General features: G+C 55.4%; 56 protein-coding genes and 1 tRNA gene (2 of these 57 running past the window's edge). 34 read left to right on the top strand and 23 right to left on the bottom strand.

Annotated elements, in window-relative coordinates:
* The 7 genes from ACR0B0_RS17305 to ttcA all read right to left on the bottom strand — a co-directional run.
* A protein-coding gene (locus ACR0B0_RS17305) for a PepSY-associated TM helix domain-containing protein (protein WP_480648881.1) crosses the window boundary here: on the bottom strand, positions 1-550 show its beginning. 854 nt of this gene lie to the left of the window's left edge; the window shows 550 of its 1404 coding nt (coding positions 1-550); the start codon lies at positions 548-550; its stop codon lies off the left edge, out of view.
* 66 nt (positions 551-616) lie between these two features.
* Positions 617-985, bottom strand: coding sequence for a DUF2946 domain-containing protein (locus tag ACR0B0_RS17300; protein WP_480648879.1), 369 nt, complete (start codon positions 983-985; stop codon positions 617-619).
* Positions 982-1635 (bottom strand): ribosome biogenesis GTP-binding protein YihA/YsxC, encoded by a 654-nt coding sequence (gene yihA, locus ACR0B0_RS17295; RefSeq protein ID WP_480648877.1) that lies wholly within the window; start codon positions 1633-1635, stop codon positions 982-984. The genes ACR0B0_RS17300 and yihA overlap by 4 nt, the downstream gene beginning before the upstream one ends.
* Complete coding sequence (locus tag ACR0B0_RS17290; RefSeq protein ID WP_480648875.1) at positions 1632-2369, bottom strand: MOSC domain-containing protein; 738 nt, start codon at positions 2367-2369, stop codon at positions 1632-1634. Before ACR0B0_RS17290 ends, yihA begins: the two co-directional genes overlap by 4 nt.
* Complete coding sequence (gene yidC, locus ACR0B0_RS17285; RefSeq protein ID WP_480648873.1) at positions 2366-4189, bottom strand: membrane protein insertase YidC; 1824 nt, start codon at positions 4187-4189, stop codon at positions 2366-2368. The genes ACR0B0_RS17290 and yidC overlap by 4 nt, the downstream gene beginning before the upstream one ends.
* Positions 4190-4312: 123 nt before the next feature.
* Positions 4313-5857, bottom strand: a complete 1545-nt coding sequence (locus ACR0B0_RS17280) for a putative bifunctional diguanylate cyclase/phosphodiesterase (protein ID WP_480648871.1) — start codon at positions 5855-5857, stop codon at positions 4313-4315.
* 71 nt (positions 5858-5928) lie between these two features.
* On the bottom strand, positions 5929-6822 hold the full coding sequence (ttcA, locus tag ACR0B0_RS17275; RefSeq protein WP_480648869.1) for a tRNA 2-thiocytidine(32) synthetase TtcA: 894 nt from the start codon (positions 6820-6822) through the stop codon (positions 5929-5931).
* Between the two features lie 112 nt (positions 6823-6934).
* Between ttcA and ACR0B0_RS17270 the strand changes: the two genes are divergently transcribed.
* Positions 6935-7879: an alpha/beta hydrolase gene (locus ACR0B0_RS17270; protein WP_480648867.1), complete on the top strand. Its 945-nt coding sequence runs from the start codon at positions 6935-6937 to the stop codon at positions 7877-7879.
* 28 nt (positions 7880-7907) lie between these two features.
* Here ACR0B0_RS17270 and yidD read toward each other — a convergent pair whose 3' ends face one another.
* Genes yidD through rpmH form a run of 3 tightly spaced genes read right to left on the bottom strand, consistent with a single transcriptional unit; the run spans position 7908 to position 8726 of the window.
* Complete coding sequence (yidD, locus tag ACR0B0_RS17265; protein WP_170351646.1) at positions 7908-8144, bottom strand: membrane protein insertion efficiency factor YidD; 237 nt, start codon at positions 8142-8144, stop codon at positions 7908-7910.
* Positions 8141-8566, bottom strand: coding sequence for a ribonuclease P protein component (gene rnpA / locus ACR0B0_RS17260; protein ID WP_480648865.1), 426 nt, complete (start codon positions 8564-8566; stop codon positions 8141-8143). Before rnpA ends, yidD begins: the two co-directional genes overlap by 4 nt.
* Positions 8567-8591: 25 nt before the next feature.
* Positions 8592-8726, bottom strand: coding sequence for a 50S ribosomal protein L34 (rpmH, locus tag ACR0B0_RS17255; RefSeq protein ID WP_005980833.1), 135 nt, complete (start codon positions 8724-8726; stop codon positions 8592-8594).
* A gap of 296 nt (positions 8727-9022) precedes the next feature.
* Between rpmH and ACR0B0_RS17250 the strand changes: the two genes are divergently transcribed.
* From ACR0B0_RS17250 to ACR0B0_RS17235, 4 genes are all read left to right on the top strand, one after another.
* The gene (locus ACR0B0_RS17250; protein WP_480648905.1) at positions 9023-9754 is read left to right on the top strand and encodes a TVP38/TMEM64 family protein; all 732 of its coding nucleotides are present in this window, start codon (positions 9023-9025) and stop codon (positions 9752-9754) included.
* A gap of 4 nt (positions 9755-9758) precedes the next feature.
* Positions 9759-11177, top strand: coding sequence for a dihydrolipoyl dehydrogenase family protein (locus tag ACR0B0_RS17245; protein ID WP_480648863.1), 1419 nt, complete (start codon positions 9759-9761; stop codon positions 11175-11177).
* A 15-nt stretch (positions 11178-11192) separates the two neighbouring features.
* Positions 11193-12578 carry a sensor histidine kinase gene (locus ACR0B0_RS17240; protein ID WP_170378612.1) on the top strand — a complete coding sequence of 462 codons (1386 nt, stop codon included), beginning with the start codon at positions 11193-11195 and terminating at the stop codon, positions 12576-12578.
* A gap of 64 nt (positions 12579-12642) precedes the next feature.
* Positions 12643-12719: transfer RNA gene (locus tag ACR0B0_RS17235), tRNA-Arg, on the top strand.
* Positions 12720-13426: 707 nt separating this feature from the next.
* Here ACR0B0_RS17235 and ACR0B0_RS17230 read toward each other — a convergent pair.
* The 6 genes from ACR0B0_RS17230 to ACR0B0_RS17205 form a co-directional block, all read right to left on the bottom strand.
* Positions 13427-14236 (bottom strand): NAD-dependent epimerase/dehydratase family protein, encoded by an 810-nt coding sequence (locus tag ACR0B0_RS17230; RefSeq protein WP_480648861.1) that lies wholly within the window; start codon positions 14234-14236, stop codon positions 13427-13429.
* On the bottom strand, positions 14224-15126 hold the full coding sequence (locus ACR0B0_RS17225; protein ID WP_480648859.1) for a hypothetical protein: 903 nt from the start codon (positions 15124-15126) through the stop codon (positions 14224-14226). The genes ACR0B0_RS17230 and ACR0B0_RS17225 overlap by 13 nt, the downstream gene beginning before the upstream one ends.
* Positions 15127-15179: 53 nt before the next feature.
* Positions 15180-16175 carry a substrate-binding domain-containing protein gene (locus tag ACR0B0_RS17220; protein WP_010437236.1) on the bottom strand — a complete coding sequence of 332 codons (996 nt, stop codon included), beginning with the start codon at positions 16173-16175 and terminating at the stop codon, positions 15180-15182.
* 56 nt (positions 16176-16231) lie between these two features.
* Complete coding sequence (locus ACR0B0_RS17215) at positions 16232-17218, bottom strand: ABC transporter permease (RefSeq protein ID WP_217353212.1); 987 nt, start codon at positions 17216-17218, stop codon at positions 16232-16234.
* Positions 17219-17220: 2 nt separating this feature from the next.
* On the bottom strand, positions 17221-18774 hold the full coding sequence (locus ACR0B0_RS17210; RefSeq protein ID WP_254429471.1) for a sugar ABC transporter ATP-binding protein: 1554 nt from the start codon (positions 18772-18774) through the stop codon (positions 17221-17223).
* A gap of 147 nt (positions 18775-18921) precedes the next feature.
* Complete coding sequence (locus tag ACR0B0_RS17205) at positions 18922-19593, bottom strand: GntR family transcriptional regulator (RefSeq protein WP_010437239.1); 672 nt, start codon at positions 19591-19593, stop codon at positions 18922-18924.
* 105 nt (positions 19594-19698) lie between these two features.
* Between ACR0B0_RS17205 and ACR0B0_RS17200 the strand changes: the two genes are divergently transcribed.
* The 13 genes from ACR0B0_RS17200 to ACR0B0_RS17140 all read left to right on the top strand — a co-directional run bounded on the left by ACR0B0_RS17200 (position 19699) and on the right by ACR0B0_RS17140 (position 30412).
* On the top strand, positions 19699-20568 hold the full coding sequence (locus ACR0B0_RS17200; protein ID WP_480648856.1) for an SMP-30/gluconolactonase/LRE family protein: 870 nt from the start codon (positions 19699-19701) through the stop codon (positions 20566-20568).
* A 26-nt stretch (positions 20569-20594) separates the two neighbouring features.
* On the top strand, positions 20595-21629 hold the full coding sequence (locus ACR0B0_RS17195; RefSeq protein ID WP_480648854.1) for a sugar ABC transporter substrate-binding protein: 1035 nt from the start codon (positions 20595-20597) through the stop codon (positions 21627-21629).
* An 84-nt stretch (positions 21630-21713) separates the two neighbouring features.
* Positions 21714-23237 carry a sugar ABC transporter ATP-binding protein gene (locus ACR0B0_RS17190; protein WP_480648852.1) on the top strand — a complete coding sequence of 508 codons (1524 nt, stop codon included), beginning with the start codon at positions 21714-21716 and terminating at the stop codon, positions 23235-23237.
* A complete protein-coding gene (locus ACR0B0_RS17185; RefSeq protein ID WP_170765386.1) occupies positions 23234-24235 on the top strand; it encodes an ABC transporter permease in 1002 nt (333 codons plus the stop codon). Before ACR0B0_RS17190 ends, ACR0B0_RS17185 begins: the two co-directional genes overlap by 4 nt.
* Before the next feature lies 1 nt (position 24236).
* Entirely contained in the window at positions 24237-25025 is a 789-nt protein-coding gene (locus ACR0B0_RS17180; protein WP_050606103.1) for an SDR family NAD(P)-dependent oxidoreductase, read from the top strand.
* Between the two features lie 22 nt (positions 25026-25047).
* Complete coding sequence (locus ACR0B0_RS17175; protein WP_108861949.1) at positions 25048-25542, top strand: lactoylglutathione lyase family protein; 495 nt, start codon at positions 25048-25050, stop codon at positions 25540-25542.
* The gene (locus tag ACR0B0_RS17170; protein WP_480648850.1) at positions 25535-26566 is read left to right on the top strand and encodes a C-terminal binding protein; all 1032 of its coding nucleotides are present in this window, start codon (positions 25535-25537) and stop codon (positions 26564-26566) included. The genes ACR0B0_RS17175 and ACR0B0_RS17170 overlap by 8 nt, the downstream gene beginning before the upstream one ends.
* A gap of 12 nt (positions 26567-26578) precedes the next feature.
* Positions 26579-27268, top strand: a complete 690-nt coding sequence (locus tag ACR0B0_RS17165; protein ID WP_108861947.1) for an RraA family protein — start codon at positions 26579-26581, stop codon at positions 27266-27268.
* Positions 27249-28169, top strand: a complete 921-nt coding sequence (locus ACR0B0_RS17160; protein WP_480648848.1) for a 2-dehydro-3-deoxygalactonokinase — start codon at positions 27249-27251, stop codon at positions 28167-28169. Before ACR0B0_RS17165 ends, ACR0B0_RS17160 begins: the two co-directional genes overlap by 20 nt.
* Positions 28166-28792, top strand: coding sequence for a 2-dehydro-3-deoxy-6-phosphogalactonate aldolase (locus tag ACR0B0_RS17155; RefSeq protein ID WP_480648846.1), 627 nt, complete (start codon positions 28166-28168; stop codon positions 28790-28792). Before ACR0B0_RS17160 ends, ACR0B0_RS17155 begins: the two co-directional genes overlap by 4 nt.
* Positions 28789-29490 (top strand): SDR family NAD(P)-dependent oxidoreductase, encoded by a 702-nt coding sequence (locus tag ACR0B0_RS17150; RefSeq protein WP_170378475.1) that lies wholly within the window; start codon positions 28789-28791, stop codon positions 29488-29490. The genes ACR0B0_RS17155 and ACR0B0_RS17150 overlap by 4 nt, the downstream gene beginning before the upstream one ends.
* Positions 29491-29499: 9 nt before the next feature.
* Positions 29500-30018 (top strand): 2,4'-dihydroxyacetophenone dioxygenase family protein, encoded by a 519-nt coding sequence (locus ACR0B0_RS17145; RefSeq protein WP_170357704.1) that lies wholly within the window; start codon positions 29500-29502, stop codon positions 30016-30018.
* Positions 29999-30412, top strand: a complete 414-nt coding sequence (locus ACR0B0_RS17140; protein WP_170378477.1) for a methylglyoxal synthase — start codon at positions 29999-30001, stop codon at positions 30410-30412. The genes ACR0B0_RS17145 and ACR0B0_RS17140 overlap by 20 nt, the downstream gene beginning before the upstream one ends.
* Before the next feature lie 24 nt (positions 30413-30436).
* Here the strand turns inward: ACR0B0_RS17140 and ACR0B0_RS17135 are convergent, their stop codons facing one another.
* From ACR0B0_RS17135 to ACR0B0_RS17120, 4 genes are all read right to left on the bottom strand, one after another.
* Positions 30437-31582, bottom strand: a complete 1146-nt coding sequence (locus ACR0B0_RS17135; protein ID WP_480648843.1) for an alpha-hydroxy acid oxidase — start codon at positions 31580-31582, stop codon at positions 30437-30439.
* A gap of 47 nt (positions 31583-31629) precedes the next feature.
* Complete coding sequence (locus ACR0B0_RS17130) at positions 31630-32913, bottom strand: TRAP transporter large permease (RefSeq protein WP_170357711.1); 1284 nt, start codon at positions 32911-32913, stop codon at positions 31630-31632.
* 10 nt (positions 32914-32923) lie between these two features.
* On the bottom strand, positions 32924-33409 hold the full coding sequence (locus ACR0B0_RS17125) for a TRAP transporter small permease (RefSeq protein ID WP_170351622.1): 486 nt from the start codon (positions 33407-33409) through the stop codon (positions 32924-32926).
* Between the two features lie 78 nt (positions 33410-33487).
* Positions 33488-34486: a TRAP transporter substrate-binding protein gene (locus ACR0B0_RS17120; RefSeq protein WP_170351621.1), complete on the bottom strand. Its 999-nt coding sequence runs from the start codon at positions 34484-34486 to the stop codon at positions 33488-33490.
* Between the two features lie 117 nt (positions 34487-34603).
* Between ACR0B0_RS17120 and ACR0B0_RS17115 the strand changes: the two genes are divergently transcribed.
* Positions 34604-35275, top strand: coding sequence for a GntR family transcriptional regulator (locus tag ACR0B0_RS17115; RefSeq protein ID WP_480648841.1), 672 nt, complete (start codon positions 34604-34606; stop codon positions 35273-35275).
* Between the two features lie 901 nt (positions 35276-36176).
* On the opposite strand, the gene ACR0B0_RS17110 is transcribed toward ACR0B0_RS17115, so the two are convergent.
* Positions 36177-36830, bottom strand: coding sequence for a GntR family transcriptional regulator (locus ACR0B0_RS17110; protein ID WP_170351617.1), 654 nt, complete (start codon positions 36828-36830; stop codon positions 36177-36179).
* Positions 36831-37043: 213 nt separating this feature from the next.
* Between ACR0B0_RS17110 and ACR0B0_RS17105 the strand changes: the two genes are divergently transcribed.
* From ACR0B0_RS17105 to ACR0B0_RS17040, 14 genes are all read left to right on the top strand, one after another.
* A complete protein-coding gene (locus ACR0B0_RS17105; RefSeq protein ID WP_480637911.1) occupies positions 37044-38129 on the top strand; it encodes a Gfo/Idh/MocA family protein in 1086 nt (361 codons plus the stop codon).
* Positions 38130-38217: 88 nt separating this feature from the next.
* On the top strand, positions 38218-39228 hold the full coding sequence (gene dctP, locus ACR0B0_RS17100) for a TRAP transporter substrate-binding protein DctP (protein ID WP_170351613.1): 1011 nt from the start codon (positions 38218-38220) through the stop codon (positions 39226-39228).
* 30 nt (positions 39229-39258) lie between these two features.
* Positions 39259-39834: a TRAP transporter small permease gene (locus ACR0B0_RS17095; RefSeq protein ID WP_170351611.1), complete on the top strand. Its 576-nt coding sequence runs from the start codon at positions 39259-39261 to the stop codon at positions 39832-39834.
* Positions 39831-41126, top strand: coding sequence for a TRAP transporter large permease (locus tag ACR0B0_RS17090; protein ID WP_074736095.1), 1296 nt, complete (start codon positions 39831-39833; stop codon positions 41124-41126). The genes ACR0B0_RS17095 and ACR0B0_RS17090 overlap by 4 nt, the downstream gene beginning before the upstream one ends.
* On the top strand, positions 41126-43018 hold the full coding sequence (locus ACR0B0_RS17085; RefSeq protein ID WP_480648839.1) for a bifunctional sugar phosphate isomerase/epimerase/4-hydroxyphenylpyruvate dioxygenase family protein: 1893 nt from the start codon (positions 41126-41128) through the stop codon (positions 43016-43018). The genes ACR0B0_RS17090 and ACR0B0_RS17085 overlap by 1 nt, the downstream gene beginning before the upstream one ends.
* Positions 43015-43851: a citryl-CoA lyase gene (locus tag ACR0B0_RS17080; protein WP_254440267.1), complete on the top strand. Its 837-nt coding sequence runs from the start codon at positions 43015-43017 to the stop codon at positions 43849-43851. The genes ACR0B0_RS17085 and ACR0B0_RS17080 overlap by 4 nt, the downstream gene beginning before the upstream one ends.
* Positions 43838-45028: a Gfo/Idh/MocA family protein gene (locus ACR0B0_RS17075; RefSeq protein ID WP_480648837.1), complete on the top strand. Its 1191-nt coding sequence runs from the start codon at positions 43838-43840 to the stop codon at positions 45026-45028. Before ACR0B0_RS17080 ends, ACR0B0_RS17075 begins: the two co-directional genes overlap by 14 nt.
* Positions 45018-45692 carry a hypothetical protein gene (locus ACR0B0_RS17070; RefSeq protein WP_480648835.1) on the top strand — a complete coding sequence of 225 codons (675 nt, stop codon included), beginning with the start codon at positions 45018-45020 and terminating at the stop codon, positions 45690-45692. Before ACR0B0_RS17075 ends, ACR0B0_RS17070 begins: the two co-directional genes overlap by 11 nt.
* Entirely contained in the window at positions 45685-46875 is a 1191-nt protein-coding gene (locus tag ACR0B0_RS17065; RefSeq protein ID WP_170351604.1) for a Gfo/Idh/MocA family protein, read from the top strand. The genes ACR0B0_RS17070 and ACR0B0_RS17065 overlap by 8 nt, the downstream gene beginning before the upstream one ends.
* A gap of 154 nt (positions 46876-47029) precedes the next feature.
* Positions 47030-47944 carry a sugar phosphate isomerase/epimerase family protein gene (locus tag ACR0B0_RS17060; protein ID WP_170351601.1) on the top strand — a complete coding sequence of 305 codons (915 nt, stop codon included), beginning with the start codon at positions 47030-47032 and terminating at the stop codon, positions 47942-47944.
* On the top strand, positions 47925-49334 hold the full coding sequence (locus ACR0B0_RS17055; RefSeq protein WP_170351599.1) for an aldehyde dehydrogenase family protein: 1410 nt from the start codon (positions 47925-47927) through the stop codon (positions 49332-49334). The genes ACR0B0_RS17060 and ACR0B0_RS17055 overlap by 20 nt, the downstream gene beginning before the upstream one ends.
* A complete protein-coding gene (locus ACR0B0_RS17050; RefSeq protein ID WP_480648833.1) occupies positions 49334-51115 on the top strand; it encodes a thiamine pyrophosphate-binding protein in 1782 nt (593 codons plus the stop codon). Before ACR0B0_RS17055 ends, ACR0B0_RS17050 begins: the two co-directional genes overlap by 1 nt.
* A 2113-nt stretch (positions 51116-53228) precedes the next feature.
* Positions 53229-53861, top strand: coding sequence for a hypothetical protein (locus ACR0B0_RS17045; RefSeq protein WP_170351595.1), 633 nt, complete (start codon positions 53229-53231; stop codon positions 53859-53861).
* A 74-nt stretch (positions 53862-53935) separates the two neighbouring features.
* Positions 53936-54184, top strand: a complete 249-nt coding sequence (locus tag ACR0B0_RS17040) for a ParB N-terminal domain-containing protein (RefSeq protein ID WP_170351593.1) — start codon at positions 53936-53938, stop codon at positions 54182-54184.
* Positions 54185-54321: 137 nt separating this feature from the next.
* Here ACR0B0_RS17040 and ACR0B0_RS17035 read toward each other — a convergent pair whose 3' ends face one another.
* The gene (locus tag ACR0B0_RS17035) at positions 54322-55248 is read right to left on the bottom strand and encodes a DMT family transporter (RefSeq protein WP_480648830.1); all 927 of its coding nucleotides are present in this window, start codon (positions 55246-55248) and stop codon (positions 54322-54324) included.
* A gap of 280 nt (positions 55249-55528) precedes the next feature.
* Positions 55529-55987 carry a MarR family winged helix-turn-helix transcriptional regulator gene (locus ACR0B0_RS17030; RefSeq protein ID WP_170351589.1) on the bottom strand — a complete coding sequence of 153 codons (459 nt, stop codon included), beginning with the start codon at positions 55985-55987 and terminating at the stop codon, positions 55529-55531.
* 97 nt (positions 55988-56084) lie between these two features.
* Between ACR0B0_RS17030 and ACR0B0_RS17025 the strand changes: the two genes are divergently transcribed.
* Positions 56085-56224 carry the 5' portion of a catalase gene (locus ACR0B0_RS17025; RefSeq protein ID WP_480648829.1) on the top strand. The gene runs 817 nt beyond the window's last position, so 140 of the gene's 957 nt are visible here — the first part of the coding sequence; it begins with the start codon at positions 56085-56087; its stop codon lies beyond the right edge, outside the window.

Here is a 56224-nt window from a genome sequence, read left to right as displayed (position 1 = left end):
ATGCAGCCATGGCGTTGCCGCGTGGCCACCACATGTAAAGACCGGTGAAGACCATCAGCAGGCTCAGACCGGCAGCGATTTCAATGATGCGATCCCCGGTTGTCCCGATCAGCAGGGTCGAGTGAATATTGTCCGCCAGATCGTACCAGCCCGCGCGACGATCCCAGATTTGCAGGACCTCTCCGGCATAGGGGTCGACGGCAATAAGGCGTTGGCTTGCCTCGGTTTTGATACGAAACACGGTGGCCAGATCGGCGGCTTTCGGGCCAATCCATTCGACGACTGTGCCGGGGAGTTCGGTTAGCGCGACCTCGGTCTGTTGCGATATTGGCAGGGCGGTTCCCTGAACTTCGACCGCAATTTTTTCGCCATCGCGACCGTCATATTGGGTGATGAGCATCATCATCAACCCGGTGACGGCCAGAATGATCAGGAAGGGGATAACGAAAATCCCCGCATAGAAATGCCACCGCCAGGCGGCGAAGTAGAACTTTTGCGCAGCAATGTTTTGCGCCGGGGTGTCCCCCAGGGTTTGGCTATCAAATGCCATAGTGTTCTCCGGATTCGAAAATTGCCCCGCGCAGCGTATGCGCGGGCTCTCAGATGTTGAGGTGAATCAGGAGAAGACGGGAGGCGCCCGCGCGTCATAACGGGCATAGAACCCGGCGCTGCGATGGGTAAAGTCGTGATGGACCCAGCGCGGCTGGATCGTTGCCTCGAAAGGCATGGTGTCCCCGACGGTGGTCAGGGTGAAATCAGCGGTCAGCCCCGCGAAGGGGCACATCGCGCGCTCGTCAGTGTCGTCGTGTATGGGATCGTTCGGGTTCAGATCGACCCATTGCTCGACCGTGCCTTCGCCGGTGCAGAGAACCAGCAACACCTTGCCGTCATTGCCCATTGTGGGCATCCAGCCCTGAGGAATCACACCGGTCAGCAACAGCGCCAGTGTGGTCAACAGGGCAAAGAGACGAAGCGGCAGAGTCATTCCAGATGCGCGATGATCGAGCGCAAGGTCGGAATGCCATCGCCTTTTTCGGACGAGGTCAGCACGATTTCAGGAAAGGCCGCAGGATGTTTCGACAATGCGCTGCGCACTTGTTCCAGCACCTTTTCGCGTTCTTTGGCTTTGATTTTGTCTGCCTTGGTCAGGACGCATTGAAAAGTCACAGCGCTGGTGTCCAGCAGCTTCATGATCTCGGCATCCACCGGCTTTACCCCATGGCGCGCGTCGATCAGGACAAAGGCCCGGCGCAAGGTCTGACGTCCGCTCAGGTACTGTTTCAGCAACCGCTGCCACTTTTCCACCACCTTCACTGGCGCATTGGCGTAGCCATAACCGGGCAAGTCGACCAGATATAGTTCGGGGCCTTGAGTGAAGAAGTTGATCTCTTGCGTGCGGCCCGGAGTGTTCGACGCGCGCGCCAGTCCCTTGGTGCCCGTCAGCGCGTTGATCAGGCTGGATTTGCCCACATTGGAACGGCCGGCAAAGCAAACCTCAAGCCGATCCGGCGCAGGTAGGCCATCCATGGCGACCACGCCCTTGACGAATTCAGACTCGCCCGCAAACAATTTGCGTCCGCGCTCCAACGCGAATTCATCGGGGTTTTCGGCTAAAGGAAACGGGAGGGGGCTCATAACAATTCTACCTTATCGCCAACCGAGATTGCGCCGCCTTCAAGAACTTCGGCATAGACGCCGAAATCCTGGTGACCCCAGGTTTCAAGTGCGCCCAATGTATCGGTATCGCGTACACCTGTGTCAGGGTTGGCTGTGGTTGCCAAACAGCGGGTGATGCGCTCGCGTACGCGAAGCACGGCCTCGCCGATCTGAACCTCACGACCCAGCCAGTCGAATTCTTCCCACAAGGGCAGGCCGTCGAACCAGATGTTGCCTCGCCAGCGGCGCACCGACAAATCTTGAGCCAGCTTTTGTCCGACCGCACGATGCGATGCCAGGTTGCATAGGCTGATTGAAGGGAAATCACTGTCGGTCATCCCGCGCCCTGGAACCCGAATGATCCGTGCCGAGGCCGCGCGGTTTGCGGGCATTAGGGGCCGGACCCAATCCAGAAACGCCTGTTGCTCACTGTCTGGGGCAAAGGTCAGGTCCGGGCGATCCGGGTGGGACAACGTCAGTGTGTCGCCGTTTGATTGCGTTGAAATCGCCATCAACTGTGGTGCTTTTGCGCCGCGACTGAAGTTGGCGCAAGGGACCCATTTTGAACCATCCGCTTTGGATGCCTCATGCGCAACCGCCCAAACGCGATCCCCGGGCATGGTCTGCCCGGGGGTCACATTTATGGTTTCGACGGCTTCGCGACCATGGCTTTTGATCGGATGCCGCCAAAGCTGGGTCACTTCAGCTGTCATTTATCATCCGTTTTCGGCGTGCGCTTGAAGCTGGACTTAATGTTGCCGAACACGTCCGGCTTAAAGCCTTGGCTGCGCATGATCAGGTACTGCTGGGTGAACGTGATCGTGTTGTTCGCGATCCAGTAGACAACCAGACCACTCGCAAAGCTGCCCAGCATGAACATGAAGACCCACGGCATCCAAGCAAAGATCATCGCCTGCGTCGGATCGGTTGGCGCCGGGTTCAGCTTTTGCTGCAGCCACATCGAGATACCCAGCAACAGCGGCAGGATACCAATAAAGATCAGCGCCATGATCGAGTCGGGCTGCGGACCGGCAAACGGCAGCAGTCCAAACAGGTTCATGATCGAGGTCGGGTCCGGCGCGCTGAGATCCCGGAACGGGCCAAACCATGGCGCTTGACGCAGTTCAATGGTGACGAAGATCACTTTGTACAGCGAGAAGAAGATCGGGATTTGCATCAGGATCGGCAGACAGCCTGCGGCGGGGTTCACCTTTTCCTTCTTGTACAGCTCCATCATGCCTTGCTGCATCTTCTGACGATCATCGCCTGCTGCCTCTTTCAGGGCTTCCATCTGCGGCTGAAGCTCTTTCATCTTTGCCATCGAGACGTAGGACTTATACGCCAACGGGAACAGGATTGCCTTGATGATCAGGGTCAGGCCGATGATCGACCACCCCATATTGCCGATCAACGCGTTGATATTGTGCAGCAGCCAGAAGATCGGTTTGGTCAGGAAAAAGAACCAGCCCCAGTCGATGCTGTCGATGAATTTCTGTACACCTTCCGACTGATATTCGCGGATGGTTTCCCATTCCTTAGCACCTGCGAACAGCTGTGTGGTGACCTCTTCGGTAGCGCCGGGGGCGACCGTCAGGGTCGGCAGCACTGTTTCGGTTTGGTATATCTTGCGGCGTTCGTCGTATTTTGCTGCGGCCTTGAACGGTGTTCCCGGTTCCGGGATCAGTGTGGTCATCCAATAGTGATCGGTAAATCCGATCCAACCGTCTTCTTTGACCTGATAGACCTCGGCTTGCGCGCGTTCGTTCGGGTCGATATCAAAATCGCGGACATCGCCATAGTCAATCTCGGCCAGCGTGCCGTCGGCCATGCCGATCACGCCTTCATGCAGGATGAAAAAGTTCTTCAGACCGGGCAGATCGCCATCCTCGCCAATGCCGTGGCGGGCCAGGATGCCATAGGGGGCCATGCCAACCTCGGCCTGGGTATTGTTTTCTACCGACTGGGTGACCGTAAACATATAGTTTTCGTCCACCGAGATCATGCGGCGGAAGGTCAGACCTTTGTCGTTTTCCCATTTCAGTGTGACCGGAGCGTCGACGTCCAGCGTTTCGCCGCTTTCGACCGTCCACAACGTGTTCGGGCCGGGCACATCCGCGCCTGCCACACCGGTTCCCGGCGCCCAGCCATAGAGAGCATAATAGGCCGAGTCCGAGCCAACCGGAGACAGCAATTCGACAATCGGTGCCCCTTCTTCGATCGAGACCTTGTAGTCTTTCAGGAACAGCTCATCGATCCGTCCGCCCGACAGCGACAGACTGCCCTTCAGCCGGGGGGTGTCGATTTCAACCCGTGGGGCTTGCTCTTCAGGCAGGGTTTCTTCTGCGGCCGCCGTCGCCTCACCCACAGTACCTGCGGCGCTGGGCGTCTGAACCTCATTACCCTCGGCGGTGGCAATCTCAACCTCGTCTGGTGTGAGTGTCTGCTCCGGCGGGGGAAACAGCACGAACCAAACAAGGATCACGATAAAGCTGAGCACGGTTGCAAGGATGAGATTCTTGTTCTGATCGTCCATCGGGGACAGCCACCTTAAGCAGTGAAACACACCCGGTGGGTTCAACAGAGTGCAAGCCCAAAGGTCAAGCGGATTCGCCCGTCATTTCCTTTTGGATCGCGTTTCTGTGGCGTAAATCAGCGATTACGGTCCTGTCTTGCGCCCGATCTTCGGCATTCCGTTGACCTTGTTCTGATGTGCCGCGATCCAATTCAGCGTCTTTTCAAAGGGCATTGGCTTGCCAATTCCGAACCCTTGAACATGATCGCACCCCAATTGCGCCATCAAGGCATGCTCGCCCTGGGTCTCAACCCCTTCGGCCAGCGTTTCGACATTCAGCTGCTCGGCCATCGTCAGTATTGCGCTGACCAGTTGTTGCTGGCTGGCGTCGCGATCTGCCTTGGCGACGAAAGAGCGGTCAATTTTGATCCGCGAAACATCAAAGCGCTTGATCGAAGCAATAGATGCGTGGCCGGTGCCGAAATCGTCCAGATCGATGCAGCACCCCAACTTGGCCATGCTGGTCACGTTGCGGGTAATCACATCGTCGGGGCGGCGCGAAACCACGGTTTCCAGAACTTCCACCGCCAACCTGTCCGGTGTCAAATCATTCTGGTCCAACTCCCATTTCAGGCGGTCGATCAACGCTGGATCGCGGAGTTCTTCAGATGAGAAATTCACGCCGATCCGGGGAACCACGACCGATGCGCGATCCCAATCGCGCATCGCGGCGAAAGCTTGGTGCCGCATCGCCTGACCGAATTTCTCCATCAACTCGGCCTGCTCAGCGAACGGCAAGAATACCTGTGGACTTAGTACACCCTTTTGCGGGTGTTCCCAGCGGGCCAGAGCCTCGAAACCCGTAACGCGACCTGTGTCGGTTGAGATTTGTGGCTGGAACCAAGGGCGTATCTCACCATTGTCGAGCGCGTCTTCAAATTCTTTGCGAAGATTGGCGCGAATGCGTGAGCGACGCTGTGTTTCGCTGGAAAACGCGCGAATGGTCGACGGCCCGTTCCGCTGCGCCTCGCCCAAGGCGGCTTTTGCGGCGTCGACCCAATCCTCGTACTGATCCTTAGGGCCGCTGCTCAGCAGGCTGAATCCGATTGAACAGGAAACGTAGACACCAGCACCGTTGAGCGTAAAGGGTTCTTCAACGACAGCCTGAATGCGCCCCGCCATCTGAATGCAGGCCTCCAGATCCAATTGCTGGGATGGATGCAGGCCGATTGCGATTTTGTTAGGTTCCAGGCGGGTCGCGATATCCTGTGTTCGGATAACAGAAAGAATGCGGCTGCCAAATTGATTAGTCAGATGATTTGCCGCCGAATTGCCGTGAAGATCGAGAAAGTCGGAATAATCATCCAGGGCGATTAGAAGGCAAGCCGAATCCGCACCATCGGTTACTGCCTTTTTGAACATGCCTTCCAGCTCGTTGTAAAAGCTGTCTACCGCCATCATGCCACCAGGCGGGTTGCGCCGCTGAAGCTGCCTGTTGGCGCGGGCGTCAAAGGTGGCCGCGCCTGCGAATATCAAGGGTAAAACGAGGGCGGCAACCACCAATGCCCGTTCCCCGCCAATCCAGAACGCCGCCAAACTGATGGCGGGCACAAAGGCCAGCGCGGCAGGGCCACTCAGAACAGAAGCAAGAGCATCAAGAACGCGTTCGAATTTGATATGTTTCCACATCGGATTTCTGGGCCTCTACGTTTGGCAAAGCACGTATTGGGCAACCGTAGAAAACCAATCTGAGTCAGACGTTAACGCAGCTGAGGAATCTCGTCCGAATTTTCGTCTTTTTTGCCAGTGTTTAGCGCAAGGTTGGCGAAATCGAACAGTTTTGAGTCCAACAGATGCGACGGTCGCGCATTGGTCAGTGCCCGAAACATCACTTGGCGTCGACCGGGACTGTTTCTTTCCCACTGATCCAGAATCTGTTTCACCTGCTGACGCTGCAAGCCGTCCTGGCTGCCGCATAAATCGCAGGGGATGATCGGATAGTTCATCGAGGTGGCGAATTTCTCGCAATCGGTCTCGGCCACGTGTGCCAGTGGGCGGAACACGAACAGATCGCCTTCTTCGTTCACCAGTTTCGGTGGCATCGTGGCCAGACGCCCGCCGTGGAAGAGGTTCATGAAGAACGTTTCCAGAATGTCGTCCCGATGATGGCCCAGAACCACGGCTGAGCAACCTTCTTCGCGGGCGATCCGGTACAGGTTGCCCCGGCGCAGGCGTGAACACAGGGCGCAAAACGTACGGCCCTGCGGAACCTTATTTACAACGATGGAATAGGTGTCTTGATATTCAATGCGGTGAGGCACGCCCATGCGTTCCAGAAACTCGGGCAGGACCGTGGCGGGAAAACCAGGCTGACCCTGATCCAGATTACAGGCCAACAGATCGACCGGCAGCAACCCGCGCCACTTTAGTTCATAGAGAACCGCAAGCAGGGTATAGCTGTCCTTGCCGCCCGACAGGCAGACCAGCCAACGGGGCGGTTTGCCGTCCTTGTCATGGGCGGACGGGTCCACCATTCCGTAATGCTCAATGGCTTCACGGGTCTGGCGTACGATGCGTTTGCGCAGCTTCTTGAACTCGGTGGTCGAGGGCGCGCCAGCAAAGAGCGGGTGGATATCGTCAGTTTCGTCAAACATGCGCCGTGGTTACAGTCGATATGGCAAGCGAGCAAGCGTGATAAGCCGGATTGTAGATTTTGGGGCATTGTTGACCTGTGATAAAAGGGCGTCATTTATCGAGGAGATTATTATGGACTATGCCTTTGTTGCCCGCGGCAAAAGCGGAAACGGCTTTTCTAACGAGCCTGCAGCCAGCCATTTTCTGGAAATTCCGGAAAGCGCGGATGATATGATGCTGTCGCACAAGATCACAAAGCGAGAATGGCGCGACAAGGTCATATTGGCCGCTCAGGGTGGTACGACGAACCCTTATACCGAGGGTGACATCGTGTTCTACGTGCATGGGTTCAATAACTCTCAGGCGGAAGTTCTTGTGCGGCACCGCAAAATCAAAGCAGGGCTAAAAGAACACGGCTTCAAAGGCGTTGTTGTGAGCTTTGACTGGCCCAGTGCGGATTCGGCCTTGAATTACTTGGAGGACCGGATGGATGCCAAGCAATCGGCCTTCCGGCTGGTGAGGGACGGCGTCGCGATGTTTTCTGAGATGCAACGACCAGAGTGTCGGATCGACTTGCACGTACTGGCACATTCGATGGGCAGCTATGTGGTGCGCGAGGCATTTGATGATGCCGATGACCGAGCCCGAATTGCCAGCAAAAGCTGGTCAGTCAGCCAGGTTATGTTGGTGGCTGGAGATCTGTCTGTCAAATCGCTTGATCCGGAGAGCTCCAAGTCTTCATCGCTTTATCGTCACTGCGTACGACTGACGAATTACTACAATACAATGGATGACGTACTGTCGATATCTGCGGTCAAACGGATCGGGGTTGCACCAAGGGTTGGGCGGAGTGGTATGAACAGGCCGCTGCATAGCAAGGCCGCCAATGTGTATTGCGCGGCGCGCTTTAAACAAGGCGGTTTTGACGGCGGTATCAATTCCGGACACACGTTTTACTTTGATGACCCGGTATTTCTTGAAGACGTGTTCCACACCATTTCTGGCAAGTTGGACCGCGAGGAAATTCCGACCCGTACACACACGACGCAGGGCAACCTTGCTTTAAGGCCGAGTTAAGACCGCTATTCTTTGAAACACGTCTGCTCTAGTCTTTTGGTTTTTGCTCTGGAACCGGGTCATACCCGTCACCACCCCAAGGATGGCAGCGCCCGATCCGCCGGGCGGTCAGCCACGCGCCTTTGATGGCGCCGTGCTTTTCCAATGCTTCCAGCGCATAGGCCGAGCAAGTGGGCTGATAGCGGCAATTGAAGCCAACCCAGGGGCTGAACACCAGCCGATAGGCCCGAACGGGTAGGGCAAAGATATGAGACAGCAGAGTCATTTCCGCGCACTGTGAATTTTGCGCAGGGCATAGCGCAGATCATCCAGCAAAGCTTCATACGGGCGCGCGGCAGTGACCTCGGCGCGGCCGATCAGCACGTAGTCCCAACCATTCTGACCCTGTGCGGGCAGAACCGCGCTGGCAGCTTCGCGCAGGCGCCGCTTGGCGCGGTTGCGCGCCACCGCATTCCCAACCTTCTTGGAACAGGTGAACCCAACGCGAATCCCCGTAGCTTCATCCGCAGCACGTTTTCGCGCCTGCACCATCATGGACGAGGTGCCCTGCCTGCGCGCGCGGGCGGCTTTCAGGAAATCGGATCGCTTCTTGAGAACAGTCAATGTTTCAGGCACGCAAACGGACGCCGCCGGGGGCTTGACCCTCGGCTGGTTCTTACCATCCTCAGGGGCCTCCGGCGGCGTCATGTTCATAACCTGATCGGTGAGCGGTTTATGCGCTCAGCGATTTGCGGCCGCGTGCGCGACGTGCGTTCAGGATCTTGCGGCCGGCCTTGGTGGCCATGCGCGCGCGGAAACCGTGGCGGCGTTTGCGAACCAGGTTCGAAGGCTGATAGGTGCGTTTCATCGCTCCGTCTCCAATCTATGCGGTGGGGTGCGGCGCGGATTCGCCTGGCCCTAGTGTTCGAAGCCCGTCCTCTACTGGGTAGCGGTGGGTAAGTCAAACCCCTAGGTGGGGGTTTTGACGCCTTTTGCAACAATTCTGGTACGGCGTCACGCAAAAGGTTTCAAAATAGCGGTTTTATGGCCTCAAACCCTCACATTACCCGTCATTTGCATCAACGCCGCGTGAGGTCCCTGTTGCATGGGTCCCGCGCGGCGCATGTTGGGGGCAGAATGAAACGCACCAAACCGGACAGCTTGATGAGCGAAACCACCCAGACCCCGCGCAGAGGGCTTGCGCGACACGTACCTTTGCTGGTGATTCTCGCCGTGGCTGCGGTGGGGTTCTTTACGTTGGGCGATTATCTGACGTTCGAGACGTTGCGTGACAACCGCGAAGCCCTTTTGGCGTGGCGGGATGCGAATTATTGGTCCATGGCGGGTGCTTTTGTGGCGATCTACATCGTCATCGTCGCCTTTTCGCTGCCCGGCGCGGCTGTGGCGTCCATGACCGGAGGGTTTCTGTTCGGCCTTTTTGCCGGAACCGTTTTTAACGTATTTGCAGCTACCATCGGTGCATCGGCGATCTTTCTGGCCGCGCGTTGGGGGCTGGGTGAATCCCTGACCGCACGGCTGGAGGCTTCGGAAGGCACCGTGAAAAAGCTCAAGGACGGCCTGCGCGAGAACGAAATCTCGGTGCTGTTCCTGCTGCGTCTTGTGCCGGTTGTGCCGTTTTTTGTCGCCAATCTGGTGCCAGCGCTGGTGGGAGTGAAATTCCGCAACTTCTTGATCACCACAGCGCTGGGCATCATTCCGGGCGGCATCGTGTACACCTGGATCGGTGTCGGTTTAGGTGGCGTGTTCGACCGCGGCGAGACGCCGGATGTCTCGTTGCTGTGGGAACCCTTCGTTATCGGCCCCATCCTGGGCTTGTGTGCGCTGGCCGCGTTGCCGATAGTTATCAAAGCCCTGCGCGGCAAAAAGGACACCTGAACTCATGCAAGAACTGAAGACGGATATCCTGGTGATCGGGGCCGGGTCGGGTGGCTTGTCCGTTGCTGCCGGGGCTAGTCAGATGGGGGCCGACGTCATCTTGCTGGAAGGTCACAAGATGGGCGGTGACTGCCTGAATTTTGGCTGTGTACCTTCCAAGGCGCTGATCGCCAGCGGCAAGACAGCTTATGGGCAGGCCCATGCCGCAGCCATGGGTGTGGTAGACGTGATGCCGCAAGTGGATTATGCGGCTGCCAAGGATCACGTCCGTGACGTGATATCCCAGATCGAACCGATGGACAGCCAGGAACGCTTTGAAGGCTTCGGAGTCAAAGTGATACGCGAATTCGGCAGCTTTGTATCCCCCACGCAGGTGCAGGCGGGCGATCACTTGATCACTGCGCGACGGGTGGTGATTGCCACCGGCTCGTCGCCTTTGGTGCCGCCGATCACGGGTTTGGATCAGGTGCCATATTACACCAACGAAACCATATTCGAGCTGCGTGAAAAACCCGAGCATCTGCTGATCATTGGTGGTGGCCCTATCGGGCTTGAGATGGCACAGGCCCATATCCGTCTTGGTTGCGAGGTGACCGTGATCGAAGGCATGCAGGCGCTGGGCAAGGATGACCCTGACGCGGCGGCTGTTGTGTTGGACACTTTGCGCGCCGAAGGTATAGCCCTACATGAACAGGCGATGGTTGCCCAAATCAGGGACAATAACGGGCTGGTCGATGTCGTGACCGAGAATGGCGATATCTACACCGGCTCGCATCTGCTGATCGCCGCCGGGCGCAAGGCCAATACCGACCGCCTTAATCTGGAAGCCGCCGGGATCGAACCAACCCGTACCGGGATTAAGGTGGACGCCTCGCTGCGCACCACGAACCGTAAGGTCTATGCCATCGGCGACGTGGCGGGCGGGCTGCAATTCACCCATGTGGCCGGGTATCATGCCGGGATCATCATCCGCTCGGCCTTGTTTGGCCTGCCATCCAGGGCAAAAACGACACATATCCCCTGGGCCACCTATACGGACCCGGAGCTGGCGCAGGTCGGCCTGACCGAGGCGCAAGCCCGCGACCAGCATGGCGACAGGGTCGAGACCGCGCGCTTTGACTATCACCATAACGACCGCGCCATAACCGAACGCAAGACGAAAGGCTTCATTAAGGTCATGGTCGTAAAAGGCCGTCCCGTGGGCGCCACAATCGTGGGTCATCAGGCGGGCGAATTGATCAACTTGTGGTCGCTGGCGCTCGCCAATAATCTGAAGATGGGGCAGATCACTGCGATGATTTCGCCCTATCCGACGATCGGAGAGCTTAACAAACGCGTGGCAGGTGCCTATTTCACGCCAAGGCTGTTTGAGAATCAAATGGTTAAACGAGTGGTCGGGTTCGTCCAACGCTGGATACCCTAACCGGAAAAGGAGCGTATAGTGAACTCGCTGTCGGGCCGATTTCTGATCCTGACGACGGTCTTCGTCATGTTGGCCGAGATATTGATTTTTGTCCCCTCGATTGCCCGGTTTCGCGAAGACTTCCTGTTGAACCGGTTAGAGCGTGCGCAGATCGCTTCGCTGGCCTTGTTGGCTGATGACATGCTGGCCGAGGATCTTGAGGCCGAATTGTTGGTCAACGCGGGCGTGTATAATGTGGTGCTGCGGCGCGATGAAATTCGACAGCTGATGCTGTCCTCGCCTATTCCCGAACAGATCGCCAATACCTATGATCTGCGCGATGCCGGACCGTGGATTTTAATCCGGGACGCCATGTCGCGCTTGTTCACACCTGAAAACGAAGTCATTCGCGTGATTGGTGAGCCGGTCAAAGATGCAGGTCTTCTGATCGAGGTCACGACAGACAGCAAGCCTCTGCGGATGGCGATGACCGATTATGGCCTGCGTATTCTAGGTCTTTCCTTTGTCATTTCAATTATCACCGCGTTTTTCCTGTTCCTTGCCGTGCGCGTTGTTCTGGTGAAGCCGATCAAGGGCGTCGTGGGGTACATGCAGCGCTATGCAAGCGCCCCCGAAGATGCCCGCGGGATCATCTCGCCCAATTCCAAAGTGACCGAGTTGCGCGAAGCTGAAGAGGCGCTGCAGCAGTTACAGACCGAACTGACGCAAGCTTTGAAGCAGCGCGAACGACTGGCGCAGCTGGGTGGTGCTGTGGCTAAGGTCAGCCATGACCTGCGTAACATCCTGACGTCGGCGCAGCTGTTCACTGATCGGATCGAGGCCAGCGATGACCCGCTGGTGCGGCGCATGGCGCCGAAGCTGGTCAACTCGATCACGCGGGCTGTGTCATTGTGTGAAAACACGCTGGCGTTTGGTCGGGCGGAAGAGCCGGCACCGACATTGACAATGGTGCCTTTGCGCGACGTGGCCGAGGATGTTGTGGCAAGTGAAAAGCTCGCCATTGCTGATGCCTGTGTCGAGATTGTGAACGAGGTTCCGAAAGACCTCGTGGCGCGCGCAGATCCCGAACAGATTTTCCGCGTGATGATGAACCTGGTGCGCAACGCGCGTCAGGCGTTGGTGGCGTCCGGAAAGCCAGGCCGAATCACGATTGCCGGCTGCGTACACGACAATGACTGGTGCGTAGAGATCAGGGATAACGGCCCTGGTTTACCCCCGCGAGCGCGCGAAAACCTGTTCACTCCGTTTCAAGGTGGGGTGCGTAAAGGAGGCTCGGGCCTTGGGCTTGCCATCTCGCAAGAATTGGTGCGTGGACATGGTGGCGACTTGGTTCTGACCCAGACCGGACCGGAGGGAACCACCTTTGAAATCAGGCTGCCGCAGGGCGACGTGACTTTTTAAAAGTTTTTTGAAGAATCGGCTTGCACGTCCTCTGACGTGGGTCTACATACCGCCTCACCAACGCGGACCGATAGCTCAGCTGGATAGAGTACTTGACTACGAATCAAGGGGTCGGGGGTTCGAATCCTCCTCGGTCCGCCACTGGTTTCCTGTTGAACGTCACACGAACCTGACCCAACCGTCGCAGTTGGACCAGAAAAGCAGTGAACGTTCGACATCAGAAGGCGCCCCCAACGTTGGACATCAGTTGAATTTGATCTTTGGGTCATCAGCTAACACGCCGCTGCTATTTCAGACTCCCGCAGACAGTTTCATTTGATTTGACTTCCCTTTTGGAAAATCAGGGCTGATTTGCAGATCAGACAGCGAAGCTGCCTGTTCCTGCTGATCTGCCACGTGGCGAACGCGGGAGGGGGCGAGGCAATGCTATTCGACAGGGGTGGTGCGGACCGGAGGCGCAGCCGAGGACACGGCCCTGTCTAATAGGGTTGCCCGAGGGGGAGGGCCGCGCCCTCACCCTGACGGCCAGTGACGTTTGGCTTGTCCAAATCCCGCTGGCCACGAAAGGAAAGTGGTGGGAAGGATGATATCTGAGGGGTTGAAATGATGGTTCGTTCGGTCCGCAGATAAGGCTCGCACTCAACCACAGATCGCTTCAGATAACACCCGTTCAGCGACGTTTGCAGTTTGTTATCGAAGTATCAAACATCAATGGTTGCCAAATCTGGCGCTCGTTATGTCGCTCTCCGTCTACCGCGAAGCGGACAAAGATGACCTTTTCAGCGCTTACTTCGGTGCGAGGTTTCGGAAACTGAATGCGAGACGCAACAATGCCCGGACCTTGTACTCTACCAATCTGGAAAACGTGTCGTGAAATAGCTCGGGAGCCGGACTGTAAACAGCCGCTGCAGCATTGATCTCAAGGAAATGCCCACTGTTGTTTTCGCGGGGCTTCCGTCCTTTGGAGAGTAGCCAATCGCTTGCCGCGTTTCGGTGATATCCCAGCGCATCCCCGGGTTATCTGACATTAGGTTCAGGGCTGCGAAGGAAATATCCTTGGCATCTATTGCGGCGCGCATTCCGCTTAGAAAGTCCCGATCACTCAACCACATTTCCTGACCCCACCGGCCCATCGCCATGTGTGTGCCGGGTTGGTTGCCGTGAGTCCATTGCGTCCAGCCGATGCGCAAGCAGATGACCGACAGTCCGTAATGCTCGGCGAAATAGGCCCCTGTCCGTTCACAGAATAGCTTTGACATGCCGTAGGCGTTTACTGGCCCTGGTGGTGTCGTGCTGTTGAGCACCTCATGCGTGAACCTTTTGTCGCCGTGAACCCAGTTGGAGCTGGCAAGAACCACGCGACTGACGCCCATGGCTGCCGCATGGTGATAGAGAGAAAGCGTTGCATCCATATTGTGTTTGATCGCAGAGGCCCAAGTGGCAGAGGGCTCTCGGTCTCCGGCAAGATGCACGATAACGTCCACTCCCTTTAGCAAACTGACCCAACTGCTGTCGTCGGACAGGTCTGCGGTGTGAATGTCGGGATGATCAACGGGGCGAATGTCGATGCCAGAAACGATGTAGTCGGGGTCAATTTCTAGCGCGTCGAAAAGTTTGCGGCCTAGGTGCCCACCAGCGCCTGTGATCAAGACATGCATGACAGGAATTCCTTGTTGTTTGTGAGGCCCAATGGCATTTGGGGTGCATTCTCGTCCGCCAAAACGTGAAACTTTTGCCGAAAATTCAGCGTTTCATTCGGTGCGAGGTTGCGTGCCGGGGAGTGCCACTCCGCTTCGCAATAGGCGTAATCGCCCGAGTTAAAGACCTCAAACGGATAGTCGTGTGCAAATTGATCGCCCTGTTGAGGTTCTGGTACTGAACACATCAGCAGAGGGCCATCAGCGCCGCACCGCGCCACTGTACGTCCGTTTGGGTTCGGTAGCCCGACCTTGAATTCCTGCTGTCTGTTGCAATCCACGACAATGCTTTTGCCGTGCGTAGCTATCATCCCTTCGGAAGAGCCAAAAACAGGATAAAACGCGGGGTCTTCCAACTCGACACCGATCTTGGCAGGGGTGTTAAGCATCATGACTGACCAAATGCCGGTGAGGCGAGAGGAGGTCCCATGGTTGACCACGATGTGTTCTATTTCCCAGCTTTCCGCCGAGGTCAGCGTGATGCGGCGCGACACTGACAAGTGCGAGGTCGGGCATAATGCGCTGGTCATGTCGATACGAGTGCTGCTTCTTGAAGTGATCTGGTAAGAGCCGCTGTCCAACACGGGAAACGGAGCGCCGTTTACCCAGGATGCATCTGGGGCGATCCACGTCTTCTCGCCGCCCCAGAGTGGAAAACCAAATTGTGGAGAGCGTGTGGGCAGATCAGTAAGCCGTGTGTCATCGACATCCAAACCGTCGAGATCTGCGTTTTGAAATAGGAGGGAGCGACCTTGGAAGTTTATATCCCATAAGCGGCCCCCGATGCCGGGCAGGAGTGTCAGCTGCAGATCGTTTTGCTGCAGGTGAAGAACGCTCCATCTGTCCGACATTTAACCCCCTCCTATCGGTTTCCCGGCGCGATAGAATGCACCGGGACAATCCCTTAGGTGTGCTTGAACTGGACGACGTTCTCGGCAGTGATCGGCATAACCCCGGTTTCAACACGCTCTGGCAAAGGATTGATGCCAGCCGCCTTCCAATCGGGCAAGACCTTCAGCGCGTCAGTGTTCTGCCAATGCATCATGTGGAAGGCGAGAAAGATCTCAAGATAGGATTTCTGAGCCACTGCGCCGTGAATTGTGCCGTCTTCGATATAGGGAAGCATATCATCATTTCGGTCCATCGCGACGATCTTGATGTCTTTGCGTCCCGCCTCATTGACGGCAATTGCAGCGCCTTTGCCACTGTCGCCGTCCGTGCCGCCAATGCCAACAATATCTGGGTTCGCCTGAATTGCCTGAAGGTAGGCTGTCGGCGCATAGGACGGGTCGGCCTTATCGTTGACGACGTCGACGACCTCGATATCCGGGTATTTCTCGGCAAAGATCTGTTTGTACCCCTCGACCCGCTCCAATGTGGAGGGGGCAGGGAAAGTGCCGAGGATAACCTTGCCTTTCCCGCCAATCGCTTGCGCGAGCATTTCGCCGCCAACACGTCCTGCTTGAACGCCGTTGATACCAAGGAATGTGGATCGGGGACTGTCGGGAATATCGCCAATACAACATGTGACTGGAATGCCAGCCTCGACCGCACGTTCGACGCCGGGGGCCAGAGTGGCTGGATCACCGGGGAAGATAAGGATGCCAGCGGGACGTCTTGCGATCAGTTCATCCAATTGGCGTGCTTGTGCGGCCGTGTCGAAATCCAACGGGCCCGTGAATGTGGCCTTGATGCCCATCAATTCTTCAAGGTCTTCCATCGCATTGCGATAATCCACCCAGAACGGTACCTGCGTGACAATGGACAGGAAAACATACTCCTTGCCGGCCGCTTGTGCCATGGCTTCTTTGGACAGCATGGGCAGTCCGAACGCTGCGGCCAGTCCAGCGGTGGTGCCCGCTGTCAGCAACCTGCGCCGATTCACATTCAATTCAGTCATCGTAGTCTCCCTGTTTTGGATCTTTGGTTGTTGTTGAGTTTTGGAAAGCTTCGGGATTAGCCCCGTTTGCTTCGGATCAGCATGTCCAAGGCGACCGCTGTAACGAGTACACCGCCGATGACGATCATCTGCCAGTAGATCGATACAGCCAGCATCGTCATAGTGTTGTTGATCAACGCAACGAAAACGACGCCGAGGAAAGCACCAAGAATAGTACCTTCGCCGCCGCGTAGAGATGCGCCACCGATGACAGCCGCTGCAAGAACCTGAAGTTCGATACCGTTTCCTGCCGTGGGCGTGCCGCTCATCAGGCGGGAGGCCAGCAATACACCCGCCAATGCAGCCAGAATACCGGTCAGTGCATACAGAATGATACGCACGCGTGTGACATGGATGCCTGACAACATCGCGGCCTTTTCATTGGCGCCGATGAAATAGACCTGACGGAAAAAGCGTGTATGGCGGACGGCCAGGTCAAACAGGACGACGAGCAGAACGGTGAACAAGACGATTACCGGAAAGCCGCCTATGTCAGCTTTGCCGATCCAGGCAAATGATGCCGGCAGGCTTGAGACAGAAAAACCTTCGGTCAGAACAAGAGCGATGCCTCGCGCGATCGACATCGTGCCGAGGGTCGCGATAAGCGGATTGATCCCGAGGCCGGTCACCAGCAAACCGTTTACTACCCCGACAATTCCACCCAACACTAATCCGCATACCACAGCGAGCGGAATTGGCATGCCAGTCAAAAGCAGCATGGCTACGACGGTAGAAGACAAAGCCATAACCGATCCAACGGAAAGATCGAACCCGCCGGATGCAAGTAGGATCGCCATACCGATCACGATGATCGCGGTGGGGGCCATGCCCACGGCCACGGCTCGAAAGTTCGAGAAGCTGAGGAAATAGGGATTAACGTTGGACATCACGATGATGATGGCGGCGATCAGAACGATCAGAGTCAGTTCACGAATATCGACAAAAGCTTGCAAAACACGGCGCAACAGCGGACGCTTCATGGGCAAGTTGGCTTGAGCGGTCATGGTCACGTCGCGACTCCTGATTGATTGGTTTGGGCTGCGTCCACAATTGGAACGGAATTTCCCGCGGCCATTTGAAGAAGCGTGGTTTCGGTTGCCTCAGCGGCTGCGATGTCTCCCATGAGGCGACCGTCGTGGACGACAAGGATGCGGGTTGAGAGAGAGACAAGTTCGGGAAAATCGGATGACACGACGAGGATGGCCATTCCCTCGGCTGCTCGACGCAAAAGTTCCGTGTGGATTTGGAACTTGGCTCCGACATCGACCCCTTTTGTGGGCTCCTCGATGATCAGAAGAGCTGGCGCGCGTTTGAGCCACTTGGCCAACATGATCTTTTGTTGATTGCCCCCTGAGAGATCACCAACAAGTTCGTTAATCCCGCTGGTTTTGACACTGAAGGCGTCAATGGCTGCTTGGCTGGCTGCTTTGATCGAGCCCGAACGCATGAGCCCAGCAGACGTATGATCGGAAAGACTAGCCGCGATCAGGTTGTCGCTGAGTGATTGCTCCAGAAAGAGGCCTTCAGTCTTGCGTTCCTCGGGAACAAACCCAACTCCAGCACGCATCGCCTGCCGCAAGGACGCAAAGTTAACAGGCTTGCCGTGAAGTCTGATCTCCCCGGTCGCGCCATGCATCAGCCCGACAATCGATCGAACAATCTCGCTGCGGCGAGCGCCCATCAACCCTGCCATCCCTACAATCTCTCCGGCTTTAATGGAGAAAGAAATGTCTTCGAATTCACCTAGATGGGTTAGGTCTTGGACCTGCAAAACCTCTTCACCGTTAACCTTACCTGACCGCGTGACATCACCGGGGTGAGCGCCGCCGATCATCTCGGCAACGACTTGTTCCTGAGAAGTTTCCGAAACCGGTAAAGTGCTGATGTGGCGCCCATCTCGCAAAACGGTAATGCGATCCGATATCTGGAAAATCTCGGCCATATGGTGGCTGACATAGACGATGCCAATCCCTTTCTTTGTCAGGGACTTTAGGACTTCGAATAGTGCGTCTACTTCGTCGGGTGCCAATGCCGATGTCGGTTCATCCAGCAAAAGGACGCGGGAATTCAACGACAGCGCCTTGGCAATTTCAACAATCTGGCGGGAGCTAATTGGCAAGTTTTCCACGGGTGTTGAGACGTCGATATCCAGACCGAATTCCGCCAGCAACGCCTCCGCACGGCGGCGCAGTTCAGGCCAGTCAACTACGCCAAACCGGGTGGGCACGCGGCCCGCGTAGATGTTTTCCGCAACAGAGAGCGCGCCAGCGAGGCTGAGCTCTTGGAAAACACAGCCGATGCCCAGGGATTGCGCATGCGAAGGGCTTTCGACCCGCTGTTCCTTGCCGTCGCACAGGATACGCCCAGCAGAAGGTTGGTGAAGTCCATAAAACAGGCCGAGACAGGTGGATTTTCCGGCGCCGTTTTCCCCGCATAGCGCGTGAACTTCGCCGGGTCTCAATTCAAAGTTGACGCCATCCAAAACAATGTTCGTGCCGAAGCTTTTGCCAACCCGATCCAGTTGGATCAGTGGCTGTAGCCCCAGTGAGTCAGGTTTCATTGCTGGCGTCATATAAGCTTCCTCCCGCTTTTTGATTGGCATCTGATATCTCAGATGTCAACTGAAAAAGAAAAGACGGTGAGGTGCCCAAAAGAAAGGGGCGGCGCCGTTCTGGCCCGCCCCCGTCACAACGAAGCTACGTTTTTGCTAGGATGCGGTCGCTCCTTCGAGGACGATGGCGGCGCTTTTGTAGGCTTGTCTGGTGCGGTCAATATGCGCTGTGAGAAGAGATTTGATTTTGGCCATGTCACCTTCGCGAACGGCAATAGCGATTTTCGAATGCTCATCGAAGGAGAGCTCAGTATGCTGTGGCAGCTTCGCCAAATGGGTTCGCAATGCGGCAATCTTACCGATGTAGCGTGTATAGCTGGCCGTCAGATAATCGTTACCGGCATGTTCAAAAATCAACTGATGAAATGTGGTATCCAGTGAAAGGTAGCCCTTTTCATTGCCTCGCCTGCGTTCTTTCTCCATGTCCTTCACGACACGCTGCATGTCGTCGGCAAGACCTTCAGGGTTCCGCAACAACGCAAGTTCAAAGGCGGCAGTTTCGATAGCCTGTCTGAAATCGCAGATCTGAGTCACTTCCGGCTCAGACAGCGAAAAAACGCGTGCGCCTTTTTGAGGCTCGATACTGACCAACCCTTCGTCACGTAGTTGAGCGAGTGCTTCGCGGACTGGCGATTTCGATACGCCCAGCTCTTCGGAGATTTTTCGCTCCGACAAAACCTGACCCATTTTCAGGGAGCCATCGATAATACTATTCCGCAAATGTTCCAGTGCGAGTTCACGCAAAGACTTGGGTCTCTCAAGCGCCATCTGAGGATATCTCCAAAAAAAGGTGTTGCCAGATGCAAGATATCTGATACACCAGATTAGGCAAGCTGGTATATCAGATATCAGAATGTACTTAGGAGAAAAAAAGTGCGCGCAGAGTTGGTCGTCGATTGTAAGAACCAGCACGGGGAAGGGATTTTCTGGAATCCCGCCGATGGCCTTATCTGGTGGACCGACATTGAGGGCTGCGCGCTTTGGTCATTTGATCCTGCAACGTCAGAATCCGCTTCTCATGAGATGCCGGAGCGCGTGTGTTGCTTCGCGCCGCGCGCGTCTGGCGGTCTGATAGTTGCTTATGCTGATCGAGTTGTCTTGTTCGATTCGCCCAATAGCGAGGAAACCCTCGTGACGCGATTCGAGCCGAACAATCCAGAGACACGGCTGAACGACGGGCGAACCGATCGCCAGGGGCGATTGATTGTTGGAGGCATGAATGAAGTTTCTGGTAAGGCCGATTCGTCAGTCATCTGCGTCGATAAGGATTTGAGTGTACGGGCGATTATCGAAGGAGTGTCTTGCGCCAATTCGACTTGCTTTACGTCCGACGGTGAGACGATGTACTTCGCGGATACCCCGGATCGGGAAATCGTCGCATTTGATTACGACACCCGCAGTGGAACCGTTTCGAACCGTCGGCGGCACGCTTCTTTCAATGATGAGCCTGGCTTGCCTGATGGGTCCTGTGTCGATGCCGAAGGGGGCGTCTGGAACGCCGAATGGGAAGGCCATCGCGTTGTTCGCGTCGCACCTGACGGCACGATAGATCACGTGATCGAGGTGCCGGTCTGGAAGCCCACCTGTTGCGCTTTCGGTGGCCCTGATCTCGACACGCTGTTCATCACGACCTCAAGGCTGATGAGTGACGACGCAGCTTTAACAAAAGAACCGGAATCCGGCGGCCTCTTTGCTGTGAAACCCGGCGTTCGTGGCGTGATCGACGCGCCATTCAAAGGATAACCGACGAATTTCTGGAGGAGAAAACTATGTTGAAAACGCTTATGACCACTACGCTTGTCGCGGGGTTCGCCACGCTGGCAACGGTCGCTCTGGCGGAAAATTATCCAACACCGGTTCCACTTGAGGACGGGGCACAAGCGCCAATCGATGCGATAGAACCCAAGAACGATACGTTCCGGATCGCGTATATGCCGCCGGCGACCGAGTTCAACTATTACATCGCCATCGGTGAAGGCATCAAAGCGGTTGCTGCTGAGGCCGGGGTCGAAGTCTTCATGCTTGCGCCCCAGTCCGGTGCGGACATCAACGGCCAAATGGGAATGATCCAGGATGTGCTGACGCAGGATGTGGATGCAATCATCTTTGGTACACACGATGAATTTGCTGCCGCACCGCTGCTGAAGCAGGCCGTCGACAAGGGCATGGCAGTTTTGATGATCAACTCGGACATCCCGAACTTCCCGACGCCAATTCATGGCGTTGTCGGGTACTCTCAGCGCAACGGCACGCATGCTATCGCTGATTGGGCCATTGAAACTTATGGTGATCAACCGTTGAAGGTCGGGATCATCGAAGGCCAGCCAGGCTATCACTCGACCGAACGTGTGGGTGGCTTCCTCGACGGTATCGAGGGCAACGAAAACTTCGACGTTGTGGTATCCATTGATGGTAAATGGAACGTTGAAGGCGGCAACACTGCTGGTATGGATATCCTGCAGTCGAACCCTGATCTGGACATGATCTTTGCGGCGAACGACTACATGATCATCGGAGCGTCCTTCGCGGCTAAGGCACTCGGTCGCAATGACATCGTCCTTTTGGGCAATGATGGCGACACGTCAGGCCTTGAAGAAATTGCGGCTGGCAACATCACGGCAACCGTCAACACCTCGCCATTCCTGATGGGTAAGGCGGCTATGCACGCAACCATTGATGCGCTCAACGGGTCCTATCCCGGCGGCTGGATCGAAACGCCCACATCAATTGAAGACAAAGACGGAGCGATCAGCGTGCTGCAAGAGCCAGAAAAGCTCTTCCCGCAGCCGTCCAAAGAGTACTGAGCTTTCTCCCCGCTTCCCGGTGGCGCGTGCGCGTGCTGCCGGGTCGCAACTCAACCGAGTTTCGCTTTTAACGAGGCAATCGTAATGACACCCGCAACGCCACTTTGGGAGTTTGTCGATATCACCAAGGCCTATCCCGGGGTTCTGGCGAATGACAAGGTCTGTATCCGGCTTATGCCCGGTTCCATTCATGGGCTGCTGGGTGAAAACGGCTGTGGCAAGTCGACTATGATCAAGACACTGTCCGGCGTGCAGCAACCCGATAGCGGTCAAATCCTGCACAATGGCAAGCCGGTCACGATCAGCGACCCGCAGGCGGCACGTGAACTGGGCGTCGCAACAGTTTTTCAGGAATTCTCTATCGTGCCCACCTTGTCGGTTGGCGAAAACATCTTCCTTGGCAATATGCCTCGGTCCCGCTTTGGCGTGATCGACTGGGCCAAGGTCCACAACGAAGCCGCTCGCGTTTTGGCGGAAATGGATGTCGATGTTTCACCCGAGACCATAACCGGCTCACTATCGGTAGGCGAGCAACAACTGGTCGAGATCGCGAAAGCCGTCGCGATGGACGCTCGCATGATCATCCTGGATGAACCGACGGCGGCATTGGGTGAAGACGAAATTGAGCGCCTGCACCAGCTACTGCGCAATATGCGTGAGCGCGGTACCGCTATTCTCTATGTGTCGCACAGGCTGGATGAGGTTGAACGGATCGTTGATGAAGTGACGATCTTGCGCAACGGCTGTGTTGTGCGTGCAAGTGGCGAGACCAAGATCAACGTCTCTGAGATTGTCAGCGCAATGGTCGGTGAGGACATTGGTGAGCATTATCCCAAGGAGCAGAACGCGACCAAGGATATTGTGCTAGAGGCGGCGGGTCTGGCCACCAAATCGGGTGTGAAAGATGTATCGTTTTCGTTGCACCGGGGTGAAGTTCTGGGCTTGGGTGGCGTATTGGGCAGCGGCCGCACAGAGATCGCTCGCGCCCTGTTCGGGACAGACGAGCTGACGGGCGGACAGATAACACTGCACGGCAAACCAGTTCGCTTCCGTCGGGAAATCGATGCGATCCGTGCTGGATTAGCCCTTGTTCCGGAGAACCGTAAGTTTGACGGGTTGTTCTTCAATTTCCGCGCAAGCGGGAACGTCACCGCAGCGTCCCTCGGCGGGCTAAGCCGGTTCGGTGTCTTGAATCTCAAGGCGGAAGAGCAAGCCACCCATGACCTGATCCGCGATCTGGAAATCTCGACCCAGGCTGAGGAAAAGACGGTCAACTTCTTGTCTGGTGGTAATCAGCAGAAGATCGTGATTGCACGTTGGCTGTTCTCAGCCTCTGACATCCTGATCCTTGATGAACCGACGCAAGGGATCGATATCGGCGCCAAGATCGCTGTTTACAAGCTGATTAACAGGCTCACTCGGGCGGGAAAATCGATCATTCTGATCAGTTCAGACCATGATGAGTTGCTTGCGATGAGCGATCGGATTGCCGTCGTGCAGCACGGAACGATTGTGCGCACGGTCGATGCATCCGACCTTACTCATGACGATCTTGTGCGCGCGTCCGCCGACACCCCCCAATCCAAGCCTAAGGAGGCTTTCGCATGAAGCGGATCTTTGACACCCAGTTGATCGGGCCATTTGCAGCAATGGTGATCGTCGCACTGATCGTGGCACTTACGACGGAACGCTTCCTGAACCCGGGCAACCTTTCTAATTTGTCGCTACAGGTAAGCATCGTGGCCTTGATCGCAATCGGGTCTACTATCGTGATCTTCGCTGCGGGCATCGATCTGAGCTCCGGGTCTATGGTGGCTTTGCTGACCATGATCCTTGCACAGATGTTGAAATTTGTTGGCATTCCACTGGTTCTGGCGTTGCCACTCATTCTCCTCATGGGCGGATTGCTTGGTCTATTCATTGGGCTGATAACAGCCTATGGGCGTATCCCATCTTTCATCACAACATTGGCGGCGTTGATTGCCTTCAGGGGCCTTGCGCTGACCTTCAACAATGGGTCTCCGATCTTCTCGCTGGATCCGGCGCTGGAGCCAATCTTTTACGGCAAGCTGTTCGGTGTTCCGATGCCTTTCTTCTACCTCGTGTTCTTCTACGTCCTTGCCGCGTTCACTATGAACTTCACGAAACTCGGCCGTGAGATCTATGCCGTGGGTGGCAACCCAGCCGCTGCCGTTCTGACAGGTATCAACGTACGAAAAGTTCAGACGACGACATTTGTCATCGCGGGTTTCATGACTGCGGTTGGTGCGATCCTGATGTCAGCGCGCCTCAACTCTGGTTCGCCCAACTATGGCCAGACGCTGGAACTTCAGGCCATTGCCGCCGCTGTTGTCGGCGGAGCCAGCCTTGCAGGTGGCCGCGGCAACATCCTCGCCACGCTGATGGGGGCGATGACAATCGTTATCGTCCAGAATGGTTTGAACCTAAACGCTGCGCCATCTTCGGTTCAGAATATCGTGTTGGGCCTGATCATTCTGTTGGCCGTCGGCATAGACATGTGGCGCGCGGAGATTTCGGCCTTGATGGGTCGAATGTTCGGCCGCCCTTCATCGCAGCAGTCATCTAACGTTAAGAAGGAGGCCTGAGATGGATCTGGGGCTCAAAAATAAGCTGGTCCTGGTGACTGGTTCAGGTTCCGGCATCGGCAAAGCCACTGCCCGGGTCTACCTGGAAGAAGGCGCGCGGGTCATCGTGCATGGCCTGACCGAGGCGGAAGTGTCCGACTGCGTCGACGACCTGTCATCTCTGGGCAAGGTCGAAGGCATTGCGGCCGACTTAACCAAAACCACTGATGCGGAAACTCTGGCAGAGTTTGCCCGCGCGCGCGGTGCGGTGGACGTTCTGGTGAACAATGTTGGCATCTTTTCGGTCAAACCGTTCGAGGATCTCACCGATGACGACTGGATGCATTACTTCAACATCAATGTCCTGTCCGCCGTTCGGATGAGCCGGATTTTCCTGCCTGACATGCTTGGCCGGGATAAGGGATCTATTATCAACATGGCCAGCGAAGCGGCAGTGAAACCACTACCTCAGATGGTGCATTATTCTGTCACTAAAACTGCCATGTTAGGTCTGACACGTGGCATGGCAGAATTGACAAAGGGGACAAAAGTCCGGGTTAACTCGATCCTGCCTGGTCCAACCTGGACCGAAGGTGTCGAAGCCTATTTTGACGGCCTCGCCGATCAAAAGGGTGAGCCGCTCGACACCATCGTCGACAATTACTTCAAATCAGATGAGCCCACATCGCTCATACAGCGCTTTGTCCAACCAGACGAAGTCGCCCGCATGATCGTCACGATCTCAGCAAGCACAGCCTCCAATGGTTCTGCGCACCGGATCGAAGGCGGCATCGTTCGCAACATTCTTTAACTTCTAACTGGAGGAGCCCTACATGGCCGCTCTCACTTTCTCTCACATCGGCATCACAGTTCCCGACCTGGAAAAAGCCGTGGAGTTCTATTCCAAGGCATTCGGCCTTTACGTGCTGATGGAACCAACTGAAATCCTGCATGACGAAAGCGCCATCGGTCAGATGTGCGACGATGTATTTGGGGAAGGCTGGGGAAGCTTCCGCATCGCACATTTGTCGATGGGCGACGGTGTTGGCATCGAATTGTTTGAGTTCCCGAAGACTGTCGAAGAAGAACGCCCGTTTGAATATTGGCGGCGTGGCTTGTTTCATTTCTGCGTACAGGACGAGGATCTGGAAGGCCGCATCAAGGTAATCGAAGACCTGGGCGGGCGCCAGCGCATGAGCCAAGTGCGCAAGTATTACCCAGGTGAAAAGCCTTATCGCATGGTTTATATGGAAGACCCGTTTGGCAATATCTTCGAGCTCTACAGCCACTCGTACGAATTGACCTATTCGGCGGGTGCCTATGACTGATCGCGCCGACTTTTCCCCCAGAACGGACAAACCCAAGGTCGTGATAACCGATTACGACTTTGGTGATGTTGCCGTTGAGACGGAAATCCTGGAAGCCGCAGGAGCCGAGGTGATTGCGCTTCAGGCCAAGCGCCAGGAAGACCTGTTCGATGTCGCGCCGCATTGCGCAGCGATGATGAACCAATATGCCCGGATCGGGAAAGAAACGATTACGCGGATGCGGAACTGCGAGGTCATCGCGCGTTATGGCGTAGGCGTAGATATCGTTGATGTCGGCACGGCAACGGAAAAAGGCATCCTCGTTACCAACGTGCAAAACTATTGCACCGAGGAAGTCGCCGATCACGCGATTGCCCTTTGGCTGACCCTGGCGCGCAAGTTGCCTGACTATGATCGGGCCACTCATGCAGGGATCTGGAAATGGCAAAGCGGGCAGCCGGTCTACCGTTTGCGCGGGCGGACGATGGGTGTCGTCTCGCTGGGTAAAATCGGGCAAGCCATCGTGGCGCGGGCGCAATCTTTCGGGGTTACGGTCATCGCCTACGACCCGTATTTGCCAAGAGAAGTCGCGGCAAAGATTGGGGTCGAGCTGGTGAGCAAGCCCGAATTGCTGGCAAGGTCCGACTATATCCTGATGCAGGCACCGATGACGCCGAACACGCATCACTTTTTGTCGGATGCCGAATTCTCGGTCATGAAACCCGGGGCGATACTCGTGAACACCGGACGCGGACCAACGGTCGACAACAAAGCCCTGTTCCGGGCGCTGACCGAAGGCCATTTGGCCGCTGCAGGGCTCGACGACCCCGAAGAAGAGCCGGCCAAGCGCGCCAATTGGACGCCTGATGACAACCCGTTGTTCACACTGCCCAACGTGCTCGTAACGCCACATGCCGCCTACTATTCCGAGGAATCCATACACGCAGCGCGGGTAACCGCGGCCACTCAGGTGGCCAAGGTCCTGACAGGACAAAACCCCGACTACACAGTCAATGCCGACGCGTTGGCCGTATCTACCGCATAACAGGAGACAAGAATGCCAGACGTCAGCACGGACCTTAGGGTTTTTAATGATTTTGAAAGAAACCCGGAACTTCTCAAAAAATTCGACAAGGTGTTGGAGGCGTACTCTGCTGCTGCCATTTTTGCGGATGTGCAGTACCGAACAGGCGTGATGGACAGCGCCATCAAGCCCGCTTTCCGCGCCAAGGTGACAGGCCAGGCCGTGACGGTCCAGCTTTCAAAAGGTGATCTTGTCGACCCATTGCGAGCGCTTGAAATGGGACAACCCGGGGACGTGATCGTTGTGGACGCGGGTGGTGATCGTCAAACGTCAGTCTGCGGCGGTTTAATGGGTGGCCTGGCCAAGAACCGTGGCATTCGGGGTATGATAGTAGATGGCACTGGGCGTGACACAGATGAGTTGGAAGACATTAACTGGCCAATCTGGACGCGCGCGATCACGCCGCGCGGAACGCACACGATGTTCTCGGAACGTAAAGAAGAACTTTCGATCAATGTGCCAATCGCCTGTGGGGGCGTCGTGGTAAACCCCGGAGATTTCATTGTAGCTGATCTTATGGGCGTCGTCGTGGTTCCACAGGAAATTGCCGAAGAAACCGTGCGCCTTGCTCAAGAGCAGGCTGACCGTGAGGAGGAAACCCGTAAATGGGTGGCCCAAGGCAAAACCGTTGAGGATCTGCTAAATGAATTCGGTCGCATCTGAACCAGCGCTGATCGGCGTAGATTGGGGCACTTCATCGTTTCGTGCATTTCTAATTGGTGCGGAGGGCGACGTGATCGATGGGGTCTCGTCGCCTGAAGGTATCATGCAGGTTGCGGGACAAACCTTTGAGGCGGTCCTTGATCGTCTAATCGGCCCTTGGGTCGCCAAGGCTAACCTGCCGATCCTGGCATCTGGCATGATCACCAGCCGCAATGGCTGGGTAGAAACGCAATATGCCGAAATGCCTCTGGGTGCTGTCGGTCTTGCGCGAGCGTTGGTCCCGCACGAAGCGGCCAACGGAGCGCGTATTCATTTTGTGACTGGTGCTTCGACAGAACATGCCGGAGGACCGGACGTAATGCGCGGCGAGGAGACCCAGATCATTGGGGCATCTTCGCTAGGTTTGAGCGAAGGTATGTTCGTGATGCCGGGAACGCACAGCAAATGGGTTCAGGTTGCCGACGGGAAGATCGTGGATTTCTCGACCTACATGACAGGTGAGATCTTTTCGGCGCTGAAAGAACACACGATCCTTGGCACCTTGATGAAGGAGGACGCCTTCAGCGAAGACGCATTCGTGATGGGCGTCAAGGCGGGCCTCAGTGGTGAGTCGAACCTGCTGCACAGCCTGTTTCATGTTCGGACGCTTCCTCTCATGGGCAAAATCCCAAAGGTTGCCACGGCCGACTACTTGTCGGGCTTGTTGATCGGGACCGAGGTTGCTGCCGCGACCGGCGAAGTAAAAGACGTCGGCACGATCACTGTTGTTGGACGCAGCGACTTGTCCGACCGATACGAAATAGCGCTTCGAACTGCAGGTTTCGACAGCCGTCGCGCGCCAGATGACATCGTTGCGAAAGGGCATTTTCTGATTGCTCGCGCTGCGGGGTTGGTGGGATGATTGACCTCACCGCAGCTCTGGCTGAGAACCCGCTGATTGCGATTTTGCGGGGGCTGGCACCAGAAAATGCGCGCCCGGTGTCTGATGTACTCTTCGATGCCGGGTTTCGGATCATCGAAGTGCCGCTCAACTCACCGGACCCGCTGGAATCGATTACGCAGATCGTTGCGAAACATGGTGCTCAAGCCATCGTCGGCGCTGGCACTGTGTTGACTACGGACCAGGTCGCGGCGGTTGCAGATGCAGGCGGGCGGATCATCGTGTCGCCCAATATGAACCCGGACGTCGGGCGCGCGGCTGTCGCTCGGGATATTTATTGGTGTCCAGGAGTCATGACACCCTCCGAGGCCTTTACGGCGTTGGATATCGGAGCATCGGTCCTCAAATTCTTTCCGGCGGAAATGGTGCCGCCAGCTGCCATTGCTGCCATGCGCGCCGTATTGCCTGCAGACGCAGTCGTCGCTGCGGTAGGGGGCATAACGCCGGATACGATGGCGTCGTATCATGCCGCGGGTGTAGATGGATATGGGCTGGGCTCCGCGCTGTTCAAACCGAGCTATACATTGGATGATATCGGAAGGCGCGCGCGCGCCTTCACCAGTGTATTGGAGGAACTTGGATGAAACAGGCCCTTGTAACGGGCGGTACGCGAGGGATTGGTGCGGGTGTTGCACGGTCGTTGACAGACGCAGGTTGGTCCGTCATTGCCGCATCCGCCTCCCAATCCGAATTGGATGCATTCGAGCCTCAGGACGGGTTAAAGGTGCAGCTCTTGGATGTCACCGACCAAACGTCCATCAATGATGTATTCGGCGAACTCACGGGTCTCGATGCCTTGGTGAACTGCGCAGGTATTCTTTTGCGTGGCGAAGAATACGACATCGACGTCTTCGCCAAGGTGCTCGATGTGAATCTGACAGGCACCATGCGCTGCTGTCTTGCCGCGCATCCATTGTTGGCTGAAGCGAGTGGGGCCATCGTCAACACCGCCTCTATGCTCAGTACCTTTGGTGGGCCTTTGGTTCCGGCGTATTCCGCTTCTAAGGGCGGCGTGGCACAGTTGACCAAGGCGCTCGCAGGTCGCTGGGCCGAAGACGGTATCCGGGTCAATGCCATCGCGCCGGGTTGGATTGAGACAGAGATGACCCAGGGCCTTCGGGAAGACCCTGAACGAACAGCGGGGATCATGGCGCGTACGCCTATGAAGCGCTGGGGGAAACCCGAAGAAGTCGGTGCGCTTGTGCAATGGCTTTTGAGTGAAAACGCCAGTTTTGTGACCGGATCGATCTATCCAGTCGATGGCGGCTATCTCGCTATGTGAGGAAAATCAATGAATGACCATGACACCGCCCGAATGCCCTATCAGTTGCCATTCCCCAAGGATGCGCAAGACGAGATCGTGATCCCGAATGCCATGAGCGAGGACGATAGACTGTGGGTTCCGCAGGCAGAGAACGTCTGGTTCCGACCGCTCTGCCTGAACCGCTCGCAAGGTTATTGGATGAACCTTCTCAAAGTGCGCAAAGCTGGTGTTCTTTCGCGGCACCGCCATCCCCAGCCCGTCCACGGCTTCGTCCTGAAAGGGCGCTGGCATTATCTGGAACATGACTGGGTTGCAGAAGAAGGGGGATATGTCTTTGAGCCGCCGGGTGAGACTCATACCTTGGTCGTTCCCGACGATGTCGAAGAGATGGTTACCTATTTCCAGGTCAATGGCGTGATGTGCTATGTTGATCCGTGGGGCAAGGTCACTGGCTACGAAGATGTCTTTACCAAGATTGATCTGTGCCGGAAACATTTCGCGGAAGTCGGTCTTGGAGAAGATTACGTTGAACAATTCATCCGGTGATGCGCCGCGTTTCGCGCTTGTGGCCCATGATGCGCGAAAGGACGAAATCGTCGAATGGGTGGGTCTGCAATTGGCCCGCCTGTCCAGAGTACAAATCTTTTCGACAGGGACCACCGGCAGTCGCATTAAGCAAGCCTATCCACAACTGGATGTGACCTGCCTGAAAAGCGGACCACTCGGAGGCGACCAACAGATTGGCGCCATGATCTGCGAAGAGAAACTGGATGCATTGATTTTCTTTGTCGACCCTCTCTCACCCATGCCACATGACGTCGACGTTAAGGCTCTGACCCGTCTCGCAACGGTATATGATCTGCCAATGGCATGTTCGCGCTCAACCGCGGATCTGATCGTCAAGGGGCTGATTGACGAGGATGACAACGCGCCTGCGTGATACGCCGCGCGCCGCAAGCGCCGATCAGCCAGTTCTCAGAAGGTGCTCTGCCAGACTGCCGAGTTTTTCGCTGCCAAGTTGGCTCATGTTGGCCTCAATGTCAGCTTTCAGGATGTGAACGAGATGGTCGATCCCTCGTGCTCCGAACGCTGCAACGGCATATTGAAAGGCGCGTCCGACCATGACGAAATCTGCACCTTTCGCCAGGGCACGCATGATGTCCAATCCCCAGGCAACGCCAGAGTCATAGATCAGTGGCACATCTGTTCCGACCGCCTCGCGGATGTTCGGGAGTTGGTCAATCACGGCGGGCCCGGCTTCGAATTGACGCCCGGAGTGGTTTGAGACCCAGATGCAATCCACACCCTCGGCCACCATTTTTTGTGCATCCTCCGGCCGCAGGACACCCTTGACGATCAGGTGACCCTCCCATTCCTGCCGTAGTTCGCGCAGGTAGTCCCAATCCGGAATCCCACGTATCAGAGCGCCTGCATGGGTAAAGCTTTCTCGCCCGCGTGTGGGAACGTAATCGTCAAAGAACCGCATACGTGGCATGATGCCCTCGCGCAGATGCGCAAGGCACCAGGCGGGTCGTGATGCCATTTCAGTCAGCGTGCGCAGGTCAGCTTTTGGAGGCACGGTCAGATTGGCGCGGCGCTGTCGTTCGCGCCGGCTCTCTTTTGGTACGTCCACCGTGATAATCAGCGTATGAAATCCCGCTGCCTTAATCCTCGGCAGCATAGCGCGGCGCAGATCGCCGGAGTTCACCGGGTAATGCTGAAACCATCCGTTTTTGCCAATGTAAGGTGCCACATCTTCCGGTGAAGCAACCGCTACGCTGGACAACGAGAACGGAATGTTGTGAGCAACCGCTGCCTTGGCAAGCATCCGCTCTGCTCCTGCCCACATCAGGCCGGACATGCCTACCGGTGCTATCCCGAAAGGCAGGTCGTATTTTTGACCCATCAATGTAGTTTGCAGGTCGGCCTTTGTTCGGCCGCATAGCACACGCGGCATGAAACCGATGGCATCAAGTGCATCACGGTTGACCTTCAATCCCAGCTCCCGGCCGGTCGCGCTGTCGAGGTATTCGAAAGCAAACTTCGGAATGCGCTTCTGTGCGGTTTGCCGAAGGTCTTCTATCGACGGGTGAGATAGGTCCAGATCCATCCGGGTCCTCTGGTGTTGTTGTCTTACATTAGAAGGGCTTCAGCCGGTCACCAAAGGGATGGCAAGGCTAAGGAAATTGCGGGCACATAAGTGATGAACATCAACAAGATCAGCATGCCGGCAAAGAATGGCAGGATTGCCCGGCTGAGGCTTTCGATGGAAACCTTGGAAATGCTGCTGGCCACGAACAGGTTTACACCCAATGGCGGTGTGCAGAACCCAATGGCCAGGTTGACCGTCAAGATGACACCAAAAACGATCGGATCGACACCCAGTGCGGTTGCAACCGGCAGCAGGATCGGCGTCATGATGATGATCGAAGAAATCGTCTCCATGAACATGCCGATCACCAGCAACAGCAGATTGATCAGCAACAGAATGATGATCGGATTGTCGGACAGGCTGGTGATTGTTGTTGCGAGCTCTGTCGGGATTCTTGCGAGCGTGATCAACCTGCCAAAGGCGGTCGCCATGATCACCAATATCAGAATAGTCCCGCTGGTTTTTGCACTGCCCGCCAAAACCTCTGGCAGGTCCTTGAGGGTGATGTCTCCGTAAACGAAGATGCCGATGAAAGCGGCATAAACAACGGCCACGGCTCCGGCTTCGGTAGGGGTGAAGATCCCGCTATAGATGCCGCCAAGGATGATTACAGGCACCAGTAGCGCCCAGATGGAAGAGCGGAAGCTCTGCCAGACGCCCGGGCCTGAGAACGTAGTCGTCGATTGCTGAACAACCTCGTCCTTTCGCAGCAGAACACGAGCGACCAACATGAACATGAGGGCAAAAAGGATGCCAGGAACAACACCTGCAAGAAACAGTTTGCCGATCGAAACCTCGGCAGTTACCCCATATATGATGAATGGAATACTTGGCGGTATCATAACGCCGATCATTCCTGAGGATGCCGTCAATGCGCCGCTGAATTTGCGCGTATAGCCGACCTTTTCCATCTCTGGGATCATGTTCGACCCGATAGCGGCTACGGTCGCAGGAGACGAACCGGATATGGCGGCAAAAAACACACAGGCGAGTACGTTCACGTAAGCAAGCCCACCCCGGATATGCCCGATCAGTGCATTGGCGAACCCAACCAGTCTACGAGACATTCCGCCGTGTTGCATCAGGTCGCCTGCCAAAATGAACAGAGGGACGGCAATTAGAGGAAACGAGTCCGCGCCTGTTACCACGGACCGTGCCAAAAGAACCATGGGTGGGGTGCCGTCCACAAAGACCATCACGATCATGGTGGCTAGGCCCAGACAGATGCCAATTGGCACGCTGAAGAGCAGAAGGGCGAAAAGCGTCAGGAAGAGCGTTGTTGCAAGCATGCCGGGTTCCTCACGCTTTGGTTCCTGCGATCAGACGCAGGGTTCGGATCAGATGTTGAGTGACGCGGATAGCGGACAGGCCAGCGCCAATCGGCGCCGAAGCATAAAGGATCGGAATCGGTAGTCCTAAAACGACCGACGTCTGGCTGGCTACAAAAGGCTGTCGGATAAGCTTGATGCATTCAATTGTCAGAACGACCAGAAATCCAAGGACAAGAAGCGCGATCACAACATCCGCGTAAAGCCTTGCGCGCTCGCTTAGGACATCACGCAGGACCGTGATACGCACATGATCGCCTGTGTGGAATGCATAGCTGACGCCAAGCCAGACAAACCATACAAACAGCCAAAGCGTTAGCTCTTCGCCCCATGAAAGAGAGGCATTCAGAATGTAGCGCATGAACACATTGCCAAAGATCAACAAGACAATCGCGGCCAAAAGTGCACTGGCTAAGACCTTTTCGGCATTCATATCGATCCATTTGATAACCGACACCGTTCACCTCCCCTTGAACGAAAGGGGCACCCGAACCTTAATGGCACGGGTGCCCGTATTGGCTGAGTAGTCCGAGGGTCAGCTTCCGCTCGCTGCGGAAACCGCTGCTACCCAGTCGTCATAGGCTTCGGCGCCAACCTCGTCGCGATACTGCAGGCGGACGCTTTCGGTTTTGTCAGCAAAGGCCTGTCGCTGCTCTGCAGTCAGCTCCAGAACCTCGACACCGGCAGCACGGATCTGTTCCAACTGTTCCGCATCTTCGTTTGCGACCAGTTCCGCCTGATAGTCACGTGCGGTGGCCATTGAGTCCCGGACCAATTGCTGATGCTCTGCGGACAGCGAGTCAAAGAACGGTTTGGAGATGACAGGCATATAGACCGCAAAGACATGGCCCGTGGTCGAAAGGTATTTCTGCACCTCGTAGAAACGCTGTGAGGTAATGATCGCCAGTGGGTTTTCCTGGCCGTCGATCACGCCTTGCTGGAGAGCAGAATAGACCTCACCAAAGTTCATTGGCGTCGGGTTGGCCCCGAGCGTTTCGAATGTCGCCACATGCGCCGGAACCTTCATGGTGCGCAGCTTGACACCCTCGAGATCTGCGGGGGTTGCAACCGGACGGACATTGTTGGTCACATTGCGTACACCCAATTCAAGCCAGCCGAGACCAACTAATCCCTGGTTTTCGACCCGTGCAAGCATCCCATCACCAGCATCACCATCAAGAACATCAAAGGCGATGTCCTTGGAGGAATACATGTAGGGCAGTTCAATTACTGCAAAAGCCGGATCCCAGCCCGCGAAGAAAGAGGAAGGAGGAATGGCCATTTCCAGAACGCCGGTTTGAACACCTTCGATCATCTCGCGATCAGGGCCCATCTGCGACGAAGGGAATATCTGTACGTCGATCTCACCATTCGAGCCAGTTTCGACCAGTTCTTCAAATTTCAGTAGCGCGCGATGCATGTGAAACGCTTCTGCTGCGCCATGCCCAACCTTAATGACTGTTTCAGCGGATGCTGCAAAAGCAAGCCCGGCTGACATGACGACGCCAAGCGCCAATGTTGATTTCTTGAACAAGGTATCCTCCCACGGATTTAGTCATTTTCGATCTATTATCTGAGATATCAGATATAATATAGAAATCAAGCTTACATGTGCTATTGTGTTGGAGAGACGAAATAGGACGAAGTGAAAATGACCGAGATTTTGCAGATTAAGCGCCCGGATTCGTTGAGTAAAACTGCTGAAGAGCATATCCGAAAAGGCATAATCAATGGCACGTTTCAATTGGGTGAATCGTTGCTGGAAGTGAAGCTGTCAAGTGCCATGGGCATCAGCAAAACTCCGATTCGCGAAGCGCTATCGGCTTTGAATCTTCAGGGGCTCGTTCAGATCTTTCCTCATCGAGGAGCCTTTGTATTCTCTCTTTCTCAAGAGGACGTGGTGCAGCTTTGCCAGTATCGGCTCATCCTAGAATCTGCAGCTTTGGAGCAAGCGCTTGAAAAGAACCCGTCGGTTCTGATCAATGAGCTGGCTACAATTGTTTCTAAGATGTCAGAAGCGCAGGAAGCGGATGAATTCGAGCAGTACTTGGAACTTGACGCCGAGTTTCACGACGCGTTTTTCAGGTCCTGCGGAAACAGTTACCTGCGGGATGGATATCAAAAAGTCAGTGATATCGTCCAAACTATGCGGACGCATCTGTCCAAGCGTTCCAATCGAACGAAGAAATCTTACAAGGAACATCAAGCGATCACATCGCTTTTGGGCGAGGGTAAAGTAAAAGCAGCAACGAACACCCTCAAACGTCAAATCACTCGCGGTGAGCGTTCTTATTCCGATTTGGTTGGTCTGAAGCAAGCATAGGTGCCCACCATTTGGTCACGATGTTCACCAAAAGCGCACCTGGCAGCAAATCTGATGTCGCGTGCGTGGGCAACATAAGTTCAAAGTGGCGGAGTTGGGCTGTTCTGAGACAAGGGCCGTGGCCACGATTAGAGGGTGGTTTTTGTGTTGGGTCAGAAATGCTTGACGATTGGGCCAGAAATGAATGACGTGATTGGCCGATTTATTGAGGTTTTGGCTGTCGATTGAGTCAAATATCAGTGACGTTCCACATTTCCTTGTCAGGCGACACATAGTTCTGCCACCAGCGACAGAACCTTGCCATTTTCGCCTCACTTCCTTCATCCAGCACCTCGACTGATTTCATTGATCGTGACTTCCTTTTAGGAAAACCAGGTTTGATTTGCAGATCATACGCCGAAGGCGCCTGTTCCTGCTGATCTGCCACGTGGCGAACGCGGATGGGGGCGAGGCAATGCTATTCGACAATAGTGGTGCGGCCCGCAACCTAGTTTCGTGTCACTGCGTATCTTGGTTGGTCATTTTTTCTTTGTCTTCGACAGAAACAACCGTTTTCATGTTACTTCTGAGGGTGGATATTGGCGCAGTTACAGCGAATTTACACTTTGTTCGCGAAGCAGCCTTTAGTACTCGTTCCACTGAATGGCCACTACTCAATCAGAGATCGCTTCACATAAAACCGCTTCAAGGATGTTCGCGGTTTGTTATGGTGGTGCAAAGCAACCCTTGGTTGCGGAAGCTTAGCGTTCTCATCCTTGTTTAAACGGCTGCCTGATGTAGCGGGTTCGGATGTTGAATCATAAACTTACGGAATTCGTCTGGTAAGCACAGTAATTAAACTTGCCTTTCAGGTCCCGTGCCGCTGATTCAGGTGATGGAGATAGGCGGCAACAACAGCGAGCTACATAGCCTCCAGCGTATGTGAAAGACCGTTTCGGATGTGATCTACCAACAGCTTCTTAGCGGTGCCCGCGTCTCTGGCCAATGCGGCATCGAACATGCCCTTATGCTCCTTGACGGCCTCTTCGCCGCGATAGGTCAGCACGAGCATCTGATACCGCAAATACTTGTCGTAGATGATCGAGTGCAGAGACAGAAGGTTCTTGGAGTTGCAGGCCGCGATCATCGCTTGGTGAAACTCCCAATCATATCGTTTCCAGGTTTCTTTCTCGGACTCGTCGCCCTTGAGAAGCTGCTGTTCCATCAGGTGCAGTTTGTGGTGCGCGGCAACGAGGTTGCCTTCCCAGTCCGTGTCGCCATTCGCAATGGACAACTCCAACGCGTGGCATTCCAGCAGGACACGCAACTCTGATATCTCGGTCAGGTCTTCGCGAGAGACCGGCGTAACCAGGAACCCCCGTTGTTCCGGGGCTTCGACAAACCCGTCGCTGGCAAGCCTGTTCAGCGTTTCACGAAGTGTCGAAAGGCTTGCTGAGTAGCGCTCTTTCAATGCGTCCAGCTTCAGTTTGGAGCCAGGCTGCAATTCTCCAAAGATAATATCCCGCTTTATGCGCTGATAGGTGCTTGCACCTATCGTAGACGGCTGTTTCGCCATGCGTTTCACCCGATATTTTTAGATTCCTCCTTTAAATACCACTTTACAGAGTTATCAGCAATCCAATGTGATGTATGGTAGAAATAAAAATATCATACATTATTGTGGAATCGCAAAAACCCCAATACGGTCGAGTTCAAGTTGGGCAAAGCAGCTCAGTCATAAACATTGGTTTCGGAGTTTCCGAACCCTCTGGAAGGAAGCAAATTGTCAATGAACTTTCGCATTGCCATTGTCGGCATTGGCCTTGTTGGACGCCGCCACGCAGACGCGATCCGCGCGTTGCGTCATGTCGATCTTGTTGCGGTTGTTGATCCCAGTGACGAAGGGCGCACCTACGCTGCGGAGCATGGCGTTGCGTGTTACGAGACCCTCGAGGATATGTTTGCAAATCAGACGCCGGACGGAGCTGTGCTCGCGACGCCCACGACGCTTCACGTCGAACAAGGGCTCACATGTGTTCGGCATGGTTGTCCCGTACTCGTCGAAAAACCGATCGCCGTGGAAGCCTCCGCTGCACTGGAGCTTGTCCAAGAAGCGGAGAAGGCCAATGTGCCACTGATGGTCGGACATCATCGTCGGCACAATCCTTTGATCAAGTCAGCGAAGGAAGCCATTGTCGACGGGAAGATTGGAGATGTGCGCGCTGTCCATGCGAATTGCTGGTTTTACAAGCCCGATGAATATTTTGACGCCGCACCCTGGCGTAAGAAACCCGGTGCGGGGCCCATCTCGGTCAATCTTGTCCATGATGTCGATCTTCTGCGGTACCTGGCCGGAGAGGTCGTGACCGTACAGGCGCAGTCGGCTACCTCGCAACGCGGCTATGACAACGAAGATGTCGCCGGAGCGCTATTGACGTTTGAAAGCGGAGCGATTGGGACCATTAGCGTATCCGACAGCATTGTTGCTCCGTGGAGCTGGGAGATGACGTCTCAGGAATATCCAATCTATCCGTCGACCACTGAGAGTAGCTACATGATCGGTGGCTCTCATGGGTCGTTGTCTGTCCCCGATCTAAGACTATGGACCTACCAGGGTGAGGAAAGGGATTGGTGGATTCCAATTTCGTCAACCGCGCTGAAGAAGGGTTCCTCTGACCCACTGGTCAATCAACTCGGGCACTTTGTTGACGTTGCTCGGCACGAAGCAGATCCGATTGTGTCCGGCTGGGAAGGCTTCCGAACACTTCAAGTCATTGAAGCCATTCAGAATTCATGCAGGACTGGCGAGACTGTCAGGATAAGAAACCTTCAGGAAATGCAACAACAGAAATTGCAGGTAATGAAAAATATCTGATATTTTGCAAAAAATCTTGCAAAAAGTCCAAAATAGGTCAAAACTCAGAATCGGAAAAATGCATCATGATGTCTCAGGGAGGAGCAAAGTGATTACCAAACTTACCCGCCGGGCTGCTGTGTCAGCCCTGGTTGCAACCGGTGTTCTGTTTAGCGCAACAAGTGGTGCGCTGGCGGAAGACAAAGTGCAACTTCGCCTCGCAACATCAGGATCGGAGACCGACCAACGCTCGGTCGCTATGGCAGAAGTTTTCGCGCCAATGGTCGCCGATTTCGCAAGTTATGAGCCCAGCTATAATGGTACCATCTTCGCTCAGGGCACTGAGTTGGATGCTATCAGTCGCGGTAACCTGGAAATGTCGATCACCTCGGCGCAGGAACTGGCCCAGTTCTTTCCCGAGTTTTCGATCTTTACAGCAGGTTATGTCCACCAGGACGCCGCGCATCAGGTGGCTGTCTTCAACGATCCCTTGATGGATGCCTTCAAGCAAAAGGCCGAAGAAGAACTGGGCGTCAAACTGCTGTCGGTCATGTATCTGGGCCGTCGTCAGGTGAACCTGCGTCAGCCCAAGGATGAGTTGACGGTCACAACTCCGGCCGATCTGGACGGCGTGAACCTGCGGATGCCGGGCACCGATGCGTGGCAGTTCCTTGGCAAAGCGCTGGGTGCCGCACCGACACCAATGGCCTTCTCCGAGGTTTATACCGCGCTGTCGACCGGTGCCGTTGACGGTCAGGACAACCCATTGCCGACTGTGGTTGATGCCAAGTTCTACGAAGTGACCAATCAGATCGTCCTGACATCGCATCTGGTCGACCTGAATTATATCGCCATCGGCAAAGAGGTTTGGGACGGGCTGACACCGGAACAGCAAGCAAAGGTTCAGGAGGCTGCAGACGCAGCGGCTGAATCGGGGCGCCAGAAGCAGCTTCAGAAAGAAGAGGACCTTGTCAGCTTCCTGAAAGAGCAGGGCATGGAGGTCTATGAACCCGACCTCGCGGCGTTCCGCGATCAGGTACAGACCATGTATCTGGAAAGCGAGTTCGCCGGATCATGGCCGGATGGCGTTCTGGAGCAGATCAACGCTCTGGGCAACTAAGTTCATCTACACAAGGGAGGGAGAACCACAATGAAAGGCTTCATAAAGGGGTTCTCCCGATTGACCGAAGCGATTGCCGGCGGGATGCTGGCGGCAATCTTCCTGATCTTCCTTCTGCAAATTCTATTGCGCTATTTCTTCACCCCTGCCGGATGGACGCTAGAACTGATCGGCATCCTCTGGGTCTGGGTGATCTTTTTCAGCTGCGCTTTCATCGTGCGCGAGCGGGATCACGTAAAGTTCGACATCATCTACCTTTCGGTACCGATGCGGGTGCGCCAGGTATTTGCGATGCTGGCGGCCGCGGCAATCGTGGTCGGGATGCTCTATAGTTTCCTACCGACTTGGGACTACATCGACTGGATGAAAATCCGCAAAACCGCGACGGTACGTAATCCCTTTTCGGGTGAGAAGATACCGCTGCGCACCGTGTTCTCGATCTATGCCGTGTTCATGCTGGTCGTAGCGGCGCGGTATGCATGGCTGTTTTTTGACATCATGCGCAACGGCCCACCAAAAACCGAACTTGAAATGGTCGTGGGATACAACGTGGTCGACGAACATCCCCGTGTTGATGTGGAAGACGACGAGGACGCAAGCAAATGAGTTTCGAACTTCTTTCCTGCCTGCTCACACTCTTTGTTCTGGCAGGCATCGGGACTCCTATCGGGTATTCCATCCTGCTGGCGTCACTTATGTATCTGGGTGTCGCCGGTCTGGACGTTGCACTGGCGGGTGAAAAAATCCTGCAGGGTTTCTACAAAAGCACGATCCTGCTTGCCGTGCCTTTGTTCATCGTTGCCGCCAATATCATGAACGCGGGATCGATCACAGACCGGTTGCTGAACTTTTGCGTCGCGGCGGTCGGGCGTTTCAAGGGTGGTCTTGGGCACGTCAATGTTGTGGCGTCGTTGATTTTCTCCGGCATGTCCGGCTCAGCCGTCGCGGATGCTGCAGGGATCGGCAAGATAATCATTGAAATGATGACCAAGGATGGCCGCTACAGCCGAGGTTATGCAGCCGCAATCACAGCGGCTTCGGCGACGATCGGCCCGATTATTCCGCCTTCGATCCCGATGGTTCTGTATGCGCTGGTCTCAAAGGCGTCTATTGGGTCGCTGTTCCTTGCTGGCATTCTGCCGGGCCTGATCATGGGTGTCGTTCTTATGGCGATGAACTACTATCTGGCTGGAAAGCGGAACTTTGCATTGGAAGAACCTGTTCCGTTGCGCGAGTTGCCGGCTAAAACCGCCAACGCGTTCCCGGCACTGCTGATGCCCGCAATTCTGCTGTACGGCATATATGGCGGCGTCACTACTCCGACAGAGGCCGCCGCAGTTGCTGCATTCTACGCCCTGCTACTGGCAGCGCTGTTCTACCGCGCACTAACCTTCCGTGGTCTTTATCAAGTGTTCGTCGACAGCGCGCGCTCTTCCGCCGCCGTCGGGGTGGTCATTGGTGGCGCGTTCATTCTGAACTTCATCGTCATTCAGGAACAGATTCCACAGTCAATCTCGGCCTTGCTGGAGGGTTCGGATGTCAGCCCGATTGTTTTCCTGATCCTGGTTAACCTGCTGATCCTCGCGCTGGGTTGCGTGTTGGACGCGACAACGATCATTCTTGTGATCGTGCCTCTGTTCATTCCAACCTGCGAAGCGCTTGGGATTGATCTGGTGCATTTCGGAGTGCTGGTCGTCGTGAACTCGATGATCGGTCTGATCACGCCGCCCTATGGCATTCTACTCTTTGTGATCAACGCCGTGACGGATATTCCGCTGCGCGAAATCATCTCGGAAATCTGGGCCTTCCTCGCGGTTCTCATCTTCGCCTTGGTGATCATGATGCTGATGCCTGATCTGGTCCTGTGGTTGCCGCGTATGTTTGGATATCAGGGATAATGTGCCTTTCGGTTTCGACAACGTCGATCCCTGGTGATCTGGTCGAAAAGCTGAGTGCTATCGCTGACGCAGGATTCGGGGGTGTCGAACTACACGAACCGGATTTGACCGCTTTTGATGGGCCGCCATCGCAAATCCGGAATATTGCATCAGACCTCGGCCTGAAGATTTGCCTGCTGCAACCCTTCCATAACCTCGAAGGTCAATCCGGCAGCGGTCGGCAGCGCGCTTTTGCTCGGCTAAAGCGCAAACTCGACCTGATGAGCGAGTTGGGAACGGAATTACTGCTAATCGGGTCTGCTTACGAGGTCGATGCCGCTGCAACCGAAGAACAGGTAATCGCGGACCTTGGCGAGGCGGCCAAGATCGCGCAAGAGATGGGGTTGCGTCTGGCCTATATGGGCTTGCCATGGTCGGATCTTGTTCACTCGGATGAGCAGGCGTTAGGCGTCGTTGAAGCCATCGACAGCCCTCATTTGGGGTTGGCCTTGAACTCATTCTTCTCGCTTGCCGACGGGTCCAAACCCGCCCGCCTTCGGGACATTCCCGGAGAGCGGCTGTTCCATGTGCAACTGTCCGATGCACCCCGGCTTGAGATGGATATACGTCGGCTCAAACGGCACTTTGGGCTTCTGCCAGGGCTCGGATCGCTGAACCTTGCAGGTTTCGTGCGGGTGTTGTCCCGCGCCGGGTACAAGGGGCCTTGGTCTATTGCGCGCGTCAACGAAGCAGCTCCTCAACCCGGTGGCCGCACACTTGCCCGAGACAGCTATAGGTCGCTGGTGAACCTCTTGGACGAGGTGTCGCGGACCGAGCCCGGAACGAACTTTGATATCCCGAAATTGCCTGAACGCGTTTACGCCTCAGGCTTCGAATTCGTTGAGTTTACAGCCGACGAAACGAGTGGGACCCAATTGGCAGACATGCTGTCAGCAATGTGTTTTCGAATGGAGCGAAAGCACGTCAGCAAGTCCGTCGAGCTGTGGCGGCAGGGGGCTATCAACATCGTAGTGAATACCGAAAAGGACGGTTTTGCCCAGTCGGCGTTCCTGGGCCACGGCCCCTCGGTTTGTGACATGGGGTTGCGTGTCAAAGATGCGGATCAGACGGTCCAGCGTGCGACCGCGTTGGGCGCTCCGAATTTCTCGCAGCCCGTGGGAACAGGAGAGCTGGATATTCCGGCCATCCGTGGTGTCGGCGGCAATGTCGTCCATTTCATTGATGAGAAATCCGATCTGCATCGGGTTTGGGATATCGAATTTGAGCCGGTAGCAAAAACCAAAGCGACCCAGCCCGCCGGTTTGCGCCGTATCGACCATCTGGCACAGACGATGAGCCACGATGAAATGCAAAGCTGGCTACTGTATTACATCTCGACTTTTGAGATGGAGAAATCGCCTATCGTGAATGTGGCCGACCCGTCCGGCGTCGTGCAAAGCCAGGCCATCGAAAGCCCCGAAGGCGAAGTGCGCCTGAACCTGAACGGGGCAGTTGGTCGCCGAACTCTGGCCGCTTCGTTCCTTGAAGATGGCTTTGGGGCTGGTGTTCAGCACATCGCCTTCCAGTCTGACGATATATTTGAAACTTCAGACCAATTGCTCAACTCCGGCTTTCCCAGCCTGTCCATCCCAGAAAACTACTACGCTGATCTGCAAGCGACTTTCGGATTGGATGACGATTTGATCGCCCAACTGCGCCGAGGCAACATTCTCTACGATCGGGCAGCAGGTGCCGAGTATTTTCAGATATACAGCCGCCCCATCTTTAACGGCTTCTTCTTCGAAATTGTTGAACGCCGCATGGGCTATGCCGGTTATGGCGCGCGTAACGCACCCATTCGCCTCGCCGCGCAAAGCAAAATCCAGACCGTGAAAGAGGTGCAAACTCAATGACCGTGCTGGATGAAAACATGACAATGGATGAGCGCGCCGTTCGCCAATGGTGGCGCACATCCATCGTCGACATGAAACCCGGAAAGATCGCTTTTCGTGGCAATGCCATAGAGGACCTGATCGGGAACGTATCTTTCCCGCAAATGATCTGGCTGATGGTACGGGGCGGTTTGCCCAGCGACGCGCAAGCGCGCCTGTTCGAGGCCGCTTTGGTCGCAGGCGTGGATCACGGTCCACAGGCTCCCTCGATCGCGGCTGCGCGTATGGCCGCCACCTGCGGGGTGGGTCTCAATAATGCGATGGCGACTGCGGTGAACATGCTGGGCGACGTGCATGGTGGGGCAGGAGAGCAGTGCGCAGAGCTGTACTATGATATCGCGGCCCGCATGGATGCGGGAGCTTCACTGAATGACGCTGTTCGGGATGGCTTGGACAGCTGGCGTGAGACCTACGGCAAGATCGTTTCGGGCTTTGGTCACAGGTTCCACAAGCCCACCGACCCACGTGCACCCCGGCTTATGCAACTAGTTCGAAATGCGGCAAAGGAAGGCACAGTTTCAGGCCGGTTTGCCGACATTGGCGAAGAGGTTCAGGCCGAACTTGCCCGTCAACGCGGAGGTCGACCGATTGCCATGAATATTGATGGCGCGACAGCTGTGATCTTCTGCGAGCTTGGCTTTCCTGCGCCCTTGTCGCGGGGGCTATTCTGCTTGTCCCGCTCGGTTGGAATACTCGCCCATGCTTGGGAACAGATGAACCAGGGTGGTCGGAACAAAGGGCCCATGCCCCCAAATTACTTGCCCCTCTACGAAGACAGGAATGATGACACGTGAGACACCGAAATCCTTCCGGGTCGGCCTTATCGGCTGTGGTCGTATCAGCGATATCTATTTAAAAACACTATCTAAATTCTCCAGCGTCGAAGTCGTGGCTTGTGCAAGCCTTGATCCTTTGGAAAGCCGCGCCAAAGCGGATCAATACGGTGTCGCCAAGGCCTGCACGCCAGATGAAGTGTTTGACGATCCGACGATCGACTGCGTTCTGAATCTGACAATTCCGGCGGCGCATGCGGAAATCAGTTTACGCGCGTTGGAGGCGGGCAAACACGTCTATTCCGAGAAGCCACTGGTTATGAATCGAACGGATGGTAAGGCGATCCTGCACATGGCCTCTGAAAAGGGGTTACTGGTCGGCTGCGCACCCGACACGTTTCTGGGCGGTCGCTGGCAGACCGTTCGGCGCTTGATCGACGAGGGTGCTATTGGCAAACCGACAGGGGTTTTTGCCCATGTCGGGACCCACGGGACGGAGCGCCACCATCCCAACCCGGATTTCTACTACCAGGCCGGTGGCGGGCCCTTGCTGGACCTTGGCCCATACTACCTGACCGCGATGATCTGCTGTCTTGGACCAATTGACCGGGTCGCTGGAATGGCACGGCGGACCTTTGAGGAGCGTATGATCGAAAACGGCCCGCGCAACGGCGAATGGATGGATGTCGAGGTCGACACGCACTCCCTGAGCCTGCTGCAGTTCTCATCCGGAGCTATAGGGTCGATGACCATGAGCTTCGACATTTGGGACAGCGAAACCCCACGGTTCGAAATCTATGGTGAAAACGGAACCATCAGCATCCCTGACCCTGACCCGGTTCATGGTGCCAATGTCTTTCAGGGGGATGTCTGGTTGAAGACGCGAGACACCTCGCGCTGGTCTTATCAGCCCCGTCCAGCCGGTCGCGAAGACTGGCAGGTGGTCGAGAACAAACATGGGTTTAATGAAGACAGCCGCGGGCTCGGCCTTTTGGATCTGGCCCTGGCGGCACAAGAAGGACGCCAACCCCGTGCAAGTGGAGCGCTTGCCTACCACGTTTTCGAGGTCATGGACGCGATTGAACGGGCGCCGAAATTTGGCGCCTATCAGACAATAGAAAGCCGTTGCGTGGCCCCGGCGCCTCTACCGGTCGATTTCCTGAACACTGAGAGGAAGGAGCTGGTCCATGCCGATTGAGACACTCGACTTTGCCCAGCCGTTCTTTCGTGTCCAGCACATCACCAATGAAGACCGATTATCTGTCGAGGGCCGCGCCATTGTTCTGAGCCTTGGGGGGAGGGACTTCTCGGTCGAGGATCAGATCGTTGCGCCACTTTCGTCTGTGATCGTACAGAACAGCACCATCCAAAACGTGGAACGCGCAATAATTGTCCACGGTTTCGACGCCCATGCCGATGACAACGAGTTGTTTGCATGGGTGAAAAATACATGGCCATGTGCTTTTGATGTTCGCCAAGAGGAGCGTCTGCGTGGCGTCAGCCACTACATGTCACCAAAGGTCTTCGTGGGTAACGTCGGACTGACCATGTATCACTCGGGCTCGGTGCCGCTGAATGTTGGATTGCACAAGGATCATCCGTTCTGCCCGGTACCGGGGTTTCGCGAAGTGCATACGCAAATCGTAGGCTTTGGCAAAATGCAGCAATGCCGCGAACGGGACGTTGAAACCCTTTACCTCGAAGAATTCATGGCCCCCGGCACGACGCACAAGCCGATGTATGACGCTGAAGGCAACTATCCCTGGCATCAATACGAGACGATTACCCCCAGCATCTTCATGGCGGTGGAAATGCTGCCAGAAGGCGTACGGGCCCCGGAAATGGAGGTTCAGAATGGCTGAGAGACTTTTACCCGAAGACCTGAACTTTGACGGCCCTTTCCCCCGCTTTTCTCGCCGTTTGAGGCTGGGCGTCGTCGGCGGTGGACGTATCTCTGTCACGCAGGCAACGGCCGCGCGGATGACCGACCGGTGGGAGGTCACCGCAGGAGCGCTCAGTTCTGACGCCGCGCGCAGCAAAGCGCGTGGGGCTCAGTGGTTCCTGTCGTCAGACAGGTGTTATGCGTCCTTCGACGAAATGGCGCGGGCTGAGGCGGCGCGCCCGGATGGCGTGGATGCGGTCATGATCACTACCCCGAACCACGTCCATTTCGACGCGGCCAAAGCGTTTCTGGAGGCAGGCATTGATGTACTGTGCGACAAGCCCCTGACCAACGAAGTTGCCGAGGCCGAGGGGCTTGAGGAGATCGCCGCGCGCACGGGGCAGGTCTTTGCCGTCGGCTATGCGATGTCGTGTTTTCCGGTGATCCGTCAGGCCAAACAAATCGTGGCGGAAGGCGGCATAGGTAAAATCAACCAAATCCACGTCGAGTTCATGCAAGACTGGATGACGCCCGATGATGTTGCTGATGCGCCTCATGTAAAGTGGCGGCTGGACCCCAAGATTTCAGGCCCGACCAGTTGTGTCGGCGATATAGGCACGCATGCCGCGCATCTTGCCAGTTTTGTCTCGGGCGTGCCGATGACCGACGTGAGGGCCGAGTTTCATGTCTGCGGTGCGCCAAAGCCTTTGGAAGACACAGTTTTCATGTTCACCCGTTACCAAAATGAAGTCCCCGGAACCTTGATGGCAACACGCCTTGCCCCCGGAAATCGGGGTGGGTTGCGGTTGCGGATGTTCGGGAGCGAAGGCGGTCTTGAGTGGGGCTTGGAGAATTCGGAACAGCTGAAGTTCAATCGGTTCGGTGAGCCGGATCGTATCATCAGCCGAGGTCACGGGCACGGCATTGGCCCCGGCGCGGAACGTCTGGTCCGTACCGCGCGTGGCTTCCCTGAAGGGATTATCGAAGCTTGGGCCAACCTCTATACGGAATTTGCCATGGCCGTAGCTGCGCGTCGGGATGGCGTTACAGTTCCGGCCGATTGGCTTGCTTATCCCAGTGTCGAACAAGGCGCAGACGGTGTCCGATTCATTGATGCCTCTGTACGCTCTCACCAGTCCGGAGGCGACTGGGTCACTATCTAAAGCTTTGCCAAAACGAAGGTTAAACACGCCCGGGCCATTGCCCGGGCGTTTTCGTTTTCTGCTTAGTATTAAAAGTTGATATTTTAAAAAATATCAGATATTTTTTATTACGTGTGATGAAAATGAGATTCGCAGACGCTTGGAGCTGTCGTTCATGGTGAAACCCGAAGAGGCTGGCGCAAGCCCCTCTCTCTATTCCTTGGCGCATCTGACGCTGATCGGCTGCACGCCGCCCGAGTTGGTCTATATCGCCGCGCGGGCCGGTTACGATGCTGTCAGTCCTCGGTTCATTCCGATGCATGTGCCCGGTGAATTCACTCAATCTCCAATCGACAAGGCGCAGGTCCAGGCCACCAAAACTGCTCTCTCTACCACCGGCTTGAAGGTCCTTGATGTCGAGCTTGCGCGCATCACTGAAGATGTCGATCCGCGCAGCTTTGAGCCTTCTCTGGAGATCGGCGGAGAACTGGGTGCCAAGCGCATGATCATGAGCGCGTGGACCAATACCCGTGATGATCGTGATTTTCTGATCGACGTCTATTCAGAGACCTGCAAACTGGCCGTGCCCTATGGGCTGACGGTGGATCTGGAGTTCCCAAGCTTCTCTCGCTTGCGCACTCTGGATGAGGCGCTGGATATTGTCCGCGCCTCTGATCAGCCGAATGGCGGTATTCTGGTCGATACGCTTTATCTGCACCTCAGCCGCGTGGATCTCGGAGAGCTTCTGCACGTCCCCTCGGAGTTGTTTCACTTCTTGCATATCTCTGATTGCCTGCCCGGCATCGCCGATACGCGCGAGGGCATGATCCAACTGGCCCGCGATGCGAGGTTGTACCCAGGCGAAGGTTGGATCGATTTCAACGGCATCATCGAACGGATGCCGCCCGTCGACTATTCTATTGAACTGCCCAACCAAAGCCGCGTTGCCGAGTTGGGATATGAAGAACACGCGCGTCGCTGTCTCAGCCACGCCAAGCGAACATTCGGCGAAGCGCGGTCACAGCGCCGCACGCCTGATGCTGCATTTCTAAAACACCAAGAGGATCACCATGGGCAAAGAGCTCACTGAAAACGACCGCAACATGGCGGCCGATATGCTGGCACGCGCCCGCGCTGCCATGGCCGAGATCGAGGATTGGGATCAGGACAGGCTGGACCGCCTGTCTCAGGCCATTGCGTGGTATGCTGGGAACGAGAAAACTTTCACGCGTCTGGCCCAGCAAGGCGTGGACGAGAGCGGCATCGGAGATCGCGAAGGGCGTCCAGCGAAGAGATTCAAGATTCACATGGTACTGCGTGACGTCCTGCGCACTCCATCGACCGGTATCGTCGAAGTGGATGAGGAAAAAGGACTGGTGAAATATGCCAAACCTGCCGGTGTGATCGCGTCACTGATCCCCATGACTAACCCAGCGATGACACCACCGGTGACCGGCGTATCCGCCGCCAACGCCCGGAATTCGGTCATCTTCAGTCCACATCCGCGAACCGCCCATACCACCTTTGAAATGGTCGAGGTCATGCGCGCAGCTTGTCGTGCTGCCGGTGCCCCCGAGGACTTGTTTCAATCCATTCGCAAACCGTCGATCCCATTAACGCAACATCTGATGGAGATTTGTGACCTGACGCTGGCGACGGGTGGCAAGCCCATGGTCAAAGCAGCCTACAGCTCGGGACGTCCGGCTTATGGCGTCGGCGCGGGCAATTCTTCCATCGTCATCGATGAGACAGCCGATCTGGATGTCGCCGCTCAAAACACACGTATTTCAAAGACCTCCGACTTTGGGTCAGGCTGTTCGGCGGACGGCAACATCATCATCCAGCGCTCGGTTTACGACGATATGGTCAAGGCACTTCAAGCCGAAGGCGGTTACCTGTGTTCGGACGAAGAGAAGGCAATGCTCGAAGCGGCCATGTGGGATGAGAAGGGCAACCGTACCTTCCCGACTATCGCCTGTCCGCCTCAGCAAACGGCCAAGGTCGCCGGTTTCTCGATCGCCGAAGATCGCAAATTCCTGATGGTCGAAAATCAGGGGCAAATCGGGCCGCAGCACAAGTTCTCCAGGGAAAAACTGACCACACTGATGGCTCTATATCACTTCGACACATTTGATGACGCGCTGGAAACGGTCAGCCAGATTTACAACACCGGGGGCAAGGGCCATTCCTGCGGCATTTACAGCCACAATGACGATCACATTGACCGGTTGGCGCGTCTGGCTCCGGTCAGCCGCATGATGGTGCGACAGCCACAATCCAAGGCCAACGCAGGTGCCTGGACCAATGGGATGCCCATGACCAGCAGCCTGGGTTGCGGCATCTGGGGCGGCAACATCACCAATGAAAACGTCACCATGAAACACATGATGAACTACACCTGGGTCAGCCGTCCGATCCCCGAGGATCGCCCCTCGGAGCCGGACCTGTTCGGTGAGTTCTTCGGGCAGGAGGTCGCGTGATGGACGGAGCGAAACTGGACGGAAAAACCGTAGCTGAGCACATTGTCGACTTCCTTGAACGCCGTGAGGTGAAGCATGTGTTCGGCCTATGCGGCCATACCAATATCGCGGTTTTAGCTGCATTGGCGGAAAGCCCAATTGATTTTGTAACGGTGCGTCATGAACAAATTGCCAGCCACGCGGCGGACGCATATGCCCGCGTGACGGGCAAGGCCTCGGTGGTGTTGTCCCATCTCTCCCCGGGGCTGACCAATTGCGCCACCGGGGTCGCCAACGCCGCACTGGATTGTATCCCTATGGTGGTGATCGCGGGCGATATTCCTACGCATTACTACGGCAAACATCCTCATCAGGAAGTGAACCTGCATGCAGATGCCGCTCAGTGGGAGATCTATCGACCCTTCGTAAAACGCGCCTGGCGGGTCGACCGCGCAGATTTAATGGCCGAGATTCTTGAAAAGGCGTTCCATCTGGCTGAAAGCGGTCAGCCTGGCCCCGTGTTGGTCAACGTACCCATGGATATCTTCTCCGAGGTGATCCCGTCGGACAGTTTCGACCGTATCCGCGACAACACGCGGGCGCTCAGGAAACCGTCGATAGACGATGAAACGGCGCGTGAAATCATTGAGACACTGGTACAGGCCGAAAACCCGGTCGCCTATGTCGGCGGTGGTATCCTTCTGGCACAGGCCAGCGAAGAGTTGCGCAGGTTCGTGGAGCATATGGGGTTGCCCGTCGCACATTCCCTGATGGGTAAAGGCGCGCTTCGGGACGACCATCCGCTGGTACTGGGAATGACTGGGTTTTGGGGTACTGAATTGGTCAATCAGTCCTGCCTCAAGGCGGACTACATCTTTGCTGTGGGCACTCGGTTCAAAGAGGCCGATTGCTCCAGTTGGTATCCTGGTTATACGTTCAACATTCCCGGTTCCAAGGTCATTCACATCGACATTGAACCGCAAGAGATCGGCCGCAACTATCCCACCGAGATCGGCGTCGTTGCCGACGCCAAGGCCGTTTTGCGCGTCCTCAACCGGGTTGCCCGCGAGATGTATCCGGACGGTTTCAACCGCCCCGCTGTGGAACAGAAGATCGCTGAATTCCGGACGGATTTCAAAGCGCGCAACGTGGAAATGGCGACCTCACCAGCCTTTCCGATGATGCCCGAGCGTATTCTGGCAGATACCCGCAAGGCACTGCCCGAGGATGCCATCATCACCACGGACGTTGGATGGAACAAGAACGGTGTCGGACAACAGTTCGATATCCTGACCCCTGGCTCAATCCTGACCCCGGGTGGTTTTGCCACGATGGGTTTTGGCCCTCCGGGTGCGATCGGCGCGAAACTGGCGGCACCCGATCGTGTGGTGATCAGCCTGGTTGGCGATGGTGGTTTCGGTCAGAATCCTTCGATGCTGGCAACGGCCGTCGAACTTGATCTGGGCATCATCTGGCTGGTTATGAACAACAACGCCTTCGGAACTATCGCCGGCCTTCAAAAAGCGCATTACGGTCTGACCTATGGAACAACTTTCCCCGGATCAGCCGCCGCACCCGTAAACGGACCGGGCTATGCCGACATAGCGCGAGCCTACGGCGTGGAAGGGCACAGACTCAGCGCTGCCGACGAACTGTTGCCCGCACTGGAAGCGGCAATCGCCAGTGGCAAGCCAACCGTGCTCGATGTGCCAATGATCAACAACCCGACACCAACGACCGGACATTGGAACATCCTCGACATCTATTCGCCAGACAGGGATGTTTCGCACGTTGCAACCTAAAGCAATTTAGAGTGTGCGATCCGCCTATGCATACGGCTTTTGCCAGTATCGGTTAAACAGAAGGGCAATTGCCGCTGTGCGATGGCTTCAGCTTGATGGAAAACCTTTGAGTCGCAAATGGCAAGACTCGTGCGTCGTGCTTTTTAAGGGAAATTAAAAATCAAAGATTTAGATGTCGCCGAATGGCAAAACTATGTGTCGCCTGACATTTCCTGTTGAACGTCACACGAACCTGACCCAACCGTTACAGTTGGACCAGAAACGGGGTGAACGTTCGACTTCGGAAGGCACCCCCGATGTTGGACATCAATTGATTTTGGCCTCTGCGTCTTAAACTGACCCAAAATTCCCATTTTAATTCTCCCGCAGAGGGTTTCGTTTGATCTGGCTTCCCTTTTGGAAAATCTGGGCTGATTTGCAGATCAGACAGCGAAGCTGCCTGTTTCTGCCGATCTGCCACGTGGCGAACGCGGGAGGGGGCGAGGCAATGCTATTCGATAGGGGTGGTGCGGCCCGCAGGCATAGCCGAGGACACGGTCCTGTCTAATAGCGTTGCCCGAGGGGGAGGGCCGCGCCCTCACCCTGACGGCCAAGGGCGTTTGGCTTGTCCAAATCCCGCTGGCCCACGAAAGGAAGGTGATGGGAAAGAGGGCTTACCGCTATTTGCGATCGAACCCTTCTGTCAAACTTCAAAAAGTAATTGTGGCCACTTAGCTGCCATTCGCCGCGTTTGCAGCCTAGGCATCAATCTACGTCCGCTTTGTGCGCATCAGCGGGCTTTGTGGCGCAGGGAACTTCCTTGACTTTATGCTGGGTAAGAACCACAAGAGTGCATTGGTGAAAATCACTCGTCGTCGCAATGCTGCCGACTTCGACGATCCAATGGCCTTCAAAATAGCTGTAGCATGTACCCCAGCTTAGGAACGGGTTCCGCTGGGGTGTTCGAAACGAACTCGTTACTCGCAAACGTTCGCAGTTGTTTCCTGATGTTTTTCAGACGACGAACGACACATGAAAGAAGGCAAAACATGAACAATACTTGGCTCATAAACTGCGTGTCTGATGCCCGATAGGCCCGACCCCAGGCACCGCTTTAACCTGACTTCAATCAAACGTACGCGCGATGTTTCGTGTTTGATCTTGACATTTTTCGTGTTGATTTCGGGAACGCAGCTTTCAGCTCAGGTCGCGCCTGCAACCTCTCAATTGGCAGGAAATTCTTGCGGATCGGTTTGTGACGAAGGTTACGAAAACAGGGGCGGATCGTGCCTAAAAGAAAACGTACCTGAAAACGCATATTCGACAGGCAACTCCTATGGCCAAGGCTGGGAGTGCAACCATGGTTTCCGGGGCGTCGGGGGCATTTGTGAGGAAATAGAAGTTCCTGATAATGCCTACCTCGTTTCTACGGGAGACCGCTGGAAATGCAATCGGTTGTTCCGGCGTGTCGGAGAGGAATGTGAAGAAGTGATTGCGCCGGAAAACGGATTCGTTGAAACCCGATTTGGCGTGCAGGAAACACATTGCAACTGGGGATTTCGCAAAGATGGCCTGGATTGTGTTACAATAGATGTCCCCCGAAACGGCCACCTAACCGACAAAAACAGCAAGGATGGCTGGGTGTGCCTCAGAGGATTTAGATCAGTAGAGAGTCGTTGCGAGCCTGTAGCCATTCCGGATCACGCATACCTTGCGTCTGACACCTATTCTGGGTGGAAATGCGAGCGTGGTTTCCGCGCAAGTCGAAACACGTGCATTGCAATCATCGTCCCATCAAATGCTCATTTGAATCGAAGAGGTGATGGGTGGGAATGCAATCAACCCTTTAAACGTCAGAATGATACATGTGCTGAAAACTTGCCGTGACAATGGGCCGTTGAAATTCACCGTCGCCCTGACAGAGTAGGAAGGATCAAACTGTGACTCTAGACTCGGTTGACGAAAATCTGGGCAAAAGGCTCAATGCTGAAAGGGTTCGCCGCTTAACTTACGGCACCAAATTTTTTATCGCGTCAGTAGTTTTTGTAGCGGCGGTTGTCTTTGTAGTGTTTTTCTGATGCGCAATCGAACCCCTCAAGTCAGTCTTCAGAGCGCAAGGACGTCAGTTCTTGGTATGGAGCAGCGAGAATTTCAGGACCGCAGTGTTCGAGAGTCGCGAAATGCAGACGTATCCGGAGTTATTGAAGAAGAGTTCGGAAAATACCTGATAAAAGCCGGCCTTCTAAGCGGCAACAGCGTTGCACGGGCGTTCCCCAAGCCACCGGCTAAAACACAAACCATGATTGCTGACGCAGTTGGCGAAACACCGGCAATGGCTATCGAGGCGTTAAAGGAAATTCTTGAAGAACGTGACCGGAAACGCAGCGGTCAACGCCGTCTGGAAGGAAACTCCGGGACTCATGTTCCCAGCGAAAGAGAATACACAGAAGCATTGCGCCAAGTCCGGTTTACACCGGCGCAGGTTACGATGCTCAGAGCGCTGTCAATCGCAGGAAAGGAAGGTCTGACTGTTGGCCAGCTCTCTCAGGCAGCAGGCCACAAATCGCGCGGGGCATCCCTTAAGTCCTTCAAAAAAGTGGGGCTGTTAATCGCTGAATACCTTGATCTCGATCTTCCCGAAACCGGATCGGAAGAGAATGATGGCGCTGCTCAGATACTGGCGTTTTCTCATATTGAAAATGACGATGAACCAGCAACCTGGATCATGCATGAGGAACTGCGCGGCGCTGTTCGTTCGGAACTTTGATGTACGTACCAGCGCCCGCTGTCGAACGGGATTCCGAATCTGACCAAAAGCTCGAAAGGTTGCACAAGTAGTTTATGCTAGAGAAAAGACCATACCCGCTGGAATTGATCTACGTACCTGTAAAACGTGCAAAAACACTTGATCAGAATAAAGTTCTGACGCTTGCCGAAGATATATTGAAGAACGGTCAGAAGACCCCGATCCAATTGCGCGCCGACAGCAAGAGGTTCGTGTTGATCGAAGGTCTGCACCGATTAGAGGCCATTCGCGCCCTCGGTGGTGACACAATTGAAGCCTACCTGGTGCGTGGCAGATTGCACTGACAATTCCTTGGAACCGGCAACTTCCCGACCAAACCGGCCGAGTGCGGCTACGGCTATCAAATGGTCGGGAACGGCGGCTAAGGGCTCTATCTGCTTGTCCAAACTCTCCATAGAGAAAGTCGGCAACGAGACCAAAGCTACCTCTCAGGCTCCTTGCTGATCACGGTCGTCACAGTTCGAGTTGAGCGACTTTGAGTGAGAGCTATCGCTCCCAAAACCAGCGCGCAGGCCAGCGCCTGTGTACCCTTGATTACTTCACCGAATGCAAGAACGCTAACAGCAAACATCGTGGGTAGTTCAATACTTCCGACTACAGCAGTGCGCGCTGCCCCAATATTGGGCGAACAGATCGTGTAAATCAGTTGCGGAATTAGCGCCGTCACAAGGCCCAACCCGACAACTAGAACCCAGTCGTCCCCACTTTCTGGTAGAATTTCGCCGACCTCGGATGAAAGAATGAGAGGGGCAAGGCCAATGACCGACCCAAGCGAGACTGACGCCATTCTGGCTAAAGGCGCAATACGTGACAGGCGGTGCACGAGAACACATATGCCGAAGCCAAAACCGAAAGGTGCCGCTAATGAGACGAGAAGGATTGGAATTTGGTCCGGTGGCACAGATGCCGGAGAACCTGCGAATATCGCAGCAGCGACGATCAATCCAGCCGCAACAAAGCTGCGCCGCGTTGGTTGATCACCAAAAAGCGCCCATGCGATGGCAATCGTAAACACCGGATAGGTCATGTAGAGTACGCCAACCGTCGATGCAGGAACAGTCTCAAGAGCAGTAACATAGCCGACCCAGCCAAGACCCATAACTGCGCCCGCAACCATACCCCAGACGATTTCTCGCCACTTTGAGTGATGCATTACAAGTGCGGGCGAAAGGACAACCGCTGCCAAGATGTACCGATAAAAGGCAACCGCATAGGGAGCGAGACCCTGATCGGTGAGCCCACGGCTAAAATAGGGTACAAGGCCAAAACAGATGGATGCAAAAAGCACACCAACGACCGCAAGGGCATAGGGTATGGCGTTCCGCTTGGCTGAGGTTAGTTGGTTCATTGCTGACAACTAACACGCTATGCTGCGGTTGACATCGTCAAGACAAATGAACAGCAACTTTGTACGCGTTCGCGACCTGCTGCATGAGCGAAAGACCGAGGTGTGATCAAGGTCTGGTAAGGGCTCATCGCAGGTCCGCAATCGTTCTGTGAGCTTAAAGATCTAGCGATCAGTCTTGTGGCGAACATGGCAAAGAGCAAATGCTGGCTTGGAAGTCTTGGATAAATACCTGGAGAATTCTAGAGAAAATCTGTGATGTCTTTCGCACTTCGATAACGGATTACTTGCTGGCGATCTTCTTGCAAATTCGGATGATGTCGTCTGCCTCATGTTGAGTAAGGCCAATTTGGGAAAAGACTTCAGATGATATCCCGCAGCTTTTTATCCAGATGCTGCGTCCTGTTTCAGTTAGAGTGACAATCTTCTGGCGCTCGTTCCCGTCCCGCGTCTCACGCCGTAACAGATCTTTTTCCTCAAGGCGCCGCAACAACGGCGTCATTGTCGCTCCGGATACGTCAAGCCGTTTTGCCAAAGTGGAAATGGAGACACCATCCTCTTCGGACAATGCCATCAAGACCAAATACTGGGTGTAAGTTAGTCCCTGGGCCTTCAGAAGTATCTGGTAAAGCTGCTCTATCTTGTGCGAGGCCGCGTAGACCGCAAAACACAACTGATTGTCTAGCCGAACATCTTCGTCGGTCTCAGGCTTTTTCGTCTTGGGCACGATGGCGACTTTCATTTTTGATTTCGGGCACCTTTTAGCATCTGAAGTTTTTACTTGCAAATAATTAGTAGCCTAAATATTAGCTAGCAAATAAATGAAAATGGAGGATGTAATGATCAGACGCAGCATTATAGCTATTGGCATTTCTGTGGTGGCGACACCTGCCGTCGCAGAAGGTGACTTTGACTTTGAGAAGGGTTTCGCTGCCTTCGAAGACTTGTTTGGTGTGACTGAAGGTAAACGCCGCAATCA

It is taken from the genome of Ruegeria sp. BA12, assembly GCF_056539625.1.
This window is presented reverse-complemented; position numbering and strand designations above follow the sequence as displayed.

What these genes read in the sequence shown, in the direction of transcription:
- ACR0B0_RS17195 (WP_480648854.1), top strand. Translation starts at nt 20,595, where the DNA reads ATGTTGAAAACGCTTATGACCACTACGCTTGTCGCGGGGTTCGCCACG.
- ACR0B0_RS17105 (WP_480637911.1), top strand. Translation starts at nt 37,044, where the DNA reads ATGAACTTTCGCATTGCCATTGTCGGCATTGGCCTTGTTGGACGCCGC.
- ACR0B0_RS17070 (WP_480648835.1), top strand. Translation starts at nt 45,018, where the DNA reads ATGCCGATTGAGACACTCGACTTTGCCCAGCCGTTCTTTCGTGTCCAG.
- yidC (WP_480648873.1), bottom strand. Translation starts at nt 4,189, where the DNA reads ATGGACGATCAGAACAAGAATCTCATCCTTGCAACCGTGCTCAGCTTT.
- ACR0B0_RS17085 (WP_480648839.1), top strand. Translation starts at nt 41,126, where the DNA reads ATGTGCCTTTCGGTTTCGACAACGTCGATCCCTGGTGATCTGGTCGAA.
- rpmH (WP_005980833.1), bottom strand. Translation starts at nt 8,726, where the DNA reads ATGAAACGCACCTATCAGCCTTCGAACCTGGTTCGCAAACGCCGCCAC.
- ACR0B0_RS17145 (WP_170357704.1), top strand. Translation starts at nt 29,500, where the DNA reads ATGAATGACCATGACACCGCCCGAATGCCCTATCAGTTGCCATTCCCC.
- ACR0B0_RS17035 (WP_480648830.1), bottom strand. Translation starts at nt 55,248, where the DNA reads ATGAACCAACTAACCTCAGCCAAGCGGAACGCCATACCCTATGCCCTT.
- ACR0B0_RS17065 (WP_170351604.1), top strand. Translation starts at nt 45,685, where the DNA reads ATGGCTGAGAGACTTTTACCCGAAGACCTGAACTTTGACGGCCCTTTC.
- ACR0B0_RS17165 (WP_108861947.1), top strand. Translation starts at nt 26,579, where the DNA reads ATGCCAGACGTCAGCACGGACCTTAGGGTTTTTAATGATTTTGAAAGA.
- ACR0B0_RS17230 (WP_480648861.1), bottom strand. Translation starts at nt 14,236, where the DNA reads ATGCATGTCTTGATCACAGGCGCTGGTGGGCACCTAGGCCGCAAACTT.
- ACR0B0_RS17030 (WP_170351589.1), bottom strand. Translation starts at nt 55,987, where the DNA reads ATGAAAGTCGCCATCGTGCCCAAGACGAAAAAGCCTGAGACCGACGAA.
- ACR0B0_RS17040 (WP_170351593.1), top strand. Translation starts at nt 53,936, where the DNA reads ATGCTAGAGAAAAGACCATACCCGCTGGAATTGATCTACGTACCTGTA.
- ACR0B0_RS17150 (WP_170378475.1), top strand. Translation starts at nt 28,789, where the DNA reads ATGAAACAGGCCCTTGTAACGGGCGGTACGCGAGGGATTGGTGCGGGT.
- ACR0B0_RS17170 (WP_480648850.1), top strand. Translation starts at nt 25,535, where the DNA reads ATGACTGATCGCGCCGACTTTTCCCCCAGAACGGACAAACCCAAGGTC.
- ACR0B0_RS17175 (WP_108861949.1), top strand. Translation starts at nt 25,048, where the DNA reads ATGGCCGCTCTCACTTTCTCTCACATCGGCATCACAGTTCCCGACCTG.
- ACR0B0_RS17060 (WP_170351601.1), top strand. Translation starts at nt 47,030, where the DNA reads ATGGTGAAACCCGAAGAGGCTGGCGCAAGCCCCTCTCTCTATTCCTTG.
- ACR0B0_RS17130 (WP_170357711.1), bottom strand. Translation starts at nt 32,913, where the DNA reads ATGCTTGCAACAACGCTCTTCCTGACGCTTTTCGCCCTTCTGCTCTTC.
- ACR0B0_RS17095 (WP_170351611.1), top strand. Translation starts at nt 39,259, where the DNA reads ATGAAAGGCTTCATAAAGGGGTTCTCCCGATTGACCGAAGCGATTGCC.
- ACR0B0_RS17080 (WP_254440267.1), top strand. Translation starts at nt 43,015, where the DNA reads ATGACCGTGCTGGATGAAAACATGACAATGGATGAGCGCGCCGTTCGC.
- ACR0B0_RS17180 (WP_050606103.1), top strand. Translation starts at nt 24,237, where the DNA reads ATGGATCTGGGGCTCAAAAATAAGCTGGTCCTGGTGACTGGTTCAGGT.
- ACR0B0_RS17050 (WP_480648833.1), top strand. Translation starts at nt 49,334, where the DNA reads ATGGACGGAGCGAAACTGGACGGAAAAACCGTAGCTGAGCACATTGTC.
- ACR0B0_RS17225 (WP_480648859.1), bottom strand. Translation starts at nt 15,126, where the DNA reads ATGTCGGACAGATGGAGCGTTCTTCACCTGCAGCAAAACGATCTGCAG.
- ttcA (WP_480648869.1), bottom strand. Translation starts at nt 6,822, where the DNA reads ATGTTTGACGAAACTGACGATATCCACCCGCTCTTTGCTGGCGCGCCC.
- ACR0B0_RS17160 (WP_480648848.1), top strand. Translation starts at nt 27,249, where the DNA reads ATGAATTCGGTCGCATCTGAACCAGCGCTGATCGGCGTAGATTGGGGC.
- ACR0B0_RS17110 (WP_170351617.1), bottom strand. Translation starts at nt 36,830, where the DNA reads ATGGCGAAACAGCCGTCTACGATAGGTGCAAGCACCTATCAGCGCATA.
- ACR0B0_RS17055 (WP_170351599.1), top strand. Translation starts at nt 47,925, where the DNA reads ATGGGCAAAGAGCTCACTGAAAACGACCGCAACATGGCGGCCGATATG.
- ACR0B0_RS17280 (WP_480648871.1), bottom strand. Translation starts at nt 5,857, where the DNA reads ATGTGGAAACATATCAAATTCGAACGCGTTCTTGATGCTCTTGCTTCT.
- ACR0B0_RS17300 (WP_480648879.1), bottom strand. Translation starts at nt 985, where the DNA reads ATGACTCTGCCGCTTCGTCTCTTTGCCCTGTTGACCACACTGGCGCTG.
- ACR0B0_RS17090 (WP_074736095.1), top strand. Translation starts at nt 39,831, where the DNA reads ATGAGTTTCGAACTTCTTTCCTGCCTGCTCACACTCTTTGTTCTGGCA.
- ACR0B0_RS17045 (WP_170351595.1), top strand. Translation starts at nt 53,229, where the DNA reads ATGGAGCAGCGAGAATTTCAGGACCGCAGTGTTCGAGAGTCGCGAAAT.
- yidD (WP_170351646.1), bottom strand. Translation starts at nt 8,144, where the DNA reads ATGACTCTGCTGTCTCATATCTTTGCCCTACCCGTTCGGGCCTATCGG.
- ACR0B0_RS17155 (WP_480648846.1), top strand. Translation starts at nt 28,166, where the DNA reads ATGATTGACCTCACCGCAGCTCTGGCTGAGAACCCGCTGATTGCGATT.
- ACR0B0_RS17215 (WP_217353212.1), bottom strand. Translation starts at nt 17,218, where the DNA reads ATGACCGCTCAAGCCAACTTGCCCATGAAGCGTCCGCTGTTGCGCCGT.
- ACR0B0_RS17270 (WP_480648867.1), top strand. Translation starts at nt 6,935, where the DNA reads ATGGACTATGCCTTTGTTGCCCGCGGCAAAAGCGGAAACGGCTTTTCT.
- ACR0B0_RS17115 (WP_480648841.1), top strand. Translation starts at nt 34,604, where the DNA reads ATGACCGAGATTTTGCAGATTAAGCGCCCGGATTCGTTGAGTAAAACT.
- ACR0B0_RS17210 (WP_254429471.1), bottom strand. Translation starts at nt 18,774, where the DNA reads ATGAAACCTGACTCACTGGGGCTACAGCCACTGATCCAACTGGATCGG.
- ACR0B0_RS17250 (WP_480648905.1), top strand. Translation starts at nt 9,023, where the DNA reads ATGAGCGAAACCACCCAGACCCCGCGCAGAGGGCTTGCGCGACACGTA.
- yihA (WP_480648877.1), bottom strand. Translation starts at nt 1,635, where the DNA reads ATGAGCCCCCTCCCGTTTCCTTTAGCCGAAAACCCCGATGAATTCGCG.
- ACR0B0_RS17185 (WP_170765386.1), top strand. Translation starts at nt 23,234, where the DNA reads ATGAAGCGGATCTTTGACACCCAGTTGATCGGGCCATTTGCAGCAATG.
- rnpA (WP_480648865.1), bottom strand. Translation starts at nt 8,566, where the DNA reads ATGACGCCGCCGGAGGCCCCTGAGGATGGTAAGAACCAGCCGAGGGTC.
- ACR0B0_RS17245 (WP_480648863.1), top strand. Translation starts at nt 9,759, where the DNA reads ATGCAAGAACTGAAGACGGATATCCTGGTGATCGGGGCCGGGTCGGGT.
- ACR0B0_RS17220 (WP_010437236.1), bottom strand. Translation starts at nt 16,175, where the DNA reads ATGACTGAATTGAATGTGAATCGGCGCAGGTTGCTGACAGCGGGCACC.
- ACR0B0_RS17205 (WP_010437239.1), bottom strand. Translation starts at nt 19,593, where the DNA reads ATGGCGCTTGAGAGACCCAAGTCTTTGCGTGAACTCGCACTGGAACAT.
- ACR0B0_RS17290 (WP_480648875.1), bottom strand. Translation starts at nt 2,369, where the DNA reads ATGACAGCTGAAGTGACCCAGCTTTGGCGGCATCCGATCAAAAGCCAT.
- ACR0B0_RS17075 (WP_480648837.1), top strand. Translation starts at nt 43,838, where the DNA reads ATGATGACACGTGAGACACCGAAATCCTTCCGGGTCGGCCTTATCGGC.
- ACR0B0_RS17135 (WP_480648843.1), bottom strand. Translation starts at nt 31,582, where the DNA reads ATGGATCTGGACCTATCTCACCCGTCGATAGAAGACCTTCGGCAAACC.
- ACR0B0_RS17190 (WP_480648852.1), top strand. Translation starts at nt 21,714, where the DNA reads ATGACACCCGCAACGCCACTTTGGGAGTTTGTCGATATCACCAAGGCC.